General features: G+C 64.6%; 47 protein-coding genes (2 of these 47 cut by a window edge). 32 read left to right on the forward strand and 15 right to left on the reverse strand.

Going from position 1 to position 57,671, the window contains the following annotated elements:
• Window positions 1–936, reverse strand: the 5' portion of a protein-coding gene (locus SC1_RS20355; RefSeq protein ID WP_083436021.1) for an Ldh family oxidoreductase. Its footprint begins 81 nt before the window's first position; 936 of the gene's 1,017 nt are visible here — the first part of the coding sequence; the start codon lies at window positions 934–936; its stop codon lies off the left edge, out of view.
• 106 nt (window positions 937–1,042) lie between these two features.
• On the opposite strand from SC1_RS20355, the gene SC1_RS20360 reads away from it, so the two are divergent.
• Genes SC1_RS20360 through SC1_RS20380 form a run of 5 tightly spaced genes read left to right on the forward strand, consistent with a single transcriptional unit; the run spans window position 1,043 to window position 10,380 of the window.
• Window positions 1,043–3,430, forward strand: a complete 2,388-nt coding sequence (locus SC1_RS20360) for a glycoside hydrolase family 127 protein (RefSeq protein WP_152682499.1) — start codon at window positions 1,043–1,045, stop codon at window positions 3,428–3,430.
• 37 nt (window positions 3,431–3,467) lie between these two features.
• Window positions 3,468–5,180, forward strand: coding sequence for a gamma-glutamyltransferase family protein (locus SC1_RS20365; RefSeq protein ID WP_062186424.1), 1,713 nt, complete (start codon window positions 3,468–3,470; stop codon window positions 5,178–5,180).
• Between the two features lie 17 nt (window positions 5,181–5,197).
• Entirely contained in the window at window positions 5,198–6,949 is a 1,752-nt protein-coding gene (locus tag SC1_RS20370) for a DUF885 family protein (RefSeq protein ID WP_062186426.1), read from the forward strand.
• An 8-nt stretch (window positions 6,950–6,957) separates the two neighbouring features.
• Entirely contained in the window at window positions 6,958–8,760 is a 1,803-nt protein-coding gene (locus tag SC1_RS20375; protein WP_062186428.1) for a DUF885 family protein, read from the forward strand.
• 33 nt (window positions 8,761–8,793) lie between these two features.
• Window positions 8,794–10,380, forward strand: a complete 1,587-nt coding sequence (locus SC1_RS20380; protein WP_062186429.1) for a S10 family peptidase — start codon at window positions 8,794–8,796, stop codon at window positions 10,378–10,380.
• A gap of 577 nt (window positions 10,381–10,957) precedes the next feature.
• Here the strand turns inward: SC1_RS20380 and SC1_RS20385 are convergent.
• From SC1_RS20385 to SC1_RS20400, 4 genes are all read right to left on the reverse strand, one after another.
• Window positions 10,958–12,535 carry an aldehyde dehydrogenase (NADP(+)) gene (locus SC1_RS20385; RefSeq protein WP_062187084.1) on the reverse strand — a complete coding sequence of 526 codons (1,578 nt, stop codon included), beginning with the start codon at window positions 12,533–12,535 and terminating at the stop codon, window positions 10,958–10,960.
• 11 nt (window positions 12,536–12,546) lie between these two features.
• On the reverse strand, window positions 12,547–13,413 hold the full coding sequence (locus SC1_RS20390) for a pyrroline-5-carboxylate reductase (protein WP_238586795.1): 867 nt from the start codon (window positions 13,411–13,413) through the stop codon (window positions 12,547–12,549).
• A gap of 369 nt (window positions 13,414–13,782) precedes the next feature.
• Window positions 13,783–14,832, reverse strand: a complete 1,050-nt coding sequence (locus SC1_RS20395; protein ID WP_062186431.1) for an ACP S-malonyltransferase — start codon at window positions 14,830–14,832, stop codon at window positions 13,783–13,785.
• The gene (locus SC1_RS20400) at window positions 14,829–17,030 is read right to left on the reverse strand and encodes a thiamine pyrophosphate-dependent enzyme (protein ID WP_062186433.1); all 2,202 of its coding nucleotides are present in this window, start codon (window positions 17,028–17,030) and stop codon (window positions 14,829–14,831) included. Before SC1_RS20400 ends, SC1_RS20395 begins: the two co-directional genes overlap by 4 nt.
• A 167-nt stretch (window positions 17,031–17,197) precedes the next feature.
• Between SC1_RS20400 and SC1_RS20405 the strand changes: the two genes are divergently transcribed.
• From SC1_RS20405 to SC1_RS20440, 8 genes are read left to right on the forward strand one after another with little or no spacing between them, the layout of a single operon-like run.
• Window positions 17,198–17,899, forward strand: a complete 702-nt coding sequence (locus SC1_RS20405) for a DUF4129 domain-containing protein (protein ID WP_062186435.1) — start codon at window positions 17,198–17,200, stop codon at window positions 17,897–17,899.
• Window positions 17,896–19,131 (forward strand): DUF4350 domain-containing protein, encoded by a 1,236-nt coding sequence (locus SC1_RS20410; RefSeq protein ID WP_062186436.1) that lies wholly within the window; start codon window positions 17,896–17,898, stop codon window positions 19,129–19,131. The genes SC1_RS20405 and SC1_RS20410 overlap by 4 nt, the downstream gene beginning before the upstream one ends.
• The gene (locus tag SC1_RS20415) at window positions 19,121–20,098 is read left to right on the forward strand and encodes a MoxR family ATPase (protein WP_062186438.1); all 978 of its coding nucleotides are present in this window, start codon (window positions 19,121–19,123) and stop codon (window positions 20,096–20,098) included. Before SC1_RS20410 ends, SC1_RS20415 begins: the two co-directional genes overlap by 11 nt.
• On the forward strand, window positions 20,095–21,411 hold the full coding sequence (locus SC1_RS20420) for a DUF58 domain-containing protein (RefSeq protein WP_062186440.1): 1,317 nt from the start codon (window positions 20,095–20,097) through the stop codon (window positions 21,409–21,411). Before SC1_RS20415 ends, SC1_RS20420 begins: the two co-directional genes overlap by 4 nt.
• A 26-nt stretch (window positions 21,412–21,437) precedes the next feature.
• Complete coding sequence (locus SC1_RS20425; protein ID WP_062186442.1) at window positions 21,438–22,448, forward strand: stage II sporulation protein M; 1,011 nt, start codon at window positions 21,438–21,440, stop codon at window positions 22,446–22,448.
• On the forward strand, window positions 22,445–23,317 hold the full coding sequence (locus tag SC1_RS20430; protein ID WP_062186444.1) for an RDD family protein: 873 nt from the start codon (window positions 22,445–22,447) through the stop codon (window positions 23,315–23,317). Before SC1_RS20425 ends, SC1_RS20430 begins: the two co-directional genes overlap by 4 nt.
• Complete coding sequence (locus tag SC1_RS20435; protein ID WP_062186447.1) at window positions 23,304–23,990, forward strand: nitroreductase; 687 nt, start codon at window positions 23,304–23,306, stop codon at window positions 23,988–23,990. Before SC1_RS20430 ends, SC1_RS20435 begins: the two co-directional genes overlap by 14 nt.
• A 2-nt stretch (window positions 23,991–23,992) precedes the next feature.
• Window positions 23,993–24,502 (forward strand): hypothetical protein, encoded by a 510-nt coding sequence (locus tag SC1_RS20440; protein ID WP_062187088.1) that lies wholly within the window; start codon window positions 23,993–23,995, stop codon window positions 24,500–24,502.
• 696 nt (window positions 24,503–25,198) lie between these two features.
• Here SC1_RS20440 and SC1_RS20445 read toward each other — a convergent pair.
• Window positions 25,199–25,633, reverse strand: a complete 435-nt coding sequence (locus tag SC1_RS20445) for a hypothetical protein (RefSeq protein ID WP_152682500.1) — start codon at window positions 25,631–25,633, stop codon at window positions 25,199–25,201.
• A gap of 107 nt (window positions 25,634–25,740) precedes the next feature.
• Between SC1_RS20445 and gyrB the strand changes: the two genes are divergently transcribed.
• Window positions 25,741–28,317, forward strand: coding sequence for a DNA topoisomerase (ATP-hydrolyzing) subunit B (gene gyrB, locus SC1_RS20450; RefSeq protein WP_062186452.1), 2,577 nt, complete (start codon window positions 25,741–25,743; stop codon window positions 28,315–28,317).
• A 151-nt stretch (window positions 28,318–28,468) separates the two neighbouring features.
• Window positions 28,469–28,855: a septal ring lytic transglycosylase RlpA family protein gene (locus tag SC1_RS20455; protein ID WP_304644409.1), complete on the forward strand. Its 387-nt coding sequence runs from the start codon at window positions 28,469–28,471 to the stop codon at window positions 28,853–28,855.
• 3 nt (window positions 28,856–28,858) lie between these two features.
• Here the strand turns inward: SC1_RS20455 and SC1_RS20460 are convergent, their stop codons facing one another.
• The gene (locus tag SC1_RS20460; RefSeq protein ID WP_083436024.1) at window positions 28,859–29,788 is read right to left on the reverse strand and encodes a glutaminase; all 930 of its coding nucleotides are present in this window, start codon (window positions 29,786–29,788) and stop codon (window positions 28,859–28,861) included.
• A gap of 99 nt (window positions 29,789–29,887) precedes the next feature.
• On the opposite strand from SC1_RS20460, the gene SC1_RS20465 reads away from it, so the two are divergent.
• The 8 genes from SC1_RS20465 (at window position 29,888) to SC1_RS20500 (ending at window position 41,623) form a co-directional block, all read left to right on the forward strand.
• On the forward strand, window positions 29,888–30,361 hold the full coding sequence (locus tag SC1_RS20465; protein WP_062186462.1) for a VOC family protein: 474 nt from the start codon (window positions 29,888–29,890) through the stop codon (window positions 30,359–30,361).
• On the forward strand, window positions 30,358–30,684 hold the full coding sequence (locus SC1_RS20470; RefSeq protein WP_062186465.1) for a helix-turn-helix transcriptional regulator: 327 nt from the start codon (window positions 30,358–30,360) through the stop codon (window positions 30,682–30,684). The genes SC1_RS20465 and SC1_RS20470 overlap by 4 nt, the downstream gene beginning before the upstream one ends.
• Before the next feature lie 10 nt (window positions 30,685–30,694).
• On the forward strand, window positions 30,695–31,162 hold the full coding sequence (locus tag SC1_RS20475; protein WP_062186466.1) for an SRPBCC domain-containing protein: 468 nt from the start codon (window positions 30,695–30,697) through the stop codon (window positions 31,160–31,162).
• Window positions 31,163–31,382: 220 nt separating this feature from the next.
• Window positions 31,383–33,794 carry a ligase-associated DNA damage response DEXH box helicase gene (locus SC1_RS20480; RefSeq protein ID WP_062186469.1) on the forward strand — a complete coding sequence of 804 codons (2,412 nt, stop codon included), beginning with the start codon at window positions 31,383–31,385 and terminating at the stop codon, window positions 33,792–33,794.
• A gap of 68 nt (window positions 33,795–33,862) precedes the next feature.
• Complete coding sequence (locus SC1_RS20485) at window positions 33,863–34,894, forward strand: aspartyl protease family protein (RefSeq protein ID WP_062186471.1); 1,032 nt, start codon at window positions 33,863–33,865, stop codon at window positions 34,892–34,894.
• A gap of 40 nt (window positions 34,895–34,934) precedes the next feature.
• Window positions 34,935–35,657 carry a ligase-associated DNA damage response endonuclease PdeM gene (gene pdeM, locus SC1_RS20490; protein WP_062186473.1) on the forward strand — a complete coding sequence of 241 codons (723 nt, stop codon included), beginning with the start codon at window positions 34,935–34,937 and terminating at the stop codon, window positions 35,655–35,657.
• A 152-nt stretch (window positions 35,658–35,809) separates the two neighbouring features.
• Entirely contained in the window at window positions 35,810–38,656 is a 2,847-nt protein-coding gene (locus tag SC1_RS20495) for a TonB-dependent receptor (protein WP_062186475.1), read from the forward strand.
• 240 nt (window positions 38,657–38,896) lie between these two features.
• A complete protein-coding gene (locus SC1_RS20500) occupies window positions 38,897–41,623 on the forward strand; it encodes a TonB-dependent receptor (protein WP_062186477.1) in 2,727 nt (908 codons plus the stop codon).
• A 618-nt stretch (window positions 41,624–42,241) separates the two neighbouring features.
• Here SC1_RS20500 and rplT read toward each other — a convergent pair.
• From rplT to hisN, 4 genes are all read right to left on the reverse strand, one after another.
• Entirely contained in the window at window positions 42,242–42,607 is a 366-nt protein-coding gene (gene rplT, locus SC1_RS20505; protein ID WP_062186479.1) for a 50S ribosomal protein L20, read from the reverse strand.
• 13 nt (window positions 42,608–42,620) lie between these two features.
• A complete protein-coding gene (gene rpmI, locus SC1_RS20510) occupies window positions 42,621–42,824 on the reverse strand; it encodes a 50S ribosomal protein L35 (protein WP_062186481.1) in 204 nt (67 codons plus the stop codon).
• Window positions 42,825–42,971: 147 nt separating this feature from the next.
• The gene (locus SC1_RS20515; RefSeq protein WP_062186484.1) at window positions 42,972–43,322 is read right to left on the reverse strand and encodes a GFA family protein; all 351 of its coding nucleotides are present in this window, start codon (window positions 43,320–43,322) and stop codon (window positions 42,972–42,974) included.
• 31 nt (window positions 43,323–43,353) lie between these two features.
• Window positions 43,354–44,136 carry a histidinol-phosphatase gene (gene hisN, locus SC1_RS20520; RefSeq protein ID WP_062186486.1) on the reverse strand — a complete coding sequence of 261 codons (783 nt, stop codon included), beginning with the start codon at window positions 44,134–44,136 and terminating at the stop codon, window positions 43,354–43,356.
• 115 nt (window positions 44,137–44,251) lie between these two features.
• On the opposite strand from hisN, the gene SC1_RS20525 reads away from it, so the two are divergent.
• Window positions 44,252–44,794: a TetR/AcrR family transcriptional regulator gene (locus SC1_RS20525; protein WP_062186488.1), complete on the forward strand. Its 543-nt coding sequence runs from the start codon at window positions 44,252–44,254 to the stop codon at window positions 44,792–44,794.
• A 27-nt stretch (window positions 44,795–44,821) separates the two neighbouring features.
• On the opposite strand, the gene SC1_RS20530 is transcribed toward SC1_RS20525, so the two are convergent.
• Entirely contained in the window at window positions 44,822–45,757 is a 936-nt protein-coding gene (locus tag SC1_RS20530; protein ID WP_062186490.1) for a ribose-phosphate pyrophosphokinase, read from the reverse strand.
• Between the two features lie 72 nt (window positions 45,758–45,829).
• Complete coding sequence (locus SC1_RS20535; protein ID WP_193749236.1) at window positions 45,830–46,612, reverse strand: LytTR family DNA-binding domain-containing protein; 783 nt, start codon at window positions 46,610–46,612, stop codon at window positions 45,830–45,832.
• A gap of 130 nt (window positions 46,613–46,742) precedes the next feature.
• Between SC1_RS20535 and SC1_RS20540 the strand changes: the two genes are divergently transcribed.
• From SC1_RS20540 to rpmG, 6 genes are all read left to right on the forward strand, one after another.
• On the forward strand, window positions 46,743–47,228 hold the full coding sequence (locus SC1_RS20540) for a DUF2306 domain-containing protein (protein ID WP_193749237.1): 486 nt from the start codon (window positions 46,743–46,745) through the stop codon (window positions 47,226–47,228).
• Window positions 47,229–47,260: 32 nt separating this feature from the next.
• Window positions 47,261–48,934, forward strand: a complete 1,674-nt coding sequence (locus SC1_RS20545) for an NAD+ synthase (protein ID WP_062186497.1) — start codon at window positions 47,261–47,263, stop codon at window positions 48,932–48,934.
• Between the two features lie 18 nt (window positions 48,935–48,952).
• Entirely contained in the window at window positions 48,953–49,369 is a 417-nt protein-coding gene (locus SC1_RS20550) for a DoxX family protein (RefSeq protein WP_062186499.1), read from the forward strand.
• 39 nt (window positions 49,370–49,408) lie between these two features.
• Complete coding sequence (gltX, locus tag SC1_RS20555) at window positions 49,409–50,719, forward strand: glutamate--tRNA ligase (RefSeq protein ID WP_062186501.1); 1,311 nt, start codon at window positions 49,409–49,411, stop codon at window positions 50,717–50,719.
• A gap of 142 nt (window positions 50,720–50,861) precedes the next feature.
• The gene (locus SC1_RS20560; RefSeq protein ID WP_062186503.1) at window positions 50,862–51,599 is read left to right on the forward strand and encodes an energy transducer TonB; all 738 of its coding nucleotides are present in this window, start codon (window positions 50,862–50,864) and stop codon (window positions 51,597–51,599) included.
• 219 nt (window positions 51,600–51,818) lie between these two features.
• Complete coding sequence (gene rpmG / locus SC1_RS20565) at window positions 51,819–51,986, forward strand: 50S ribosomal protein L33 (RefSeq protein ID WP_037515700.1); 168 nt, start codon at window positions 51,819–51,821, stop codon at window positions 51,984–51,986.
• A 506-nt stretch (window positions 51,987–52,492) separates the two neighbouring features.
• On the opposite strand, the gene SC1_RS20570 is transcribed toward rpmG, so the two are convergent.
• Both SC1_RS20570 and SC1_RS20575 read right to left on the reverse strand, forming a co-directional pair.
• On the reverse strand, window positions 52,493–53,593 hold the full coding sequence (locus tag SC1_RS20570) for an alpha/beta fold hydrolase (protein ID WP_062186505.1): 1,101 nt from the start codon (window positions 53,591–53,593) through the stop codon (window positions 52,493–52,495).
• A gap of 51 nt (window positions 53,594–53,644) precedes the next feature.
• Window positions 53,645–54,871, reverse strand: coding sequence for a hypothetical protein (locus SC1_RS20575; protein WP_152682501.1), 1,227 nt, complete (start codon window positions 54,869–54,871; stop codon window positions 53,645–53,647).
• Window positions 54,872–54,972: 101 nt separating this feature from the next.
• Between SC1_RS20575 and SC1_RS20580 the strand changes: the two genes are divergently transcribed.
• Both SC1_RS20580 and SC1_RS20585 read left to right on the forward strand, forming a co-directional pair.
• Window positions 54,973–57,264, forward strand: coding sequence for a DPP IV N-terminal domain-containing protein (locus tag SC1_RS20580; protein WP_202966832.1), 2,292 nt, complete (start codon window positions 54,973–54,975; stop codon window positions 57,262–57,264).
• Window positions 57,265–57,281: 17 nt separating this feature from the next.
• Window positions 57,282–57,671 carry the 5' portion of a heme-binding protein gene (locus SC1_RS20585; protein ID WP_062186509.1) on the forward strand. Its footprint extends 69 nt past the window's final position, so 390 of the gene's 459 nt are visible here — the first part of the coding sequence; the start codon lies at window positions 57,282–57,284; its stop codon lies beyond the right edge, outside the window.

Below are 57,671 nucleotides of genomic sequence, written 5' to 3' on the forward strand. Positions count from 1 at the left end.
GAAACGGCGCTGCGACGGTAGCCGCGCACCCTGTCCGGTGATGGCGTCGAAAACCGCCTCGGCACGTTCGATATGCTTTGCCGCCTCCGCGCCAAGGAAACCCGCGGGATCGATCGCGAGGATGAATTCGCCGCCGATCGGCGATGAACCCGCACCATCATCGAGCGCGATCGATTCGGCGCTGGTAAGATCGCCGATCAGCGGACCCGCGATCAGTTCGACCATCGTCGCAAGCGCTGATCCCTTATGCCCGCCAAAGGTCAGCATTGCGCCGTCCAGCGCCGCCTTGGCATCGGTTGTCGGGCGTCCTTCGGTATCGATGCCCCAGCCCTCGGGAATCGGCTTGCCCGCGCGGCGATGGAGTTCGATCTCGCCGCGCGCGACCGCGCTCGTCGCGAAATCGAAGACATAGGGATAATCGCCCGGGCGCGGCCACCCGAACGCTATCGGGTTCGTGCCGAACAGCGGCTTGATGCCGCCAGCGGGCGCGACCCAGGCGTGGCTGGGGGTGCAGGCGAAGGCGACAAGGCCCGCGGCTGCAACCGCCTCGACCTCGGGCCAGAGTGCCGCGAAGTGAACGCAATTATTGATCCCGAGGGCAGCTATCCCATTGTGCCGCGCCTTTTCGACGAGGGTCGGCAGCCCTTGCCCGAATGCGGTTTGCGCAAAACCGCCGCCCGCATCGACCCGGACCAGCGCGGGCGCCACATCTTGCACGATGGGCACGGCGTCCTTCACCACCTTGCCGGTCTTCAGCGTGTTGACGCAAACGAGCAGGCGATAAATCCCGTGACTCGCGCATTCGTCGCGTTCGCCAGCGACGATCGTTTCGGTCACCGCCACCACATGCTGCGGCGCAAGCCCGTGGTGCGTCAGGATTTCGCGCGACAGCGCTGCCACTTCATCCAGCGAAAGTCGGACTTTTTCGTCGTTCATGGGTGCTCTCACAGCAAATGTTCCAAGAGCCATTATAGCCGCTTGCTAAATTCGTATACTATATAATATGCTGTTGCCAAGGCGAGCGAAGACTCAGGGGAGCATGATGCAAATATGGCACGTCGATCGCCGTACCCTGCTTGCGGGCGCCGCGTCGATTGCGCTTGCCCCCGTTTTGGCTCGCGCCGCGACGGGCGCAGCATCTGCTTTCAGTCCCGCCAAACCCTTGCCGCTCTCCGCCGTCCGGCTGCTTCAATCGCCTTGGCTCGAGGCAATCGAGGGTAATCGGCGCTATCTGCACGCGCTCGAACCTGACCGACTGCTCCATAATTTCCGCACCAGCGCCGGGCTCGAACCCAAAGGAGCCGTCTATGGCGGGTGGGAAAGCGACACGATCGCCGGGCACAGCCTGGGACATTATCTGACCGCCGTATCGTTGATGTACGCTCAGACGGGTGATGAGGAATGCAAGCGGCGCGCGGACTATATCGTGGGCGAACTCGCCGCGGCACAGGCGGCGCATGGCGACGGCTATGTCGCGGGCTTCACGCGCAAGCGCGGCGATGTGGTCGAGGACGGAAAGGCGATCTTCGCCGAACTGAAACGCGGCGACATCCGTTCGATGGGGTTCGACCTCAACGGCTGCTGGGTGCCCTTTTACAACTGGCACAAATTGTTCGCCGGGTTGTTCGATGCGCAGGAACTTTGCGGCAATGCCAAGGCGCTGCCGGTCGCGACGGGGCTCGGCACCTATATCGACGGCGTATTCGCCGCGCTGAACGATCAGCAGGTGCAGCAGGTTCTCGATTGCGAACATGGCGGGATCAACGAAAGCTTCGCCGAACTGCACGCGCGGACGAAAGACCCGCGCTGGCTGCGCCTTGCCGAACGGCTGCGCCACCGCAAGGTTCTCGATCCGCTAAGCGAAGGCAGGGATTCGCTGCCTTGGATCCATGCGAATACCCAGATCCCGAAGATCATCGGCCTTGCCCGCCTGCACGAACTCACCGGCAAGGCGGGCGACGCCGATGCGGCGCGCTTCTTTTGGGAAACCGTGATCCGCGACTATAGCTATGTCATCGGCGGCAACGCGGACCGCGAATATTTCCCCGCGCCGCGGACGATCTCGAAACATATCACCGAGCAGACGTGCGAAAGCTGCAACAGCTATAATATGCTCAAGCTTACTCGCCATCTCTATGGCTGGCGGCCCGAGGCCCGGCTGTTCGATTATTATGAGCGCGCGCATACCAACCATATCCTTGCGCATCAGGACCCGGCGACGGGAATGTTCGCCTATATGGTGCCGCTCATGTCGGGGACGGCGCGTACATTCTCGAAGCCCTTCGACGATTTCTGGTGCTGCGTCGGATCGGGGATGGAAAGCCACGCCAAGCATGGCGATTCGGTGTGGTGGCAGAGCGGCGATACGCTGCTCGTGAATCTCTACATCGCATCGACCGCGACATGGGAAAGCCAGGGCGCGGCATTCCGCATGGAAACCGCCTATCCGTTCGGCGAGCGGATCGACCTGACGCTTGAAACGCTGGACCGTCCGCGCGACTTCGCGGTCGCGCTACGCATTCCGGGCTGGTGCGAAGGCGCAACGCTGACGTTGAACGACAAGCCTATGCCCGCCGGCACTCCCGGCGATTATGCCGTGATCCGCCGCCGCTGGGCCAAGGGCGATCGCATCGCGCTGACGCTGCCGATGCGGCTGCGCAGCGAAAGCGCGAATGATGATCCGTCGACCGTCGCGCTGCTCCACGGTCCCGTCGTGCTCGCCGCCGACCTCGGGCCGGCCGACCGGCCATTCGACGGGCCTGCCCCCGCGCTTGTCGCTGCCGATCTGCTCGCGGGTTTCGCGCCAGTCGATGCCGCCGCCGGGCGGTTTCGCACCACCGGCATCGCGCGGCCCGCCGACCTCAGCTTCGCGCCTTTCTTCCAACAGCGTCATCGCCGCACCGCGGTCTATTTCAAAAGCTTCGACGACGCCGGCTGGGCGCGCGAGCAGGTCGCCTTCGCTGCCGAACATGCGCGGCAGCAGGATCTCGCGCGGCGTTCGGTGGACGTGATGAACCTCGGCGAAATGCAGCCCGAGCGCGACCATGAGCTGACCGCCAAGAACAGCTATGCCGTCACCTATCGTGGACGCCACGGGCGCGATGCGCGCACTTTCGGCTTCTTCGAATATCGGGCGAAGGTGCGTCCCGGTCCGCTCGTCCTGCAGGCGACCTATTGGGGCGAAGAGCGCAACAAGCTGTTCGATATCCTCATCGACGGGACGAAGATCGTGACGCAGGCGCTCGACGGCGGGCATCCCGGCGACTTCTTCACGATCGATTATCCGATCCCGGCCGACCTGACCCGCGGCAAGGACAGCGTCATGGTTCGCTTCCAACCGGCCAATGACACGACACGTTGCGGCCCCGTTTTCGGTGTCCGCATCTTCACGCCCGCTTCGGCCCCCGAAACAACCAAAGGGACGGTCTGACGCACGCATATCTGCCAATGAAACAGGGGGTCGCAAAATGGACAGACGCTATCGACTGCTCGTCACGCTCGGGCTTGTGATATTTACGGCACCGACGCTCGCACAGGAACAGGGCGCCAAGCCCGCGGTCCACGCCAAATCGGCGATGGCCTCCTCGTCCAACCCCACGGTGACCAAGGCGATGGTCGAGGTGATGAAGAAAGGCGGCACCGCGCTCGACGCCGTGCTGACCGCGGTCCCGATGCAGGCGGTGATCGAGCCCCAGATGACGACGCTCGCGGGTGGGGTCTCGATCCTCTATTATGACGCAAAGACGAAAGAATATCATTATCTCGATGCCGAACTCGACCATACGAAGGATGCGCAGGTCGGCGGCGGTTGGGCGCAATATACCGGCGGCGGCGGCGAACGGCTGCCCGACACATCAGGCAAGCGCATCGGAATTCCCGGCACCGTCGCGGGGCTGAAGGCGGCGGCGGACCGCTTCGGGACGCTCAAATGGGCCGACTATTTCGCCCCTGCGATCAAGCTCGCCGACGATGGCTATCCGATGTATTCCTTCCTCTATGGCGAACTCGCCGAAGCGGCGCTGACGCGCCTTTCCGCCTACCCGTCGGGGCGCGAGGAATATCTGCCCGACGGCTATGTCCCGCCCGTCGGCACGATCGTGAAGCATCCGCGCCTCGCACAGGCGATGCGCCGCATTGCGGCCGAGGGGCCGTCGTACATCTACACCGGCGAATGGGCGCAACGCTTCGTCGCCGCGGTGCGCGCGACCGGCGGCGGGCTGACAGCGGAAGAGCTTGCCGGGTACAAGGCACGCTGGGAAACCCCGCTCCGTTCAACCTACAACGGTTATGAGATCATCGGCGCGCCGCCGCCGTCGACCGCCGGCACGCTGATCTCGATGGTGCTCAACGTCGCCGAAAATTACGACCTCAAGGCGCGGCCGCATTATTCGCAGTCGGCCGAGGCACTCGAACTGATCCGCCGCGCGTTCGGTTATGCCGAAACGGCGACCGATGAATTCGTGCGCGATCCGCTGAGCTATGACGTGCCGACCGAGATGCTGTTGTCGAAAGACAATGCAAAGCGCTTCGCCGCGCAGGTGACCGCCAGCTTGCCCAAACCGGCAGCAACATCGCCGCAGGCCGCAGCGACGCCGGGAGGCGCGCTCGAACTCGCGGCCGATTTCAGTACCCACGACCGCCATTCGACCGACACCAACCATCTCGTGGCGGTCGACGCGCAGGGCAACATGGCCTCGGTCACCCACTCGGTTTACGGCAGCACCTTCGCGACCGGCATGGTCGTCGACGGGATCGCGATGAACAGCGGCAACAATTTCCCCGGCAATACCGCCGGCCCCGGTCGCCGCGTCATTTCGCCCTTCCCGCCGACGATGGTCGCCAAGGACGGCAAGCCGTGGATGACGATCGGGTCGCCCGGCCTGTCGTCGCGCGCGGTGACGATCACGCTGATCAACCTGCTCGGTTACGGCATGCCGCTCGAGCAGGCGGTCGACGCGCCGCGTTTCCAGGGATCGCAGGCCGGCGTGCCGATGGTGATCGAAAGCCGCGTGACGCAAGCGGTGCGCGACGAACTCAAGACGCGTTACGGCGTCAATGTCCGCCCGACTGCCCCCTATAATTGGCACTTCGGATCGATCCAGGCGATCCAGCGCAATCCCGACGGCAGCCTGACCGGCGTTGCCGACCCCCGCCGCGCCGGCCTTGCCGCCGGCTACTGATCAACAGGAGAGAGAAGATGCGATATTTCGCCGCCGCCGCGCTGGCTGTCACCGCGCTCGCGACCGCCACCCCCGTCTTTGCACAGGCGACGACCCAATCGGCGACCGCCTCGGCCGACGCGCGGCTGAAGGCGCTTTATGACGCCGAATGGCAGTGGCGTACCAAGGAACTCGCGCTCGACCCCGACGGCGAACGCGAAGGCAGCGACCGTCTGCCGAACGTCGACGCCGCGAGCCAGGCGCGCCGCGCCGCCTATTGGGGCAACGCGCTGGCCGAGCTCAACAAAATCCCCTTCGACCAGCTCTCGCCCGAAGAGCGGATCAACGCCGAAGTATTCAAGACCGCGCTCGAGGAGTTTGCGCTCGAACAGAAATATCGCGAGTTTGAGGATCCATTCGGTTTCTGGACGTGGATCGCGCCGCGCGGCGGATTGTCGGGGGCACAGGCCTATCGCAACTATATCAAGCGCCTTGGCGACATGCCGCGCTATATCGACGAGCAGATCGTCAACATGCGCGCGGGCCTCAAGCGTGGCTTCACCAAACCGCGCGTTTCGCTTGCGGGCCGCGATGCGCCGATCGCGCCATTGGCCGACCCCAATGTCGACAAGAATCCGCTTTTCACCAGCTTCGCCGCGATCCCCGGCAATATTCCCGAAAGCGAGCGCGCCGCCCTCGTCGCCGAGGGCCGCGCCGCGGTTGCGGCGGCAGCGCCCGCTTTCGCCAAGCTCCGCGCGTTCGTGCGCGACGAATATATCCCCAACGCGCGCGTCCCGATCGCGGGGGAGGCGCTGCCCGACGGCAAGGCCTATTATGCCGCGAAAATACGCCAATATACGACGCTCGACCTGACGCCCGAGCAAATCCACGAAATCGGGGTCAAGGAGGTCGCGCGGATCGACGCCGATATGCAGGCGACGATGAAGAAGTCGGGATGGACGGGCGATTTCGCCGGCTTCCTCCACTTCCTAAAGACCGACCCGCAGTTTGCCGCCAAGTCGCCGTACGAACTGATGGCGAAATCGGCCTATGTCGCGAACAAGATCAACGGCCAGCTCAAATTCCTTGTCGGTCATCTGCCACGCTATCGCTTCACGATCCGTCAGACGCCGGACAATATCGCGCCCTTCGCGACCGGCGGCAACGGCGGGCTCGAAAGCTGTTTGATGAACACATATAACCTCCCGGCGCGGCCGCTCTATACGATCCCGCCGCTGACCGCGCACGAATGCGCACCCGGCCACAGCTTCCAGGCCGCACTCGCGCTCGAGGCGCCCGACCGGCCGCAGATCCGCCGCACCACCTATTTCTCGGGCTATGGTGAGGGCTGGGGGCTCTATACCGAATGGCTCGGCATTCAGATGGGCATTTACGAGACGCCCTATGACGAGTTCGGCCGCGAAACCTATGAAATGTGGCGCGCCGCGCGGCTTGTCGTCGACACCGGGCTGCATCACAAGGGCTGGACGCGCCAGCAGGCGCTCGATTTCATGAAAGCGCATACCGCCTTGTCGGATCATGAGGTCACGATCGAGGTCGACCGTTACATCAATGACCCGGGGCAGGCGCTTGCCTACAAGCTCGGCGAGATGCTGATCCGCCGCAAGCGCGCCGAGGCCGAAGCAAAGCTTGGCGCCAATTTCGATCAGCGCTGGTTCCACGACACGTTGCTCGGGCTAGGGTCGGTGCCGCTGCCGACGCTCGAACGCGTACTCGACGAGTGGATCGCGGGCGGGGGCAAGAACCCCAATCCCGAACCGGCCGCCTGATTTTTCCGATGAGGAGACGAATATTGCTTACCCGCACGATCCTGCTTTCGACCCTCGCTTTCCTGCCGCTTGCGCCCGCTGCGGCAGAGGCGCCCGCCGCGGCTGCCCCTTTGGCCGCGGCGGCCACGCCGGGAAGCGCTGACGCCCGGCTGAAGGCGCTCTATGAAGAGGAATGGGCGTGGCGGCAGAAAGAATTTGCCCGCCGCGTCGGCGATCCGCCCTTCACCGCCTCGGCCGACCATCTGCCGCGCGTCGATGCGGCAACGCAGGCGGCACGGCAGGCCTATTGGAAAAAGACGCTCGCCGCGCTCGATGCGATTCCGGTCGATCAATTGTCGGAGAATGAGAAGATCAACGCCGCGGTGCTGCGCACCAGCCTCGAGGCGTTCGTCGCCGAAGGCAAATATCGGACGTGGGAGATGCCGTTCAACGCCGACAGCCAGTTCTGGTCGGGGCTGAGCGCGCGCGACGCCTGGCCGTCGCTCGAAGAATATCAGCGCTACATCGGCCGCATGCGCGACATTCCCCGCTATTTCGACGAGCAGATCGTCAACATGCGGGCGGGGCTCAAGCGAGGGTTCAGCGTACCGCGTGCCTCGCTCGAAGGACGCGACGCGACGATCGCGGCCTATGTCGATACCGATCCGGCGAAAAATCCCTTCTACAGCGCCTTCGCCAAAATGCCCTCGACGATCCCTGCGGCCGATCAGGAACGGCTGCGCGCCGAAGCGCAGCAGGTGATTTCGGGGGCAGTCGCGCCCGCCTACGCCAAGCTGCTGACCTTTTTCAAAGACGAATATCTGCCGAAGGCGCGCACCACGCTCGCCGCCGAAGCGATGCCCGACGGCAAGGCTTTCTATCAGGCGCAGATCAGGGAATATACGACCACCGCGCTGACCGCCGAAGAGATCCACCAGATCGGTCTCAAGGAAGTCGCGCGGATCACCGCCGAAATGGAACAGGTGAAGGAAAAGGCCGGGTTCAAGGGCGACCTTGCTGCCTTCATCCACTTCCTGCGCACCGATCCGCAATTTTATGCGAAGACGCCCGAGGAACTGCTCGCCTTCTCGGCGCTTGTCGCGAAACGCGCCGACGGTCAGCTCAAATATACCATCGGCTTCCTGCCGCGTTACCGCTTCACCATCCTGCCGGTGCCCGACGCGATCGCCCCAACCTATACATCGGGACGCGGTGGGCTCGATGCGTGCCTGATGAACACCTATGACCTGCCTTCGCGCCCGCTGTACCAGATCCCCGCGCTGACGCTCCACGAATGCGTCCCCGGGCACAGCTTCCAGGCTGCGGTCGCGCTCGAGACGACGAAATGGCCGGCGTTCCGGCGCCAGACCTATTTCTCGGGCTATGGCGAAGGCTGGGGGCTCTATACCGAATGGCTCGGCACCAAGATGGGCATCTATCGCACGCCCTATGAGGATTTCGGACGGCTGTCGTTCGAGATGTGGCGCGCCTCGCGGCTCGTCGTCGACACCGGCGTTCATCATTATGGCTGGAGCCGCGAAAAGGCGATCGACTATCTTGCGAGCCACACCGCGCTCGCTCGCCACGATGTCGAGACCGAGATCGACCGCTATATCAGTTGGCCGGGGCAGGCGCTCGCCTACAAGCTTGGCGAAATCACGATCCGACGCCTGCGCGCCAAGGCAGAGGCCGAGTTGGGGCCAAAGTTCGACCAGCGCAAATTCCACGATACCTTCCTCGCCTTGGGGTCGGTGCCGCTGCCGGTGCTCGAACAACAGCTCGAAAAATTCATCGCCGACGGCGGCGAGGGCCCGACCGCGGTCGCGCCCTGATCCCATAAACCGACACATCCCCAGGAGAGATCCATGCGTATGAACCGCACCCCGCTTGTCGTCGCGCTCGCCGCGGCGCTCGCCTTTCCCGCCGCCGCGCAGGACAAGAATGCCGAAACCGGCAAGAGTGAAAGCGCCAAGGCCGATACGAACGAACCCGAAGAGGATATCGCGCGCGCCAGCGCCGAGGAGGATGCGCAGCCGAAACGCGGCAGCGTGACGGTCGCGGGGCGGACGATCGCTTATACCGCCACGCCTGGCACGCTCACGATCCGCAACGACGACGGGGAAGCGGTCGCGAGCATGTTCTATGTCGCCTATGTCGCCGACCGGCCCAAGGGCGCTGCGCCGCGGCCCGTGACCTTCACCTTCAACGGCGGGCCGGGATCGTCGAGCATGTGGCTGCACATGGGATCTATCGGCCCGGTGCTCGTCGAAACGCCGACCGCCGGCAGCACCGCACCCGCGCCCTATCGCATCCGCAGCAATCCCGAGACGCTGCTCGACAAGACCGACATAGTCTTCCTCGACGCCATCGGCACCGGCCTGTCGCGCCCGATCGGCAAGTCGAAGGGCCCCGAATTCTGGGGCGTCGATCAGGATATCGACGCCTTTTCACGCGGCATCATGCGCTACCTTACGATCAACGACCGATGGGACAGCCCGAAATTCCTGTTCGGCGAAAGCTATGGCACGCTGCGCGGCGCCGGCCTCGTCTATGCGCTTCAGCAACGCGGCGTCCAGATGAACGGCGTCGTCCTGCTGTCGTCGATCCTGAACTATGGCGTGCGCCAGCCGGGCTACGACCAGATCTACCTGACCTATCTGCCGACCTATGCCGCGACCGCTTGGTATCACAACCGGCTGCCCAACAAGCCCGCCGCGCTCGAACCCTTCCTGACCGAAGTGCGGCAATGGACGACGGGCCCCTACGCCTCCGCGCTCGCCAAGGGATCGGACCTCGGCGACGAGGAACGCAACGCCGTCGCGCAGCAGATGAGCGCCTATACCGGCCTGTCGGTCAAATATATCCTCGACGCCGACCTGCGCGTCGAGCTCTCGCGGTTCCGCAAGGAACTGATGCGCGACCAGAAGCGGACGGTCGGCCGGCTCGATTCGCGTTTCGTCGGCATCGACGTCGATGCAGCGGGCGAAGGCCCCGAATTCGACACGACCGACGCGGCGATCAGCGGGCCCTATGTCGGCGCGCTCAACAAATATCTGTTCGGCACGCTCGGCTACAAAACCAAACTCAGCTACCGCCCGAATTATTACGTCAAGATCGGCGGCGGCAACTGGGATCAGCGCCATCGCGCGCCGGGCGGGCGGCAGGGCGGGGCGCAGATGGCGCTCGCCAACACCGCGCTCGACCTGTCGGCGGCGATGCGCCAGAACCCCTATCTGAAAGTGCTGTCACTCAACGGCTATTACGACATGGCGACGCCCTTTTTCGGCGCCGAATATGATCTGAAGCATATGCAGATCGACCCGTCGCTGCGTCAGAACCTGACCTATCATTATTATGAATCGGGCCACATGGTCTACATCAACCCCGCGGTGATCGGGCAGTTCAAGAAGGATCTCGACGCCTTTTACGACAGCGCAACGCCGGGTGGGTGAAAGGCGACGAGTCTGGAATCCACCCCAAACACGCACCGCATCAAATTAGGCCTTTCCTACATTATCCGGCTGTGTCAGCCTTCATCCGGCTCTTTCATTTGGTGAACAAAAACGGTCGCTGCCCGGCTTGCAGGTAGCGACCACGACGGGACGTGCCGGGCGTACCCAGCACCCCGCGACTGCCAAATCGGGGCGCGCACGGGGCTGAACTTTCCTGAACTTTGGAATATAGCGCACGTCTTGCGCAGCCTCGATGCCGGATACGAACGGCGATGACAGAGGTCCGAAAATGGCCGGTTGCTGCCGTTGCAGGTGTGTGCCCCGGCGAAGGCCGGGGTCCAGAGCGCAACGAGCAGAGGTCGGCTCTCTGAAGCCCTGGGCCCCGGCCTTCGCCGGGGTGCAAATGGGAAACGACCGGTTGCCGACCAATCCTTTTTCGTCACCCCGGACTTGATCCGGGGTCCCGCTTGAAATCGAAGTCAGTCAGCGCGCCAAAAAGCGGGATCCCGGGTCAAGCCCGGGATGACGGAAGTGGGGGACGGGATGTCCGCTCCCACCCCAAAGCAGCCTCTCCCAATCAACCGCTTGCAACAAGCGCACCGTCGACACGCCGCGCGATGCCCCACGGGTTGGCGGGTTTCAGCGCCGCCGGGAGCAGGCTTTCGGGGAGGTTCTGGTAGCTGACGGGGCGCAGGAAGCGCTCGATCGCGAGCGTGCCGACCGACGTGCTCCGTCCGTCCGAGGTGGCGGGATAAGGCCCGCCATGCACCATGGCATGACACACCTCGACACCCGTCGGCCAACCATTGGCGAGGATGCGCCCGACCTTGCGCTCGATCAGCGGCAGCAGCCGCGCGGCGAGCGGCTCATCGTCGGCGTCGATCTGAAGCGTCGCGGTGAGCTGACCCTCCAGTCCGGCAATCAATGCCGCGACCTCGTCGATATCGTGGCAGCGGACAATCACAGAGGATGAGCCGAAAACCTCATGGCCAAGCGCCGCGTCGGCACGGAAACCCGCAGCATCGGTGATGAACAGCGCACCGCGTGCCGCACAAGTGCCCGATCCTTCGGCGCCGCGCGCGACAAGCTGCGTCGCTGCGTGGCGTTCGAGCGCGTCGACGCCGCTTTCGAAGCTCTTGTGAATGCCCGGCGTCAACATTGTCGCGGGCGCGATGGCCGAAAGCGCCGCGCCCGCCGCAGCGGCGAAGCGGTCGAGATCGGGGCCCTCCAGCGCGATCAACAGGCCGGGATTGGTGCAGAATTGTCCGGCGCCCATCGTGAGCGACTGGGCGAAAGCCTCGCCCAGCGCCTCGGCCCGGTTCTGGAGCGCGGCGGGGAAAAGGACGACCGGATTGATGCTGCTCATCTCGGCATAGACCGGAATCGGTTCGGCGCGCGCGGCGGCGATCTGCATCAGCGCAAGCCCGCCTCCGCGGGAGCCGGTAAAGCCGACCGCCTTGATCCGCGGATCGGCGACGAGTGCGCCGCCCAGCGCGTTCGACGGGCCGGGCAGATAGGAGAAGACGCCTTCGTGGAGCCCGCAGCCTGCGACCGCGGCGCGGATCGCGCGTGCGACAAGCTCGCCCGTCCCGGGATGCGCCGGGTGCCCCTTGACCACCACCGGACAGCCCGCGGCAAACGCCGAGGCGGTGTCGCCGCCGGCGACCGAGAAAGCGAGCGGAAAGTTGCTTGCGCCGAACACCGCGACGGGGCCCAGCGCGACATGACGGCGCCGCAGGTCGGGCCGCGGCAGCGGTGCGCGATCCGGCATGGCGGGGTCGATCGTCGCGTGCAGCCAGTCGCCCGCACGGACGAAGGCGGCGAACATGCGGAGCTGGCCCATGGTGCGGCCGCGCTCGCCTTCGAGCCGTGCGCGCGGCAGGCCGCTCTCGGCCATCGCGCGTTCGATCAGCTCGTCGCCGATCGCGGCAATGCCGTCGGCAATGGCTTCGAGAAAGGCGGCGCGCGCCTCTAGTGTGGTTTCGGAAAAGCTGGCGAAAGCCGCATCGGCCAGCGCGCAGGCGCGTTCGACGTGGCTCGCGTCCGCCGCGCCAAACGGCGGCTCGATCTTCTGTCCGGTCGACGGATCGATCGCGACGAAGGTCTCGGTTCCGCTATCTTCGGCCGCGCCGACGAAAATCGAGCCATCTATCATTTGCAGGTCCTTCATTGATCTTGGGGGAGGGAATGGGGGCGGAAGGCCCGGGTCATTTCGTCGTTGCGCGCCGCCGACGCGGCAATTGTGTCTGCCATCAGGCGGGTGAGGGCATCTTTGTCGTCGAGGACTTGGAGACCCGCGAGCGTCACGCCCCCCGGGCTGGCGACACGGCGTGCCATATCGGCGGGGTCGGCCTCGGCACTGGCCAGCATCGCAGCCGATCCGGCCATCGTTTCGGCGATCATTCTCAGCGCCTGTGCGCGGCTCAGTCCCTGTGCCTCGGCGGCGAGCGCCATCGCGTCGGCGATCCGGAAGAAGAAGGCGGGCGTCGCCCCCGAAACCGTCGTCGCAATGGCGCAAAGTCGCTCGTTTTCCATCCATTCGACGAGCCCGAGCGGCGCAAACAATGCTTCGGCCAGCGCGCGCGACGCGCCGTCGGCGCCGTCTCCCGCCAGTGCCGTAAACCCGCGCCCGATCGCCGCAGGGAGATTGGGCACCGCGCGAACCCTGGATCCAGCGGCGGGGGAATGATGCCGGAGCGTCGCAAACTCGACCGCCGCCAGCACCGAAACCAGCATCATGTGCGGCGTTACCAATTCCGCCAGCGTCGGGGCGACTTCGGCGAGCTTCTGAGGCTTGACCGCAAGCACGAGCACCGAGGGCGGCGCAAGGTCGGCCGGGACCGAAGCGCACAATCGCACGCCGGCCGGCGCGGTCGCAAGCGACGGGTCGACGACGGTTATCGACGCGGCTGCTATGCCGCTTTGCAGCCAGCCCGCGAGCATGGCGCCGCCCATATTACCGCAACCGACCAACAGGATAGTGACGGAACCGAGCGGCGCGGCGGGCAAAATTTCTGTCGAATCGGACGTCAAGCGAGGCGTCTCCGCGGGAGATATGGCTGAGGAGCGCCTTAGTACATCGTATACGATTTTGGTCAAGCGGTCGCGATTGCTCCGCGATCGCATCGGGCACGCGGCGTCACCATATTCGCCGACGAACTGCTACATTTGCAGTCCATTGCAGGGTTTGCGGGCGGTGTGCTGGTGATCCGCTCCGTTTTGGTATCCAATTGTTCTGGAACTTGGCCAGAAACAGCACGTAGTACCTACAAGGAAGATGAACGGTGCACCGCCATTGAGTTGGTCCCCAGTGGCGCTGCCGTTCACCTGCACAAGGTCAACCCCACCTGACCGCGTGCAAACGACAGGGCCGGTAGGGCCATCCTCCCTGCCGGCCCTACGTTATCGGGTGACGAGCGCGCGCTGTTCGGCCCGACCCATCGACAGCAGGATCGGATCGGCCGCCTGCCGGGCGGCGAAATCGGCCTTGCTCGCAATTCCCTGCCAATTGATGCCAATCAGCGACTGGGCGATTGCGCCGCCGAGCGTGTCGCCCGGCCCCGGCAGGATGATGACGTCGGGAGCAAATTCCTTGACCGCGACCTGTACCGACAAAGCGAAATCATAGGGGGCGAGGATCTGGTGGCCAAAGGTGTAATCCCAGACTGCGGCGGGATCACTCGCGTGGCGACGCCAGATATGACCGCGCCCGTCGACCATTGGCAGCGCGGAGCGGCCAAATAGCGAAGCCGGCAATTCGGCCTTGGCCTTGTCCGAGCTGCCGAACATCAGCGGTGTGTGGAAGGGGCCATGGCCGGCGAGGCGGAGCGGATCGCGACCGGGAGTCTTCGGCGCTTCGGCGAGCAGGGTGGCGACGCCTTCCTCATTGCCCGCGAGAACGAGCATCCCGGCAAGATCGATCGAGAGCGCCAGAGCATGACCGGCGCGCGAATCGATACTGGCGACGAGCGCGACGAGCGTTTCGCGCAAACCGGGGACGGCGCGCCAATCCTCATCGACGACTTGCAGCAAGATTTGCCCGCCCGGCCCGTGCGTCTGGCTGTTGAGCCCCATCGCATTGCTGATGCGGAAACCGTCTTCGACCGACACTGCGCCGCCAAGTGCCAGCGCGCTGTACCAGCCCATCGAATTGCCCGCGACGGCGACGATATCATAGGCGTCGCGATCGATACTCAGGAAGTCGAGTATCGTCGCGGTATAGATCAGCGGCGCGGCGACATCGCCGCGCATGTGGGTTGCAACGCTGAAGCGGTCGGCGCCGTCGAGTTCGGTTACCGTCGGTTGGCTGCGCGCGCGGCGCTGCGCGTCGAAACCCGCGATGACGTCGCCGAAGCGCGCCCCGTGGAGCCCCGCGATGCTGCCGAGTTCCCCCTTGCCATAAGTGCCGCGACCGGGCGCGATGACGAGCGCGGTCTTCTTGCCCGCGCTCATGCCAGCAACTCCTTGGCGGCCGCGTAGATCGAATCGCGGCTCGGAAGCGTCAGCGTTGCCGCGCGGCCCAGCGGGATGAAGCTATCGTCGGCGGCGATGCGCGCGAGCTTCTTGTCCGGAGCGCGCTCGACAAAGGTCGCCATCAGCGCCTCGCTCTGCGATCCGGTGATGCGGCATTCGTCGACGATCAGGATATGTTTCGCGTCGCCCACGGCTGTTACCAACTTGTCCTCGTCAACCGGGCCGAGCCAGCGCAGGTCGATCACGCGCGCCTTGACGCCGTCGGCCGCGAGCAGCTTCTCGGCCTGCCGCGAAAGATAATATCCATTGCCATAGGTGACGATCGCCAGATCCGTGCCGTCGCCATGCACGCCGACATCGCCGAAGCGGATCGGCGTTTCCGACCCTGGTGCTTCATATACGCTGGTCCACAGACCATCGCCTTCCTGATGCAGGTCACGCGTCATATAGAGCGCGATCGGCTCTACGAAAACGACGACGCGCTGTTCCTCACGCGCAAGCCGCACGCACTCGCGCAGCATTGCGACGGCATCGCGCCCGTTCGACGGCACTGCCAGGATGACGCCCGGAATATCGCGGAAGACCGCGAGGCTGTTGTCGTTATGGAAATGGCCGCCGAAACCCTTCTGGTAACCAAGCCCCGCAATGCGAAGCACCATCGGGTTGGTATATTGCCCGTCCGAGAAGAAGCTGAGCGTCGCCGCCTCGCCGCGGATCTGGTCCTCGGCGTTGTGGACATAGGCAAGGAACTGGATTTCGGGCATCGGCAGGAAGCCGTTGTGCGCCATGCCGATCGCGAGCCCCAGGATTGCCTGTTCGTCCAGCAAGGTGTTGACGACGCGCGCCGATCCGAAGCGCTGGTGAAGCTTTGCGGTGACGTTATAGACGCCGCCCTTCGGCCCGACATCTTCACCTGCGACGATGATCTCCTTGTGCGCAAGCATCAGGTCGGCCAGCGCCCAGCTCAATAGCCGCGCCATGTGCATCGGCTTGTCCATTTGCCCGGCGTCGCTACCGAACATCGCCTTGCGGTCTCCGTGCGACGGGGCGTTGTCTCGCGTTACTTCGCGTTTCGGCGGGATCAGGCTTTCCATCACATGCGTGGGCGTCGTGATCTTGGGCCGCAGGATCGCCGCCTCGGCCTGACGCGCCAGCGTCGCACCGATATCCTCATAGGCTTCGGCAATCTCGGCGGGCGACATCCAGCCCTGCTCGGTCATGATCGCGGCGCCGGCAAGCAACGGGTCGCGCGCTTCGTCAGCCTCGATCAGCGCCTTGGGCAGATAGGCGCCTTGGACGTCCGAACCCGCATGGCCATAAAGACGCACCGTCGCCATGTGAAGGAACACCGGCTTGCGACAACGGCGCGCATAGTCCGCCGCTTCGGCCGCACCGGCATAGGCCGACACAAGATCGGTGCCGTCGCATTTGATATAGTGCAGCCCCGCGCGGTGACGGAATTGCGCCTCGATCCACCCGGTCGGAGTGCGCGTCGAAATGCCGATGCCATTATCTTCGCACAGAAAGATCAGCGGCATAGGCGACCCTTGGAACGCTGCCCAGCCCGCGGTGTTGAATGCCCCTTGCGCGGTCGAATGGTTCGCCGAGGCGTCGCCGAAGCTGGTCAGGACCACCGCGTCGTCGGGAAGCGGTAGCCCGGTCATGCCGAGCCGGCGGGCGATGCCGATCGAAAAGGCCGCGCCCACCGCCTTCGGCAGATGCGAGGCGATCGTCGATGTCTGCGGCGGGATATTGAGCGGCTTCGATCCGATCACCTTATGGCGTCCGCCCGAGATCGGATCCTCGCTCGACGCCGCAAAGCTCAGCAGCATGTCCCACGTCGGCGTCCCGCCCGGAAGCTGGCGCGACCGGTGGAGCTGGAACGCGTTCGAGCGGTAGTGAAGGAAGGCCATGTCGGTGACGCGCAGCGCCGCCGCGACCGCGGCATTGCCTTCGTGTCCCGACGATCCGATCGTATAGAAGCCTTCGCCGCGCGCCTGCAAATGGCGTGAGAGGCGGTCCATCTGGCGGCTCGTCAACTGCGAGAGGAAGATATCGGTGGCTTCGGCGCGCGACAATCCGACCGCCGCTGGATCTGGCGCATCGGCGCGGTCGGGCAGCCTGCCCGCGGCCAATGCTGCGAGGAATTTTTCATGTACCGCCTGCGCCGCGTCCACCTGTCTCTCCTGTCGCGCGGCCTGTGGTTACGAATGTAATCAACCGGGCCGATTTTGCCGCGCGCTAGAACGGGGCAGTCCGGCGCGCAAGCATCTCTTGCCTTGCCGCGCTCGCTCGCGCTACCACCATATTCGATGCACGATCGGGGCGGGGCCATCTTTTCAACATGATATCCTTATGGATCGCCCAGGCGTCGACCGCGTCCGAACCGTCCAGCCAAGGATGGCTGCTCGATCCCGAACTCGTCGATCCGGGCTATAGCCAGACGATCGCGGGCGGCGAGATCCAGACCGCCTTCCCGCCGCCGCCGCCGCCCCCGCCGCCGCCGACACCCGAGTGGCTGAGGTCGCTGTTCGACGCGATCGGAAACTTTTTTCAGTGGAGCGCGCCGGCTGCCAAGCCGCTGATGTGGATCGGGGTCGCGCTGCTGGTCCTGTTCCTCCTCTACCATTTCGTTCCCGCCTTTGCGCGCTGGGTCGATAATCTGCCGTTCCGTCGCAAGGCGGCGGGTGACGATGCCGAAGACGGCATCGGCCTGGCCGAAGCCGGCGCGGCGCGCGCGTTGCTTGCCGAGGCTGACGCGCTCGCTGCCGAGGGACGCTTTGCGGAAGCGGTGCATCTTCTGCTCTATCGCAGCGTCGAAGACATCGAAAACCGCCGCCCAGGGCTCGTCAGGCCCGCCATGACCTCGCGCGATCTTGCCGAAGCGCGCGACCTGCCCGCGGCGGCCCGCGACGCGTTCAGCCGCATCGCCCGCGCGGTCGAGATCAGTCTCTTCGGCGGACGCTCGATCGACGCCGGCGCATGGCAGACATGCCGCGGCGCCTATGCCGAACTGACGGTGCCGAAGAATTGGGCGCGGGCATGAGCAATTCGGCCACCAATGACCATGGTTTCAATCCCCGGTTGATCGCGGGCGTCGTGGTGATCGGCATCGTCGCCTTTATCGCGCTGTGGGCGTTGATCGCATTGGGCCCGCAGCTCAGCAGCGGCAAGGATGGTGGCGGTCACGCGCTGTCAAAGGCGGCGCCGGGCTATGCGGGGATTGTCGACCTCGTCGAGCGCGCCGGAGCCGACGTTGAACTCCGGCGTCGCGTCGATACGACGCAATATGACGAATATGAACCGCTGCTCGTGCTGACGCCTACACACCGCACTCGCGCCCCTGAAATTGCCGAACTGCTCGATGCGCAACGTAGTACGGCCGCGCTGATCGTGCTGCCCAAATGGCAGACGATCGCCGTGCCGGGGCAGACGCAGAAGCCGGGATGGGTCAGCGCGGGGGTTCCGGCCCGGCCGCCGGCCAAGATGCTGCCTTCCGCGCATTTCGGGACGGTTGAGATCAAGGCGGCGGCCAGCAAGGCGCAGGAAGTGCCGGCACGGCTTGCCGGACGCAGCTTCATCGCCGCGCTACCCGACAATGTGCAGACGATCACGGGTGACAATCTCGAAACGCTGATCGCAGGGCCGAACGGTGGCGCGGTGCTCGCGCAAGTCGGCGACCGCGACCTCTACATCCTCGCCGACCCTGATCTCATCAACAATTTCGCTTTTTCAACGCGCGATAGGGCGGTCGCGGCGGCAAACCTGATCGACGCCATTGCCGAATATGCCGACGCCGACGGCCTTGTGTTCGACCTGACGCTCAACGGCTTCGGCGGCCAGCGCTCGCTGCTCCGCTTTGCCTTCGTCCCGCCCTTTATCGGCATCACGCTTTGCCTGATCGCCGCCGGGCTGCTCGCGCTGTGGCAGGCATGGATGCGCTTTGGCCCGGCACTGCGGCCCGGCCGCGCGATTCCGGTATCGAAGGCGGCCTTGATCGCGAACAGTGCCGACCTGATCAAACAGGCACGGCGCGAACTCGACGGCGCCGACGCGTATGTGAAAAGCCAGCGTATCGCGATCGCGCGGCGGCTCCACGCGCCCGGCGGGTTCGACGATGCGGCGACCGACCGCTGGATCGACAAGCATCTGGATCCGGGAAGCGAACTCTTCTCCAGCCTCGCGCGGCGCCTGCCGCTCGCGCGCAATACCCACGAATTTCTGGCAGACGCGCAAGCGCTGCACGACATCAGGAAGGATTTACTCCGTGACAGCTAATCCCGTCGGCAAAGGCGTTGAGAGCGTCCAGGCGCTCGGTGCCGCGATCGAGGCCGAGGTCGCCAAGGTCGTGTTCGGGCAGGCGCCGCTCACCCGAATGGTGACGATCGCGCTGCTCGCGGGCGGGCATGTCCTGCTCGAAGGTCCGCCGGGCACCGCAAAGACTTTGCTGGCGCAGGCGTTCGCGAGGGCAACGGGGCTCGATTTCGGGCGCATCCAGTTCACGCCGGACCTGATGCCGGGCGACATTTTGGGGTCGAACCTGTTCAACTTTCAGACGTCGAGCTTTACTCTGACCAAGGGGCCGATCTTCACCGAACTGCTGCTCGCCGACGAGATCAACCGCACGCCTCCCAAGACACAGGCCGCGCTGCTGGAAGCGATGCAGGAACGCCGCGTGACGATCAACGGCGAAGCGCATGTAATGAGCCCGCGTTTCACCGTGCTCGCGACGCAGAACCCGATCGAGCAGCAAGGCGTCTACCCGCTGCCCGAAGCACAGCTCGACCGCTTCCTGTTCAAGCTCGTCGTCGACTATCCCGCCGCCGATGAAGAGCGGCGCATCGTCGCCGACCATGGCGGGCGCTTCAAAAGTCCCGCGGTCGCCGATTTCGGCGTCACCGAGGTTGCGAACGCCAAGACGATCGAGGCCGCGATCGACACGATCGCGACCGTTCGCCTCGCCGACGAGATCGTCGATTATATCGTCCGCATCGTCCGCGCGACGCGCGAGAGCGCCGACCTCGAATGCGGCGCCAGCCCGCGCGCCGCGACCTTGCTCGCGCGCGCGGCCTGCGCCGCGGCGGCGCTCGACGGGCGCGACTATGTGATCCCCGACGACGTCCAGCGCCTCGCTGCGGGCGTGCTGCGCCACCGCGTCATCCTGTCGGCCGCCGCCGAGATCGAAGGGCGCAGCGTCGAGCAGATCGTCGCAGCATTGCTCGATCGCGAGGAAGTTCCCCGGTGATCTATCCCACCCGCCGGGCGATCTACTTGCTGCTCGCGGGCGCCCCAATGGCGCTCGCGCTCGGGCTGATCCGGCCCGAGCTGTGGCTGGTCGCGCCCGGTTGGATCGGTGTGATCCTCGCCTGCCTGGTCCTCGATACCATCGCGGGCGCCAATCCGCGCCATCTCCGTCTCGATGCTCAGTTTCCACATCAGGTCGGGGTCGGCGATCCATTCGATCTCGCTCTATCCGCGAGGGCCGCCGCGCTTCCACCGCGTGCCGAGGTCGCACTCGCGCTCGACGAGCGGCTTGCCGAGGGCGGGCGTCTCGCGGACGATATGCGTCGGACGGCCACCGGCGAAGCCCTCGTCCGCACATTGTCGCTCACTGCATCGCGGCGAGGGAAGGCATTGGTCGAGGCGCTGTGGATCCGCTGGGCAGGGCCGCTCGGACTGGTCTGGAAACAGCGCAAGTTTGCGATCGACGGGTCGATCAACGTCGTCCCCAGCCTGCGCGCGGTGACCGACGAAGGCAGCCGATTGTTCCAGCGCAATAGCTGGTTCGGTCTTCGCCAACAGCGCTTTCGCGGCGAAGGCACTGAATATGAGGCGCTCGCCGAATATCAGCCGGGGATGGATCGCCGCGCGATCGACTGGAACGCGTCGGCGCGCCACGTCAAATTGCTGGCAAAGGAATATCGCGTCGAACGCGACAACCGCGTCGTGCTCGCGATCGACGGCGGACGGACGATGGCTGAGCCCGTCGGCGGCATGCCGCGCGTCGACCGCGCGGTGTCGGCGGCGCTGCTGCTCGCCTATGTCGGGCTGAAACTGAACGATCGGATCAGCTTCTTCTCCTTTGCCGCAAAGCCGCAGACGTTGACCCCCGCTTATATGCACACCCAGGATTTCCCGGCGTTGCAGCGGGCAGCCAGCCTGATCGACTATGCGCATGTCGAGAGCAATTTCACCCTCGCGCTGACGACGCTCAGCGCGCAGCTCAACCGTCGCTCGCTGATCATCCTCTTCACCGAATTCACCGACGCGACGAGCGCCGACCTGATGATCCGCGCCGCCGGTCGGCTGGCTAAGAAGCATCGGCTGCTATTCGTCGTCATCAAGGACGAGGAGGTCGAGGCAGAGGAACGGCGGCGCCCCGAAAGCGGTGCCGACATCACGCGCTCGAACGTCGCCGCGGCGATGCTGCGCGACCGGCAGCTCGTGATCGCGCGGCTCCAGCGCCTCGGCGCCGACGTTATCGAGGTTCCGGCCGACGCGATGGGAGCGAGCGCTGTCGAGGCCTATCTCGGCATCAAACGGGCGGGCAGCCTGTGATCCCGCCCGCCGCCCCCGCTCGCGCGATGGGCGCGCCCAGCTTTTCGACGAGCCGTTTCCGCGCAGAGCGCGAGGCCGACTGGATCGCCTTCGACCTCTTGCTCACCAAGCTGGAGAAGAAAGGATCGGCGGCGCTGTCCAGCGACGAGCTGCTGCAACTGCCCTTGCTCTATCGTGCGACGCTGTCGTCGCTGTCGATCGCGCGCGCGACAAGCCTCGACAAGGCGCTACTCGACCATCTCGAGGCGCTGTCCATCCGCGGCTATTTCCTCGTCTATGGCGTGCGCGAAAGCCGGCTCAATCGCTTGCGCCGCTTCTTCCTCTACGACTGGCCCGCCGCGGTGCGGTCGGTGTGGAAGGAGACCATCATCATCGCGCTCGTCATCCTTCTCGGCGCGCTGACCAGCTATTCGCTCGTATCGAGCAACCCCGAATGGTATTTCAATTTCGTCGACGAGGAGATGTCAGGAGGCCGCGATCCGCGCGCGACCGTCGAATTTCTCCAGTCGACGCTGGGCCATGGCAAGGCGGTCGCGGGCGAGGGTGAGAGCGGGCTGCACGTCTTCGCCACCTATTTGTTCACGCACAACAGCCAGGTTTCGATCATGTCCTTCGCGCTCGGCTTCGCCTTTGGCGTGCCCACGATGATGCTCGAATATTATCAGGGCATCGGGCTCGGCGCGATGATGGCGGTCTTTTCGGCCAAGGGGCTGGGCTATGATTTCGGCGGCTGGCTTTTCATCCATGGCACGACCGAGCTGTTCGCTGCCGCCTTGTCGGGCGCCGCGGGCCTGCGGATCGGCGCCGCGGTTGTCTTTCCCGGCGCACGCGGGCGGTTGCAAGCGGCGGCGGACGCCGGACGCACCGCGGGAAAGGTCATGGTCGGCGTCATTTTGATGCTGTTCGCCGCCGGGCTGCTCGAAGGTTTCGGCCGCCAACTGATCACCGACACGGTGCTGCGCTATGCCATCGGTTCGCTGATGCTTTTGTTCTGGATCGCTTATTATTACATTCCGCGGCGCGAGGATGTGACATGAGTGCCGCCGCACAGGCCGATGCCCGGCTGCGCGCTGCGCGGGCGAAGAAGACCCGTCAGTTCATCACACCCGAAGGCGTCGATCTGGAACTGAAGATCGCCGGTTCGGGGCTGCGCTTCGGCGCACTGCTGACCGATATGATCCTGATCCAGTGCGCGCTCTTCCTGTTCTGGCTCGTCGTGCTGTGGGTCGGTGTCGCCTCGCGGTCGGACATCACCGAGGTCATCTGGATGCTCGGCGCCTTCCTGCTGCGTACCTTCTGGTTCATCGGCTTCGAGCTGGGTTCGCGCGCCGCGACGCCCGGCAAAAGGATGATGGGAATCCGCGTCGTCGCACGCGACGGCGGCCGGCTGACCGCCGATGCGGTCGTCGCGCGCAACCTGATCCGCGAGCTCGAAATCTTTCTCCCGCTGATGATGCTGGGCGTGGGTGTCGCGGAGGATGCGGTGTCGGGCTGGCTCATCCTTGTCGGCGTGCTCTGGTCGCTGACCCTCAGCCTGTTCCTGCTGTTCAACCGCGACCGGATGCGGATGGGCGACCTGATCGCGGGAACCTGGGTCGTGATGGCGCAGCGCGTCAAGCTTGACGCCGATATCGCCGGCGAGGCGGCCGGTGAAGCGATGGCCTTCACCGAAGCCGAACTCGCCGTTTACGGGATTTTCGAACTGCAGGAACTCGAACGCGTATTACGCGGTCGCGACGCGCGCGCAATGCGCGAGGTCGCCGACGCGATCCGCGCCAAGATCGGCCGGCCCGTCGCCGAAGAGGATGACGTCTTCCTGCTTTCCTACTACCGCCAGCTGAAGGCCCGGCTCGAACGCAAATTGCTGTTCGGCAAGCGGCGAGAGGATAAATATGCCAGCGACTGACACCAGCGTTACCCAGGCCCTGCACGCGCGCCGTTCGGTGCGCGCCTTTACCGATCGGCCCGTCGACCCGGCGTTGCTCCGGGAGATTTTCACGGCCGCGCAGCGCGCGCCGTCGGGCGGCAATCTCCAGCCTTGGCAGGTGACGGTGCTGACCGGCGAACCCTGGCAGGCGGTGAAGGACGCGGTTGCCGAGCGAATCGCGATGGGGCGCGAGGGGCAGCAGCCCGAATATGACATCTACCCTCGCGAACTGACCGAACCTTGGACCGATCGCCGTTTCGGGGTGGGCGAGGCGCTCTACGCCTCGCTAGGTATCCCGCGCGAAGACAAGGCGGGACGCCTCGCTCGGTTCATGGACAATTACCGGGGCTTCGACGCACCGGTGATGCTTTTCCTTCATTGTTCGCGCATCATGGGGCCGCCGCAATGGTCGGACATGGGCATGTGGCTGCAATCGGTGATGTTGCTGCTCATCGAACATGGCCTTGCCAGTTGTCCGCAGGAATGCTGGGCGATGTATGGAGAAACCGTCCGGCGCACGCTCGGACTGGGCGAGGGACAGATTTTGTTCACCGGGCTCGCGATCGGCTATGCCGACACCGATGCGGCGGTGAACCAGTGGGCGGTGCCACGCGCGCAGCTCGACGAAGTGATTGATTGGCAGGGATTTTAATGATGACCAGCAAGCAGCCGGGTTTTCGCTATGGCGTCACGGGCGCGCTGATGCTCATTGTTGCGGGCTGTACCGCGATCCCGCAGCCCGCCGCCCCGCCCCCGGCACCGCGTCCGGTCGCGCCCACGCCGACGCCCGCGCCGCTGCCGACCCCGACGGCGAGTTGGGAGGATCGTGCGGTCGATGCCGGCGCCTGGCGCTATGATGCGGGCAGCCGCACCGCGGCGTTCGTCCGGACCGGCAGCGCCAGCCCGCTACTCAGCATGACGTGCAGCGGTGGCGGTATCCGGGTGACCTCGGGTCTTTCGGGCAATGTCAGCCTGCGAACGAGTGCGGGCATCGACCAGATCAATTTCGACGGCGGCAGCGCGAACCTCGGCAATCGCGACCCGCGGCTCGACCGCATCGCCTTCAGCCGCGGCCGCTTCGCGCTCGAAACGCCGGGCGGCGGCGCTCTGACTCTGCCGGTCCAGTCGGAGATCGGCCGCGTGATCGAGGATTGCCGCGGATAGTCAGGGAATGTCGGTTTTGGGGTGGTGAGCTGCCGTTCCCCTCTTTGGCTATCGCCGGCTGGATCGGGGATCAGGGCCGCGCAATATTCCAAAGTTCAGGAAAGTTCAGCCCTATGAGCGCCCCGATTTGCAAGTCGCGGAGTGCTGGACGTGCGCGGCACGTCCGATCGTGATCGCACCCACAAGCCGGGCCGCGACCAGCTTTTTGTTCACCGAAAGAAAGAGCCGGATGAGGCTCGCACAGCCGGATAATGTAGGAAAGACCTATTTGAAGGTGATGTCTTTTTTTGGGGCGGGGAGCGGGCGTTTCATTTCCAAAGCCCCTCCACTTCAGGGGAGGGGCTATGCTGGCGCTACGGAAGCAATCGGTCGTTGCCCGAGCTTCGTCCTCCCGGGCTTAACACGGGATCCCGCTTTTCTTCCGCATCGTCCGGCTTCGGCATCAAGCGGGACCCCGGATCAAGTCGAACGAGCCACGTGTCGCGTTCGAGGGTGACGATATGGGAGGTCAGCGTCCGGTCGCCTCCGGCCTTTCGGCATCCCGAGATATTGGCGCTTTCCTATATTATCCCTGTATCAGCCTGATCGTTCGTTCTTTGGATCGTCAATCATCGCCCGCGGACGCCGCGATCCCGCACGGGTCCTAAAGCCACAAAAGACACAAATCGAACGCGCTGACGCGGGACTTTTGCGGCTTTAACCGCCGAGCTGGACCGTCCCGCCCTTGATCCAGCCCCAGCGGCACGGGCCCTGATATTCGCGGGCGTTCTGGACCGACTTGCCGACGCCGCACATGTCGGGATCGGTTCCGGGTGCGGCGAAGACGACGCCGAACCAGGCGTCATTCTCGGCGGCCTCGCATAGCGAAACATTCGCGCCGCCGGCGAGCTTCGCCTTGACCGCGCGCGTCTCGTCCGGTGCCCAATAAACGTCGGTTCCGCCAGCCTTGACCCGGCTGATGCTCGAACAAGCGGGCAGGCTCGGCCCCTCGGTGCCGATCATGACCGCGCGCGTGGCGAGCGGCTCGCCGGCAATTGCGGGTGCATTTTCGGCGGGCGGCGCGGGCTGGCTGCACGCGGCGAGCGATGCGATCAGAAAGGCGGCGGCGGGGGTGACGAGACGATGTTTCATGCCTTCGAAACTAGCCGCCGCGGCGCCCCCGCGCAACGCTCGTCGCGACGGGACCAAGAGCCGCATTTTCGCTTGGGTTTTGCCGCCTTCGACCCTATATAATCGATATGACGGACACCCCAGAAAATACGGCGCCGGTCGCGCCCGCCAATCAGCCCAATACCAACGCCTATGGCGCCGATTCGATCAAGGTTCTGAAGGGCCTCGACGCGGTGCGTAAACGGCCGGGCATGTATATCGGCGACACCGACGACGGCTCGGGCCTGCATCACATGGTTTTCGAGGTGTCGGACAATGCGATCGACGAAGCGCTCGCGGGGCATTGCGACCTGGTCCTGATCACGCTCAACAGCGACGGATCGGTCAGCGTCGAGGACAATGGCCGCGGCATTCCGACCGGCATCCACGCCGAGGAAGGCATTTCGGCGGCCGAGGTCATCATGACCCAGCTCCACGCCGGCGGGAAGTTCGAGAACACCAGCGACGACAATGCCTACAAGGTGTCGGGCGGCCTCCACGGCGTCGGCGTCTCGGTTGTCAACGCGCTTTCGGAATGGCTCGAACTCACGATCTGGCGCGATGGCGAAGAGCATTGGATGCGTTTCGAAAATGGCGATTCGGTCGGCCCGCTCAAGGTCAACGGCCCCGCCCCTGCGGGCAAGAAGGGCACGCGCGTCACCTTTCAGGCCTCGACCGAGACGTTCAAGAATGTCCTCGAATTCGATTTCGAAAAGCTTGAGCATCGCTACCGCGAACTCGCCTTTCTGAACTCCGGCGTGCGCATCAAGCTGGTCGATGCGCGCCATGCCGAGCATCTGTCGCACGACCTTTTCTATGAAGGCGGCATCGCGGCGTTCGTCAAATATCTCGACCGCAACAAGAATGCGCTGCTGCCCGATCCGATCGCGATCAGCAGCGAACGCGACGGCATCGGCATCGACGTCGCGCTTGAGTGGAACGACAGCTATTATGAAAATGTCCTCTGCTTCACGAACAATATCCCGCAGCGCGATGGCGGCACGCACTTGGCGGCGTTCCGCGCCGCGCTGACGCGGACATTGAACGGCTATGGCGACAAGTCGGGCATCCTGAAGAAGGAAAAGGTCTCGCTGACCGGCGAGGACATGCGCGAAGGACTGACTGCCATCGTGTCGGTCAAGCTGCCCGATCCCAAATTCTCGTCGCAGACCAAGGACAAGCTCGTCTCGTCCGAGGTGCGCCAGCCGCTCGAAAGCCTGATGGCGGACCGGATGACCGAATGGCTCGAGGAAAATCCTGCTTATGCAAAAGCGGTGATCCAGAAGGTGATCGACGCCGCCGCGGCACGCGAGGCCGCGAAGAGGGCGCGCGAACTGACCCGGCGCAAGGGCGCGATGGATATCGCGAGCCTGCCCGGCAAGCTCGCCGACTGCCAGGAACGCGATCCCAGCAAATGCGAACTCTTCCTCGTCGAGGGTGACTCGGCAGGCGGCAGCGCAAAGCAGGGCCGCGACCGGCATGTGCAGGCGATCCTGCCGCTCAAGGGCAAGATCCTGAACGTCGAGCGTGCGCGTTTCGACCGGATCATCTCGTCGAAGGAAGTCGGCACGCTCATTCAGGCACTCGGCACCGGTATTCGCGACGAGTTCAACCTCGAAAAGCTGCGTTATCACAAGATCGTGATTATGACCGACGCTGACGTCGACGGCGCGCATATCCGTACGCTCTTGCTCACCTTCTTCTATCGTCAGATGCCTGAAATCATCGAGGGCGGCCACCTCTACATCGCCCAGCCGCCGCTCTACAAAGTCGCGAAAGGGCGGAGCGAGGTCTATCTCAAGGACGATACCGCGCTCGAAAATTATCTCGTCGATGGCGGGATCGACGCGCTGATGCTCGAAACCACCGGCGGCGCGCGGTCGGGTGCGGACCTTCGCGACTTGATTGAGCATGGGCGCCGTCTGCGAGCACTCATGCGCTATGTCCCGCGCGGCCATAATTATGAGCTCGTCGAAGCGCTGGCGCTAAACGGCGCACTCGATCCGGAACTCGACAGCGCCGGACGCACCGCGGCGGGCGCGCGCGCGGCCGAATGGCTCAACGCCGCCGAGCGCGCGCTGACCGGAGGTGCCGAGGCGAAATGGACGATCGTCGCGATCGACGGCGGCTATACGCTCGAAAAGCGGTGGCGCGGGGTCAGCGACCATCATGCGATCGACGCCGCGTTCCTGGCTAGCCAGGAGGCGCGCCGCCTGCACAAGCTCGCGAGCGAACAGGCTGAGACCTACGCCCATCCGGGCCGTCTGGTGAAGGGCAGCAGCGCCGCGGCACAAGCCGCCGACGCGGCCGCGCTGGCTGCGGCAGAGGCGGCCCAAGACGACGCCGAAGCGAGCGACAGCGACCTGCCAGCCGCCACCGCCGGCAAGGTCACCCCGATCACGCGGCCGTCCGAACTGCTCGAGGCGATTTTTGCGCACAGCCGCAAGGGTCTGGCGATCAGCCGCTATAAGGGGCTGGGCGAGATGAATGCCGAACAGCTCTGGGAAACGACGCTCGATCCGTCGAACCGTTCGCTGCTGCGCGTCGAGGCCGAACAGGCCGATGTCGCGCACGAAATCTTCGAACGACTGATGGGCGACGAGGTCGAACCGCGGCGCGATTTCATTCAGACGAACGCGCTGTCGGTGGCGAATCTGGACGTATAAATTCAGTTATTGTTCCGTTAAAACGGTACAAATCGCACATCCGGACGCAAATAAGGTTCAGTTTAACGCGCGGCGGCTTGCCTTGGCAGGCCGCCGCTGCTTTTGGCGCCTCCTCTGACAAGGGGATGATGTCGTGCGGGTCTTTTCTGCCATGATGATACCGCTTCTGCTCACGGTTTCGGCCGCAGCGCAAGAAGTCGAAGTCACCGACAATCCGATCGCCGACATCGTCGACGAAACCGAAATCGGCGGCGGTATGGCAAGCTATTACGGCAGTGAACTGGCCGGAAACCGCACCGCGAGCGGCGAACGTTTCGACCCGGCCCAACTGACCGCCGCGCATCGCTCGCTTCCCTTTGGCAGCCTGGTGCGTGTCACCAACACCTCGAACGGCGACAGCGTCGTGGTTCGCATCAACGACCGCGGCCCCTTTGCGCACGGCCGCGTGATCGACGTCAGCACCGCCGCCGCCCGCGAAATCGGCATGCACCGCAGCGGCACTGCACGCGTGAAGCTGGCGCTGCTCAGCGACGACTGAGGGTCAGTCGAACACCGACCACCCCGCCGCATAGGCAAAATGTTCAAGCGCAACCGCGCCCGCGAGTGACGTCCCCGCCTCATTGAGCGCGGGCGACCAGACCGCGATCGACCCTTGTCCCGGCGCAATGCACAATATGCCCCCGCCGACGCCGCTCTTGCCCGGCAGCCCGACACGGAAAGCGAACTCGCCCGAATTGTCGTAATGGCCGCACAGCATCATGATCGCGTTGATGCGCCGGGCGCGGTGCGGCTCGATCAATTGCTCGCCGGTCAGCGGATCGCGCCCCTCCATCGCCAGGAACAGCCCGGCGCGGGCGAGCTGGCGGCACGACATGGCAATCGCGCACTGGCGAAAATAGACGCCGACGACCGTCTCGACAGGGTGCGTGAGGTTGCCGAAGGCGTCCATGAAATGCGCGAGGCTGCGGTTGCGTGCGCCGGTTTCGGATTCGGAGAAGGCGACGTCGAAATCGATCCCGACGCTGTCGTCTCCGGCGCGCGCGCGCATGAAGTCGAGAATCTCGTCGGCGACCGCATCGCCGCCGCGCCCGTCGATCAGCCGGTCGGTCGTCGCGATCGCGCCCGCGTTGATCAGCGGATTGCGCGGAATGCCATGCTCGCTTTCGAGTTGCACGATCGAGTTGAACGCGCTGCCCGACGGTTCGCGCCCGACGCTATCCCACAACGAACTGCCGACGCGGCGGAGCGCTAGCGCAAGCGTGAACAGCTTTGACACCGACTGGATCGAGAAGGGCTCTTCGGCGTCGCCCGAGGTGTGGACGGTGCCGTCGGGCAGCGCGAGTGCGAAGCCGAGCTTGTTCGGATCAACCTTGGCCAGCGCGGGAATATAGTCGGCGACGCGGCCTTTTCCGAGATGTGCGGCCGCCAGCGTCATCGCCTCGTCGATATGATTGCGGAGATCGTCGGTCATCGCGCAGCATTAGCATCTTCACGCGCTTACGCATGTATTTTCATTTTTACGAAAATATTCTATAAAATGGAAATCAGTTAAGCGACTCGGGAGAGAATCATGGTCGATCATCCGCGCGGCAAGGGGCTTTCGAGCGCCGTCAGTTACCAGGACAGCAAGGCGGCGTTCCGCTGGCTGGAGCAGGCCTTCGGGTTCGAGCCGCTGTTCGTGCTGCTCGATGAAGCGGGCAACCTGGCGCATTCCGAAATGGGCTTCGGCAGTTCGGTGGTGATGGTCGGCAACGAATGGTCCGACGATCACAAGAGCCCGAAATCGATCGACGGCAAGAACACGCAATCCGTGCATGTCCAGCTCGATGTCGGAGAGGATATCGACGCGCATTGCGCAAAAGCGCGCGCCGCGGGGGCCGAGATCATCGCCGAGCCGGAGACCCAATTCTACGGCGACCGCAGCTACCGCGCAAAGGACCCCGAGGGGCATATCTGGACATTCGGCGTGACGGTCCAGGAAAAGACCGCCGAAGAGTGGGACGCCGAGGGTGGGTTCACCACAAAGACGCGGCTCGACGATTGAGCGCCGCGCTCGACCGGATGCTGGACGCGCTCGCCGACCCGAAACGGCGGCGCGCGATCGAATTGCTGGGCGAGCGGCCGCGCAGCGCGGGAGAGCTTGCGGGCGAACTCGGGCTCGCACCGCCCGCGATGAGCCGCCATTTGCGCGCGCTGAAGGAGGGTGGGCTGGTCGAGGATGGGCATCCCCACTTCGACGCACGCGTGCGCATCTATTCGCTGAAGGACGGCGCAACGGCGGAACTCAAGCAATGGCTGGCCGACACCGAGGCGCTGTGGACGCGCCAGCTCGCGGCGTTCAAGCGCCACGTCGAGGGCGGCGAATGAGCGCGCCCGAATGACCGCCGCGGTCATTGTCGCGCTGCGCGTCGGCGTGTCGCCGGACATCGCATTCGCCGCTTTCACGCGCGATATCGGCATGTGGTGGAAGAGCCATCCGCTGTTCCAGCTTTCGCGCAAGGGCGACGGGAAGCTGCGCTTCGACCCAGCGGGACCTGGCGGGCGGCTCGTCACGCGGTTCGACGATGGCAGGGAGTGGGAAATCGGGCCGGTGCGCCACTGGCTGCCCGGCGAGCGGCTGGCGTTCGGCTGGCGATTGCCGAGCTTCAAGGCCGATCAGGCGACCGAGGTCGACGTTCGTTTCGAGGCAGTCGGTGCGGAGACGCGCGTGACGGTCGAGCATCGCGGTTGGGATGCGATCCCGCAGCAGCATGTCGCGCGGCACGGGTTCGAGCTGATGCTGTTCCAGCGGCGGCTGGCGGAACATTGGCGGGGGTTGCTGAAGGGGATGGAAGCGCGGCTTTAAGCCAGGGCCCGTTTAGGGGTGGAGAGCGGACGTTTCATTGCCCACGTCCGACATCCCGGGCCTGACCCGGGAGCCCGCTTTTTCAAGGCGCCCGCTGGTTTTGGTATCAAGCGGGACCCCGGAGCAAGTCCGGGGTGACGATATGGGGAGGTCCGCAATCGCTCGCCCCGACGACGAGAGAAGCATTGCACGCGCCTCGCTCCCGCCCCACGTTCAACGCATGCCTCTCCCCGCCCCCTTCACCGACTGGTTCGCCGCGCGCGGGTGGCGCCTCAGGCGGCATCAGGCCGATATGCTCGCGGCGGGCGAACGGGGCGAGCACGCATTGCTCGTTGCGGCGACGGGGGCGGGCAAGACGCTGTCGGGGTTCCTGCCAACGCTCGTCGATCTGGCGGAGCATCCGTCCGACCGGTTGCACACGCTCTATGTATCGCCGCTGAAGGCGCTCGCGGCCGACGTCGAGCGCAACCTCCTCGGTCCGATCGCCGAGATGGGGCTCGACATCAGCGTCGAGAGCCGGAGCGGCGATACGAGTTCGGATAAGAAGGCACGTCAGCGCAGCCGCCCGCCGAACATCCTGCTGACGACCCCCGAATCGCTGTCGCTGCTGTTATCTTACCCCGACAGCCTTACGATGTTCGCCGATTTGCAGACCATCGTGATCGACGAGATCCACGCCTTTGCGCCGGGCAAGCGCGGCGATTTGCTGAGCCTCGCGATGGCGCGGCTCCAGCGGATCGCTCCCGGTCTCCGGCGCGTCGGGCTATCTGCGACGATTGCCGATCCCGACCAGTATCGCGGCTGGCTCGCGCCCGATGCGGATGCCGACGCGGTCACGCTCGTCGAAGGCGAGCCCGGCGCCGACCCCGATATCGAGATATTGCTGCCCGAGGGCGCGGTGCCCTGGGCGGGACATTCGGGTCGCTACGCCGTGCATCAGGTGATGGAGGTGATCGCGACGAACCGCACGACGATCATCTTCTGCAACACCCGCGGGCTCGCCGAGCTGATCTTTCAGGAGCTTTGGAAGGTCAACGACCTGTCGCTGCCGATCGCGATCCACCACGGCAGCCTCGACCGCGAAGCGCGCCAGCGGGCGGAGGCGGCAATGGCCGAGGGTCGGCTCCGTGCCCTCGTCGCGACCGCCAGTCTCGACCTGGGGCTCGACTGGGGCGACGTCGACTGCGTGATCCAGATGGGCGCTCCCAAAGGCTCGTCGCGCCTGCTCCAGCGTATCGGACGCGCGAACCATCGGCTCGACGAGCCCAGCAAGGCGCTGATCGTGCCGGGGAACCGCTTCGAATATCTGGAAGCCCGCGCCGCGCTCGACGCGGTCGAGGCGGGCGAGCGCGACGCCGACCGCTTTCGCCCCGGTGCGCTCGACGTGCTCGCGCAGCATGTGATGGCGCTCGCCTGCGCGGCGCCGTTCGACGAGGCTGAACTGCTCGCCGAAATCCGCACCGCCCAGCCCTATCGCTGGATCGACCCCCAGATTTTCGCGCGGCTGCTCGGCTTCGTGCGCGACGGCGGTTATGCGCTCAAAAGCTACGACCGGTTCCGCCGTCTCGCCCCCGACGGCCAGGGCCGCTGGCGCATCGCGCATCCGCGGTTGGCGGCGCAGCATCGGCTCAACGCGGGAATTATCGTCGAAGCACCGATGGCCGATGTCCGGTTCAAGAATGGCCGACGGCTCGGCAAGGTCGAGGAATATTTCGCGAGCACGCTGTCGCCGGGCGACACCTTCGCCTTTGCTGGCCTAAGCCTCGAAGTCGAGTCGATCCGCGATACCGATCTGATCGTGCGCGCGACGACGCGGCCCGCGCGTATCCCAAGCTATATGGGCGCACGCCTCGCAATCTCGACGCGGCTCGCCGACCGGGTGCGAACCTTTCTCGCCGATCCGGCGAGCTGGCAGCGTTTTCCGGAGGATGTGCGCTTCTGGCTGGAGATGCAGGCGCTGCGATCGGCGCTGCCGCGGCCTGGCGAACTGCTCGTCGAGACCTTTCCGCACGAGGGCAATCATTATCTCGTCTGCTATCCGTTCGAAGGATGGAATGCGCATCAGTCGCTGGGCATGCTCATCACCAAAAGGATGGAACGCGCGGGCTTGCAGCCATTGGGTTTCGTCGCGTCGGACTATGCGATCGCGATATGGTCGCTGCGCCCCGTCCTGCACCCGCAGAACCTGTTCGATGCCGAGATTCTGTCGGAGGAGTTCGTCGAATGGGTCGAACGCTCGCATCTGTTGAAGCGCGCCTTTCGCGAGGTTGCGGTGATTGGCGGGCTGATCGAGCGCCAGCATCCGGGGAAACGCAAGACGGGCAAGCAGGTGACTTTTTCGACCGACCTGATTTTCGACGTGCTGCGCAAATATGAGCCCGACCATCTGTTGCTTGAGGCCGCGTGGGCCGATGCGCGCGAGCGGCTGACCGACGTTGCGCGGCTAGGCGACCTGCTCGACCGCGCCGCGGGGACGATGCTGCACAAGACGCTCGACCGGATCAGCCCGCTGGCGATCCCGGTCCTGGTGCTGATCGGGCGCGAAAATGTCGCCGCGGCGGATATCGACGATGCGTTGCTGGGCGAGCTGGCGGACTCACTCGCCGAACAGGCGATGCGCCTCGACCAGTGACTGGCGTTTCGCTTGCTGCGCGAGACGATGAGGCGTAGATTGGGGAAAATATATTGAGGATGCCAGCGATGACCAATGCTTCCAAGCGGTCCGTCCTTTTGGCGCTGCTCGCCGCGCCCGCGCTGATTGGCGCGACGCCGGCGCCGGCCGATCCTGCACCGGCTCCCGCGGCCACACCCCCGCCGCCGGGCGAGGCCGTCCTGCCGCCGATCACCGTCGTACCGTTCATCCAGCCGTTCGACCTCGATGCGTCGCGGCGCATGTCGGTGCAGGTGATGGTCGGGGGAAAAGGCCCCTTTTCTTTCCTTGTCGACACGGGTGCCGAACGCACGGTGATCGCCCGCGAACTCGCCGAGCGACTGCGGCTTACCGAAGGCGCGAAGCTGAAGCTCGCGACGATCGGCGGCTCGTCGATGGTTCAGAGCTATCGCATCGCGGCGCTGCAAATGTCGAACCTCCACCTCGCCTCGGTCGAGGCGCCGGCGTTTTTCGGGCGGCATATCGGCGCGGCGGGATTGATCGGCGTCGACATGCTCGAGGAACGCCGCATTCTGATCGATTTCCGCAAGGAAAGCATGTCGATCCTCGAAACGCGCAAGCGCGCCCGGCCGATCATCCGCGATACTGACGCGATCGTCGTTACCGCCCGCAATATGGCGGGTCGGCTTATCCTGTCCGACGCGCGGCTGGGTGGAAAGCGCGTCGACGTCATCGTCGACACCGGCGCCCAGACCAGCGTCGGCAATATCGCGTTGCAGAAACTTGTCGCCGCCCAGCGCCAGAATCGCTTGCCCTTCACCCCCACCGTGTTGGACGCAGTCACGGGCGAGGCAGTGCCGGCGATGCGGACCGCGATCAAGCGCATCGTTATCAGCGGGATGGACGTCAACGACCTGCCGGTCAGCTTTGCCGACAGCCAGGCTTTTCGCGCTCTGGGGCTCGACGATCGGCCCGCGTTGCTGCTCGGCATGGACAGCCTGTCGCTTTTCGACCGCGTCGAGATCGACTTCCCGAACAAGCGTGTCGTATTCGATCTGCCCGACGAAGCCAGTCGCATGCCGCGGTTGCGTTTCGCCGCAAATATGACGCCGCGGGGATAGGACGCTTGCCGCGCGGCGGCGGCGGCGGCATAGCGGGCGCATGTCCGCCGCCGCGAGTTTCGATTTTGCGGGCCAGCAATTTCATATGCTGGCCGACCGGGCGTTGTTCTGGCCGCGCCACGGTGCGCTGATCGTCGCCGACCTGCATCTGGAAAAGGCGAGCTGGTACGCCGCGCTCGGCCAGCCCTTGCCACCCTATGACAGCCACGACACGCTCGATCGGCTTGCCGCGCTTGCCGCCGAAACGGGCGCGCGCGCGATCTGGTGTCTCGGCGACAGTTTTCACGATCGCGATGCTGCCGAGCGTGTCGTCCCGGCGGTCGCCGACCGCCTGTTCGGACAGGCTGCGTCGGCGAAGCTGTTGTGGATCGCGGGCAATCACGATGGGCTGACGGGCGGGGCGTGGGGCGGCGAGGTCGCCGACGAGCTGGTCGTCGACGGGATCATCTTTCGTCACCAGAGTCTGGCACATGAGACGCGCCCCGAGGTTTCGGGGCATTTCCACCCCAAGCTGCGTCTCAACATCCGCGGCCGGCATGTCTCGCGCCCCTGTTTCGTGGGCGATGCACGGCGGTTGATCCTTCCCGCTTTCGGCGCGCTGACCGGTGGTCTCGCCGCCGAGGACCCGGTGATCGCAGCGAATTTTTCCGGGGCTTATGAAGCGATGCTCGTCGCGCGTGACCGGCAGCTACGCTTTCCCTGCCCCGGCCGACCGTCCGATGACGCTACGGCAAGCCGCATCGTCGCTGCCCGCCGGGCCTAAGTCCCGCCGAACAGGCGCTTTTCCGCCTGTGACTAAAAAGCATCACCAAGCCAAAAACGACGCAAATACAGGCCTCCCGCTGGATCGTCCGCGCAATTGAGTTATGTTCCAGCCGCAACAAAAATAAATAAATGTTGAGAGGAGTGCCCGATATGAAATCATCTTCCCTTCGTGCTGCCCGATTTATGCGCACCAGCGCGCTCGGCGTATCGCTTGCCATCGCTGCCGTGTCGGTACCGGCCGTCGCACAGACTGCACCGGCAGACACCGCGACCGACGACAGCGACAACACCCCGATCATCGTGACCGCACAGGGCCGCGCCCAGCTCCTGTCCGATGTGCCCGTCGCGATTTCGGCGGTCAGCGCCGAAACGCTGCAGAACAGCGGCGCGAACGACATTCGTCAGCTAAACCAGGTCGCACCGTCGCTGCTCGTCTCTTCGACCGGTTCGGAAGCCAATGGTTCGGCGCGTATCCGCGGCATCGGTACGGTCGGCGACAATCCCGGCCTCGAAAGCTCGGTTCCTGTGTTCATCGACGGCGTGTATCGCTCGCGTTCGGGCATCGGTCTCAACGAACTCGGTGAAATCGACCGCGTCGAAGTGCAGCGCGGCCCGCAGGGTACGCTTGGCGGCCGCAACTCGTCGGCGGGCCTGATCAGCATCTATTCGAAAAAGCCGAGCTTCGAATTCGGGGCCACGGGTGAAGTCACCTATGGCAACTACGATTATTGGCGGATCGGTGGCAGCGTCACCGGACCGATCAGCGACACGCTCGCGGCGCGCATCGACGGCATCTGGGTCAAGCGCGACGGCTTTCTGAAGGACACGGCGAACAACACCGACGTCAACAACCGCGACCGCTATTTCGTGCGCGGCCAGTTGCTGTTCGAACCGACCGACGCGCTGTCGATCCGGCTGATCGCCGACTATACGTCGCGTGACGAAGCCTGCTGCGGTGCGACCTACATCGACAAGAGCGTCAACCCCTATATCGGGAACCTCAACAACCTGTCGACGCCGCTGTCCGTGGGACCGGCGGGGACGCCGCAACCGAACGTGCCGCAACCCAATGGCAACAACATCATCAACGTGCTGCGCGACCTCGGCCAGCCGCTCGCGGCGTTCAATCAGGGCTACAGCCGCAATATTTCGGTCAGCCCGGGCCGCAGCTTCGACGGCAAGACCAAGGATTACGGTTTCTCGGGTCAGATCGACTATGATCTTGGCGGTGCGACGATCACCTCGATCACCGGTTACCGCGAATATCGTTCGGGGCAGGCCGGCGACCTCGATTATGGTTCGGTCGACATCCTCTATCGCGCGCCAAGCGACGACGCTTACCGCCAGTTCCATACCTTCACGCAGGAACTGCGTGTGCAGGGCGAGGCTTTCGACGGCAAACTCGACTGGCTCGTCGGCGGCTTCTACGCCAACGAAAAGCTGACGGTGCGCGACAATCTGCGTTTCGGCACGCAGTACGGCCGTTTTGCCGCCTGCCGCCTGATCTCGGGTGGCGGTCTTGCCGCGCTCTATTCGCCGACCTCGCCCGGTTGCGTCGCGGCGCGTCCGGCGGCGTTCGGCGCCGCTTCGCCTGCGATTTATGGCGCGCTCGACCAGCTCGACAGCATCAGCGACAAGGGCAGCATCGACGATCGCTACAACCAGAAGGATACCAACTGGGCGCTGTTCACGCACAATATCTTCCACATCACCGACAAGCTCGATCTGACGCTGGGCGTGCGTTACACCCACGACAAGAAAAAGTTCTCGGCCTCGTTCACCAACGACAATCAGGCGTGCGTCAACGTCCAGAATGCGGTCACCGGCTTCCTGACCGTCCCCGCACTGGCTGCGGTATCTGGCGGCCTTATCGGTCTGGCCTGTCAGGGTAACTCGACCGCCGAGCTCAACGGCGTTTCGATCAACGACAGCCGCAGCGAGGATGAATGGACCGGCACCGCGATCCTGTCGTACAAGCCCGTCGACGATCTGATGGTCTACGCCAGCTTTGCGCGCGGCTATAAGGCGGGCGGCTTCAACCTCGACCGCTCGGCGCTGAAATCGCCGACGCGTTCCTTCGCCTCGCAAGGCGGCGCACAGGCGCTGGTCGGCAACCTGCAGTTCGATCCGGAACTGGTGAACAGCTATGAACTGGGCGCGAAATATTCGACCGGGCCGTTCGGTCTCGGCCTGACCCTGTTCCGGTCGGACTTCAAAAACTTCCAGCTCAATACGTTCAACGGCAGCGTGTTCATCGTCCAGACGGTCAATGGTTGCTCGAGCGATCTCAATGGCGGCGATCGCGATCAGAGCAAGTTCACCGACGGCGCGACGGGTCTTCCGTTGCCGGGCGCACCGGCCAATACGACGCCGGTAACGCCGACCTCGTCCGCATCGACGACGGGCGCCTGCCCATCGGGCGATGTCGGTTATGGCGTGCGGACCGAAGGCTTCGAACTCGAAGCCTCGCTGGTTCCGTCGCGCAACTTCCGCATGACCGCGGGGCTGACCTATGCCAACACCAAATATCGCAGCAATCTGGTTGGCAACAAGTCGGGCGCACCGCTCGATCCGGCGCTCCGCCTTCTGCCCGGCAACAATCTGTCGAACGCGCCCGAACTGGTCGCAACCGGCAGCGTCGCCTGGACTCCGGACATCGGCAGCAGCGGCCTGACCGGTCTTGTCTATATCGATGGCCGTATGACCAGCGACTATAACACCGGGTCGGACCTGTTCCCGCAGAAGGAACAGAATGGCTATGCGATCTTCAACGCGCGTATCGGCGTTCGCGGCCCCGACGAGAAATGGGGCATCGAATTCTGGGGCCAGAATATCTTCAACAAGCAATATTCGCAGGTCGCGTTCAACTCGCCGTTCCAGGAAGGCGGCACCTCCGGCGCCTTCGCCGACCCGCAATATCCGGGCGGTCGTCAGATCTTTTCGCAGTTCCTGGCCGAACCCAGGACCTATGGCGTGACGCTGCGCGGCAAATTCTAAGCGCCACCGAATTTCCGACTATGGGGGCGGGGCCATTGGCCTCGCCCCTTTTCTTTGCCCGGCCAAGTCAACCCGTCACATCTGATAGCTGTGGCACAAAAGCCGCGCCTTTCGCGCAATGACGTTACGGCACGTGCGGCGCGCTGGCTTGCTGCCCTCAACTCATGTTACGCTCGGGCAACGATAAAAAAGACCGCTCTCCCCGCATCGACCGATCATGTGAGAGGAGGGCCATTTCCGATGAAAAACCGTTCCCGCCGTGCCGCCAGCCTGCTGCGGACCAGTGCCGCCGGCCTGTCGCTTTCGTTCGGCCTGCTGGCCGCGCCCGCCGTGGCGCAGGACGCTGGCGCCGAAACCGACGACAGCACGATCATCGTTACGGCGACCCGGCGCAGCGAAGCACTGTCCGATGTTCCGATCGCGGTTTCGGCGGTCACCGGCGACACGCTCGAGAAAACCGGTGCGACCGATGTTCGCGCGCTGGGACAGGTCGCGCCGTCGCTGCTTGTGTCGGGCGCGACGAGCGAGGTCAATTTCTCGGCGCGTATCCGCGGCATCGGCACGGTCGGCGAGAACCCCGGCCTTGAATCGTCGGTCGGCCTGTTCATCGATGGCGTTTATCGCAGCCGGACGGGCGTCGGCCTGTCCGAACTCGGCGATATCGAACGCGTCGAAGTGCTGCGCGGTCCGCAAGGCACTTTGTTCGGCCGAAACTCGACCGCGGGGCTGATCAATATCGTGACCAAGGGGCCTGAGCTTGGAACCTTCGCGGGGAAGGGTTCGGTGTCCTATGGCAATTATGATTATTGGCGCGTCGACGGCATGATCAACGCGCCGCTGGGCGACAAGACCGCAGTGCGCCTCGACGGCGTCTGGCAGAAGCGCGACGGCTTTATCGAGAATGTCACGCCGGATGAGCCCGATATCAATGACCGCGATCGCTGGCTGGTAAAGGGCCAGCTGATGTTCGAGCCGACCGAGACGCTGAGCTTTCGCCTGATCGCCGATTACAGCAAGCGAGAGGAAAATTGTTGCGGCGGGATATTGTTGAACCCCGTGCGCAACCTGACGCGGGGAGCCGATGGCTTCCCCGTCGCATCGGCGAATACATTGCTGCCGCTGCTGCAATTGCTCGGTGCCAATCATCAGGTCGCGCCCGTGGGAACAAGCTTCGTTCGCCGCCAGTCGACAACGCCCGGCGTCACTTACCGGTCGGATACCAAGGATTGGGGCGTGTCGGGCGAACTCGACTGGGATCTGGGCGCGGCAACGCTGACTTCGATTACCGCCTATCGCGACTACAAAAATGCTCAGGGTCAGGATGCCGATTTCAGTACGCTCGACATCCTGCGCCGTACCGACCTCGATCGCCGTTTCCGGCTGTTCACGCAGGAAGTGCGGCTGCAGGGCGAGGCTTTCGACGGGCGGCTCGACTGGTTGGTCGGCGGCTATTACGCCAACGAAAAACTCGATGTCGACGACGACATCATCTACGGCGCCAATTATGAGCGGTTCGCCAACTGCCTGGCCGCCGCGACGCTTTCGGCGGCGAATATCAATCCGGCGTCGGCGACCTGCTCGAACCTGCCAGCCACGACCTTCCCCGGTTTTCAGGGGTTTGCGGCCTTGCTCGGCGCCGCACGGCTGAACGGCACCGGCAACAATGGATCGACCTTTCACCAGCGCAGCACCAACTATGCGCTGTTCACGCACAACAGCTTCGACATCGTCGAGGATGTGCTGACGCTGACCGTCGGCGCGCGCTACACGCATGAGAAGAAGACACTGGCGGGCGACGCCAATTTCACCAACACGCTGTGTCCGGCAATCGTCAATTCGCCCTTTCAGGCGCTGGCTAGCCTCGCTTGCGTGATCAACGGCACCGCGCCCGACATCGTCAAGGGCGCGCCGGGGACGAAGTTCAGCGAGGGCCAATGGACGGGCACGGCGGTGCTGAGCTGGAAACCCGCGCCCGAATGGCTTGTCTATGCCTCGGCGTCGAAGGGGTACAAGGCGGGTGGCTTCAACCTCGACTATTCGGCGCTCGACCGGCCATGCAGTACGACCGCGGGGTCTGTGGCGCAAAATGCCGCCTGCACCACCGCGCTCGCGCGGCCGGCGAACACGCCGGGCAATGGACGGCCCGAAGCGAGCGACCTGCAATTCGCCAGCGAAAAAGTCGACGCCTATGAACTCGGGATCAAATGGGACGGCCCGGGAATCGACGTCAATCTTGCGGCCTTTTATCAGGAATATAGCAATTATCAGCTCAACACCTTCAACGGCGTCAATTTCGAGGTCACCAATATCCAGGCGTGCAAGGACGACCTTGGGACCGGTCCGATCGACAATAGTGCGACGACGGGCGCCTGCCCCTCCGACCGGCTGAAACCGGGGGTCGTCGCGAAGGGTGTCGAGATCGAGACCTTCCTGCGGCCCGCACGCTATTTGTCGGTCAACATGGGACTGACCTATGTCGACACGCTTTACCGCCGCAATCTGGTCGGTACGGGCGGAAGGCCGCTTTCGCCCGTGCTGTTCCAGCTCCCCGGTCGTGGGGTGTCGAACGCTGCCAAATATGTCGCGACCGCGGGGATCAGCTGGACGCCGACGATCGGTTCGTCAGGGATGAGCGCGCTCGTCTATCTCGACACGCGTTTGCAGAGCGATACCAACACCGGGTCGAACCTAGACATCGAGAAGGAACAGGATGCCTTTGCGGTGTTCAATGGCCGGATCGGCCTGTTCGGGCGCGACCGCCGCTGGGGCATCGAACTGTGGGGCCAAAATCTGTTCAACAAGCAATATTATCAGATCGGCGCCGACATGCCGCTTCAGGGCTCGGGATCGTTCCGTGCGGTCGCCGCACCTGCCGCGAGCGGGCATCCCGGCACCGCGAACAAATTGTTCGTCGGCTTCCCCGGCGAGCCGCGCACCTATGGTGTGACGCTGCGCGGCCAGTTCTGACCGCTCTCTCCCCCTCCCCATGTCGGGGAGGGCGTAGGGAGGGCCTGCCGCGGCCGGGCACTGTCGCGGCAGGCCCTTTCGTTTCTTTGGGGCGGGTTTGGCGTGCGGAGCTGTCGTTGCGCTCTTTGGACATCGCCCGGCTGGATCCGGATCGGGTCGGCGCAAGGGCGGCGCAATATTCCAAAGTTCAGGAAAGTTCAGCCCTAGGAGCCCACGATTTGTCAGTCGGCGAGAGCTGGACGTGCGCGGCACGTCCGATCATGGTCGTACCCGCAATTAGGGCAGCGACTGCATTTTTGTTCACCGAATGAAAGAGCCGGATGAAGGCTGGCACGGCCCGATAATGTAGGAAAGGCCTTTTTGGAGGCGATGTTTGTTTTGGAGTGGGGAGCGGACATCCCGTCCCCCACTTCCGTCATCCCGGGCTTGATCCGGGATCCCGCTTTTTGACGCGCTCACTGACTTCGGCCTCAAGCGGGACCCCGGGTCAAGCCCGGGGTGACGAGGATGTGGAGGGCCGCTTCCGGTCGTTAGCCGTCACTCCAAATCACGTCGGGCAACGAAAAAGGGCGGCCCCATTGGGACCGCCCTTGTTTCGTTTCGCTTTGGTCGAAAGCGTCAGGCTGCCTTGGGCAGCGCCGCCTTCGCCTGCGCGATGATCGTGGTGAACACGCCACCTTCGTTCATCGCGAGGTCGGCCATGACCTTGCGGTCGAGTTCGATCCCGGCCAGCTTCACGCCGTGCATGAACTGCGAATAGGTGAGGCCTTCGGCGCGGACCGCGGCGTTGATGCGCTGGATCCACAGACCGCGGAAGCTCCGCTTCTTAACCTTGCGGTCGCGATAGGCATACTGGCCGGCCTTTTCGACCGCCTGCTTGGCGACGCGGATCGTATTCTTGCGACGGCCATAATAGCCCTTCGCCTGTTCCAAAACCCGCTTATGCTTGGCACGCGTGGTCGTGCCGCGTTTGATGCGTGACATCGTCTAGCGCTCCTTACTTCAGGCCGTAGGGCGCCCAGAGGCGCACATGAGCCGCGTCCGAATCGCTGAGCACGCTGGTGCCGCGGTTGGTACGGATATATTTCGCATTGTGGCTGCTCAGGCGGTGACGCTTGCCGGCGACGCCGTGCTTCACCTTGCCCGAGGCGGTGAATTTGAAGCGTTTCTTCACACCGCTCTTGGTCTTCATCTTGGGCATTTTGGTCTCCTTTTGAAGTCCGTTTGCGTATCGGCCTGGCAGCCCTTTCAGCCAGCCGACACAATCGGAAGGCGGGCGCTTAGGGGTATTCGCCCCGAAATGCAAGCGATTCGGCGGAGTTTATCCATGGCCCCGCAACCTGCGCGATCAAAAACTTGCGCCGTCGACCTTGTGAATGGTGAGCGCGTCGAGATCGGCGTCGGGAACGCAGCGCAGGTTCACCGCCGCCATCTTCTCGCCCGACGGGCCGGTGCCGACCGAAAAACCCTGACATCCGCAATCGGTACAGAACTGATGGTCGATATTATGTTTGTTGAACCGATAGGATTCGAGCTTGTCGCTCCCGCCCGTCAGCCGGAACTGGTCGATCGGAACGAACGCGAGCAGAAAGCCCTTGCGCCGACAGTGGGAGCAGTTGCAGCTCATCGCCGTATCGGGAATATCGCCCTCGACCGAATAGGTCACCGCGCCGCAATGGCAGCTCCCTTCAAATGCCATGTCCGTTCCTCTCCTCGTCATTGTGGTGGGATCAATGGTGGCAGGCGAGCCCCTCGATCACATCCTCGAGCCGCGCGGGATCCCCCAATGCAATGACATGGCCCGAACTGTCGACGCTCAGCGGGTCGCCGTTCCAGTCGCACATCGTTCCGCCCGCGCCCTCGACGATCGGGGCGAGTGCGGCAAAGTCGTGGAGCTTCAACCCCGCCTCGACGACAAGGTCGATGTGACCGCTCGCCAGCAGGCCGTAATTATAGCAGTCGCCACCGAAGACCATGCGCTTGTGCGAAGTCTTTGCGGCGAGCGCCATAAAATGCTCGCCGTCATGGTCGCTGAAATATTGCGGGCCGGTCGTTGCGAGCACTGCGTCGGCGAGGCTGCGACAGCTACGCGTGCGCGCGGGCGCGCCGTTGAAGAGGGTCGGCTGCCCCAGCGCGCCGACCCAGCGTTCGCCGGCGATCGGCTGGTCGATGATCCCGAGGATGGGCCAGCCATCCTGAAGCAGCGCGATCAGCGTGCCGAAGATCGGGCGTCCCGCCATGAAACTGACGGTGCCGTCGATCGGGTCGAGTACCCATTGGCGCGATGCATCGGCGCGCTCGGCACCATATTCCTCACCGATGATCCCGTCGCGCGGCGCCTCCGCATCGAGCAGGCGGCGCATCGCGGCTTCGGCGGCGCGGTCGGCTTCGGTCACGGGCGAGGCATCGGCCTTCGCTTCATGCGCGAAGGCGGAGCGGAAGAGCGGACGGATCGCTTCGCCGGCGGCGTCGGCGAGGCGGTTGGCGAGAGTGAGGTCAGATGTGATCGACATGGCCCTGCGCTAGCCCAGCTCGGTCCGCGCCGCCAGTCCGCGCGACGCCGCAGGCTCGCTCAAAGCCCAATTTTATAGATTTTACAATATTCGTATAAACTGTAAAATCGAGACTATGCCGGGTGATTTTCCTCTCGATCCGATTGTCGCGACGATCGCGCGCTATGGTTTGCGCAAGACGTCGATGGAGGATGTCGCAGCCGCGCTCGGCGTGTCGCGTCAGGCACTGTATAATCGTCACGGATCGAAGGGCGCGCTGGTGGACCGGGCGACGCAGAGCCTGATCGACAGCTCGCTGGCTGCCGCGCTCGCCAGCATCGATCAGCCCGCGCGGACGCTCGTCGAGCGGTTGACCGGTGCGCTCGACGCATGGGCGGGGCGGCATATGGATGCGCTGCACGCTTCGCCGCATGGCGCCGAAGTCGTCGCGATGCTCCGGCGCGAGCCTTCCGAGGCGGTGCGTGTGGCCGAGCGCCGACTTGTCGCGGCGATGGCGGAGGCGATCCGCTTCAGCGGGCCGGGGTCGGCGGTGTCGCGCGCCGGCAGCATGGCGCAGTCGCTATGCTGGACGGCACGCGGGCTGGTCCATGCCGTGCCCGATCATGCGACCTTTCGGCGGCAGCTCGATCATATCGTCAGCGCGCTCGTCGCGCGCTGAGCCGGCCGGTACCGCTTTTGGTAACGATCAGTCGAAGAGCGAGGAGACGCTCGACTCGTCGGCGATGCGCTTGATCGCTTCGCCGAGCAGCGGCGCAACGGTAAGCGCGCGAACCTTGCTGCTGTCATTGACTGCATCGGTCGGCTGGATCGAGTCGGTGATGACGAGTTCGGTGAGCTCGCTCGCATCGACGCGGGCAACCGCGCCGCCCGACAGTACGCCGTGGGTGCAATAGGCTACGACGCCCTCGGCGCCCGCAGCCTTCAACGCGGCGGCGGCGTTGCACAGCGTACCCGCCGAATCGACGATATCGTCGATGAGGATGCAGAAGCGGCCCTTCACGTCGCCGATGATGTTCATCACTTCCGATTCGCCGGCGCGTTCACGGCGCTTGTCGACGATCGCCAGCGGCGCGTTGTCGAGCCGCTTCGCGAGCGCGCGGGCGCGAACCACGCCGCCGACGTCGGGCGACACGACCATCAGATTCTTGCCGCCGAAGCGCGCCTGAATGTCGGCGCTCATCACAGGTGCGGCATAAAGATTGTCGGTCGGAATGTCGAAGAAGCCCTGGATCTGCCCCGCGTGCAGATCGATCGCGAGTACGCGGTCGGCGCCCGAGGTGGTGATCAGATTCGCAACGAGCTTTGCCGAGATCGGCGTGCGCGGGCCGGGCTTCCGGTCCTGGCGCGCATAGCCGAAATAGGGAACGACCGCCGTGATGCGCTTCGCCGAGGCGCGGCGCAGCGCATCGTTGATGATGAGCAGCTCCATCAGATTGTCGTTCGCCGGGAAGTTCGTCGGCTGAACGACGAACACGTCCTGACCGCGGACATTCTCATGGATTTCGACGAAGACTTCCTCGTCGGCGAAGCGGCGCACGCTCGTATCGGTGAGCGGCAATTCCAGATAGTCCGCGATCGCACGGGCCAGCGGCAGGTTGCTGTTGCCGGAGATAAGTTTCATGGGGTGCAAGGCCCTTTCGCGCGGGTGGGATTGCGCGCCCCCTTAGCTAGCGCGGGCCAATAGGGGAAGGGGTTAAAGCCATCCCGCCGCGCGCAAGTGCGGCATCATGTCGCGCGCGACCGGCGCCTCGTGCCCCGAGCGGAGCGTGATCACCGCGGTACGGCCGTCGCGGCGCACCGCTTTGATGGCGTCCTTCGCGACCCACCAGCTACGGTGGATGCGCAGGCCATCGCGTTCGCCAAGGCGCCCGATCGCGTCGCGCATCCGCATCAGGACAAGCTCCTCGCGCCCCTCACCGATGATGCGGACATAATGATCCTCGCCCTTCAGCGCGAGCACCGGACCGAAGCCGGGCGGCAGCGGGAGCGTGGGGACAGCAGCGGCAGGGGCAGAGGCAGGGGCGGGCGATGACGGTACGGGGTCGGGCGTAGCCGCGCTCGGACCGGCGCGGCCGAAGACTGCGGCCATCACCGCCGACGCCACGACCGCGATGACGACGATATAGAGATACATCGTCCAGAAACCGCGCCAGCGCAGCACGTGGGCAAAGGACAGGTGCGTCACCATCATCGTGACGATCAGCGTGAGCGGCACGCTGGCGACGACGAGCGCCAGCAGCTTGCCGGCAAAATGCGGCAGCCCCGTCGCCTCGCACAGCCAACCCGCGACGACATTTGTCGGGCGAAAAAGCAGATAGCCCGCGAGCAGCCAGATCACCCAGACCAGCATCCGCTGTGCCGGCGGAGCGCCGAAGGTCCCGAAGGGACCTAGCAGGCCGACGAGCAGGCCGAGCGCGACCATCACCAATATTTCGATCGTCAGCCGCTTCGCCATGCCGCGCCTTGTGCGTGCCATTTCACGAAGCGTCAATTGGCGAACCGCCCTGTTTCGCGAAGAAATCCGCCGCTTTTGCGAAGGGGCGGTTGCCCGCGAACGGCGGCCGGGCAGGGAGGAGGCATCGATTGCCAGCCAACAGGATTTTGCCATGACCGCCGTTCCCGCCAGCCCCATTCGCCGGATCGCCTTGATGGCGCTCCTTGTCCTCGGCGCAATCGTCGCAGCGGTGCTCGCCCGTTCCTATATCGGCACGTCGGACTATCGCACGCCGGCATGGGCGATCCAACTGCATCTCGCGACGGTCGTCCCGGCACTGCCGCTCGGCGCCTGGTTGCTGTGGCGGCCGCGCAAGGGCGACGCGGCGCACCGGATCGGCGGCCGCATCTGGGTGCTGCTGATGATCGTCACCGCGATCGACAGCTTCTGGATCCGCACGATCACCGGCGGCATCGGCCCGATCCATATCTTTTCGGCGGTGACGATCATCCAGCTCCCGCGCGCGATCTGGTTCGCGAAAACCGGGCAGATCGAGCGTCACCAACGGATCATGCGCGGCGTCTTTTTCGGGCTGATCGCGGCGGGCTTTTTCGCCATGGCCCCCGGCCGCACGCTGTGGGCGCTTCTCTTCGGTTGAACGGACGGGGCGGTTGGGCCTAAACCGCGCGCATGACACAAGAACTGACCATCGTCCTTTCGCAAATGACCCAGTCGGTAGGCGACCTTGCCGCCAATGCGCAGGCGATGCGCGAAGTGCGCGCGCGGCACCCGGATGCCGACCTGATCCTCTATCCCGAATTCCAGTTGATCGGCTATCCGCCCGAGGATCTGGTGCTGAAGCCCGCGCTTGCTGCGCGCGCGGCAAAGCTGCTTGAAGAGTTGGCGGCCGAAACTGCCGACGGCGGCCCCGCGATGCTCGTCGGTTCGGTCGAGCGCACGAAGGACGAGAATGGCGGCGACGCGCTCTATAATATCGTCGCCTTGCTCGACGGCGGCCGGATCGTCGCGACGCGGCGGAAGCACGAGCTCCCCAATTACGGCACCTTCGACGAGAAGCGCATCTTCGTCCCCGGCCCGCTGCCCGACATCGTCGAATGGCGCGGGGTAAAGCTCGGTCTGCCGATCTGCGAGGATGGCTGGTTGCCGAAGGTTTGCAGGCATCTTGCCGCCCAGGGTGCCGAGCTGCTGATCTCAGTCAACGGCAGCCCCTATGAGATCGACAAGGACGAACGCCGCCTGACGCAGGTCTTCGCGAGCCGCGTCGCCGAGACGAAACGCCCCGTCATCTTTCTCAACCGCGTCGGCGGGCAGGATGAGATCGTTTTCGACGGCTGTTCGTTCGTGCTCAACGGCGATGGGACGACGGCGCACCGGCTGACCGACTGGGAAGCCGAGGAACGCGTGACGCGCTGGACGAAGGGCGCGAACGGCTGGGCCTGCGATACCGGCGCGATTGCCGAATGGGAGGCGCATCCGGCCGATATATACAGCGCGATGATCCTGTCCCTGCGCGACTATGTCGAACGCAACCGCTTCCCCGGCGTCGTGCTCGGGCTTTCGGGCGGGATCGATTCGGCAATCTGCGCCGCGATCGCCGCCGATGCATTGGGCCCTGACAAGGTGTGGTGCGTGATGCTGCCGAGCCGCTTTACGAGTCAGGAAAGCCTCGACGATGCCGCGGGCTGCGCCGCGATGATCGGGTGCAGGCTCGACACGATTCCGATCGTCCCCGCGGTGGAAGCGTTCGACCAGATGCTCGCCGGGAGCTTTGCCGACAGGGACGTCGACATCACCGAGGAGAATGTTCAGTCGCGCATTCGCGGCGTGACGTTGATGGCGCTCAGCAACAAATTCGGGCCGATGCTGCTGACGACGGGGAACAAAAGCGAGATGAGCGTTGGCTATGCGACCATCTATGGCGACATGGCGGGCGGCTATAATCCGCTGAAGGACGCCTATAAGATGACGGTCTTCGCGCTCGCCGCGTGGCGTAACGAGAATGTTCCGCGCCTGTCGCGCAACCCGGTGACCCCGGTGATGCCCGCGAATATCGTCACCAAGCCGCCGAGCGCCGAATTGCGTCCCGACCAGAAGGACGAAGACAGCCTGCCTCCTTATGTGGATCTCGACCGAATGCTCCACATGCTCGTTGAAGAAGAAGCGAGCGTCGACGACGTCGTCGCGCGTTACGGTTTCGACCGCGATGCCGTGGTGCGGATCGAACGGCTGCTGATGCTGGCCGAATATAAGCGGCGTCAGGCGCCGCCGGGGGTCAAATTGTCGACGCGCAATTTCGGGCGCGATCGGCGCTATCCGATAACGCACGGATTCCGGACGGGATAGAATAGAGGGGAGAGGGGAATGCGATTGTCGGGACCGAAGGCGCCGCCTGTGCGGGCGGAGCAAGTGCTCGAAATTCTGCGCGTGACTGTCGCGGTCCTGATCCTGATCCACGGCGTCTATCGTCTCGCTGCCGGGCTCGTCGCGCCCTTCGGCATCTGGCTGGATAGCCTGGGATTTCCTTATGGTTATGGCTGGGCGATGGCGGTGACGCTCTATGAAATTGTCGGCCCCATATTGATCCTGGCGCGGCGCTGGACGAGCCTCGCCGCACTTGGCCACGCCGCGATCCTGACACTCGGCATGATCCTCGTCCATTTTCCCGCGGGCTGGTTCGTCGTCGGCGGCGGGCGCAACGGGATGGAATATAGCGTCATCCTGATCATATCGCTGCTCGCCATTGCCTGGGCCTATTGGCCGGTGCGGCGCAGCGCATAGCTATCGCCGCGGCATCAAATGCGGCTATAGGCGCCGCCCATGACCGTCACGACCCGCTTCGCCCCTTCGCCGACCGGCACGCTCCATGTCGGCAATGTCCGCACCGCGCTCCACAACTGGCTGTGGGCAAGGAAGCATGGCGGGCGTTTTCTGCTGCGCGTCGACGACACCGACCTCGAACGGTCGAAAGAGGAATATGTCGACGGCATTCGCGCCGATCTTGCCTGGCTCGGCTTCGATATCGACGGCGAAGAGCGGCAGTCGGCGCGCTTCGCGCTGTACGAAGCCGAGTTCGACAAATTGAAGGCGGCGGGCCGCGTCTATGCCTGTTACGAGACGCCCGAAGAGCTCGATATCCGGCGCAAGGTGCTATTGTCGCGCGGACTTCCTCCCGTGTACGAGCGCAAGCCCGAGGGGGCGCCGGTGCCCGAGGGTGTACAGCCGCATTGGCGTTTCAAGCTCGACCATGACGCCGCGATCGAGTGGACCGATATGGTCCGCGGCCCGCAGCATTTTGAGCCGAAGACGATGTCCGACCCCGTCGTGCGCCGTGCCGACGGCAGTTGGCTCTATCTGTTGCCGAGCGTGATCGACGATATCGCGATGGGCATCACGCATGTCGTGCGCGGCGAGGATCATGTGTCGAACACTGCGACGCAGATCCAGATGTTCGCCGCGCTCGGCGCGAACCCGCCCGAATTTGCGCATGAGGCGCTGCTCGTCGGCACCGAAGGCAAATTGTCGAAACGGCTCGGCTCGCTCGGCATGGCCAGTTTGCGTGAGAGTGGGATCGAACCGATCGCCCTCGCCGCCTTGCTCGCGCGGCTTGGGACGAGCGATCCGGTCGAACCCGTGACGAGCCTGGCGCCGCTGATCGAAAGCATCGACTTCGCACGCTTTGGCCGCGCGCCCGCGCGCTTCGATGAAGCCGAACTCGCGCTACTCAACCAGAAAATCCTGCACCATACCGATTATGCGGCCGTCGCGCCGCGCTTGCCGCTCGCCATCGGCGAAGCGCGCTGGAACGCGATTCGCCCGAACCTGATGACGGTCGCAGAGGCAGCCGACTGGGTGGGGGTGTTCGACGGCCCGCTTGCTCCGCCGCCAGCGGAAGCGAGCGACCGCGAGGTGCTCGCCGCCGCCGCCGCCGCCGCGCCGAATGTCGACTGGTCCACCGATCCCTGGCACGCGCTCACCGGCGCGGTGAAGGAGGCGACCGGGGCAAAGGGACGCGCGCTGTTCCTGCCGCTGCGCCGCGCGCTGACTGGCCGCGATCACGGCCCCGATATGGCCGAGCTGCTGCCGCTGATCGACAAGGATCAGGCGGTGGCCCGCTTTTCCGCCGTCTGACCGCGTATTTCATGGCTTAGGGTCATGTTTACCGATCTGCTTGACATGAGACGTAATGTTATAATATCACGTTGATCTGACCTGGCCGATAGCAACGGTCGGAACGCGGCAGGGCCGGGTCGTACAGGCAAGGAGAGATGCCATGACCCTGATACCACTGATTTCGGCGATTATGACTGCGCCCGAAGCGACCACCGCGCCCGCCGGGACTGCGGTGCCGCTGCCGCGTAACAGCTATGGAAGCGATCGTGGCCGCCACCCGGTCGCTGCGCTGTTCGCGGTGGCGTTGCCTGCGGCGCTGGTCGCGGCAGTGGCCCTGTCGCCGATGATCATCATCGATGAGCCGTCGACCGCCACGCCGCCGTGGAAGTCGATCACGCTGCCCAAGCCCAAACCGCCCGAGCCGCAGCCCGACGCCAAACCCCAGGCCCAGCAGCCGCAAGAACAGTTTACGGCGCCGCGGACCCCTCTACCGCCGATCGCTCAGGATCCGCCCGTCGGCCGGATCGACGAGCCCTATGTTCCGCCGGCCGGCACCGGAACGGGAACGACCTTGCCCCAGGTCATCGATCCGCCCGCGCAGCCCCCAAAGCTGGTGCTCGCGCGGCTCGACGAGCGCTATGCGGGCCTTTTCCAGCCCGATTATCCCGCACGCGCGCAGCGCGAGGGGATCGAGGGCGTCGCGGTCGTCCGTGTGCTGATCGGCACCGATGGCAGGGTGAAGGCGGTCGAGCTGGTCAGCACCGACGATCCGGCGTTTTTCGAGGCGACGAAACGGCGGGCGCTTACCAAATGGCGCTTCAAGGCGGCGACGCGTGGCGGGGTTCCTGAGGAAAGCTGGAAGGAAATGCGCGTCCGGTTCGAGATCAAAAACGCCTAGGGTCTTCATTCCGACCCCTCCAGGGCGGGCGGTTTTGTGCCGCCCGCCCGTTCCTTTCGCTTGACAGAAAGGCCGAATCCCGTCAAAGGCGCCCGGATATTGAAGGGCGGTGCGGCATCGCGCGGCCCTTTCATGTTTTTCACACCAACGTCGGGGCCCTAGTCCCGCCGCATCCATCGGGCCTCCGGCGGATGTGCAGTTATTTCGAGGAACAGGGCCATGGCCAAGCCGACGACCGTCAAGATCAAGCTGGTGAGCACCGCTGACACGGGCTTTTTCTATGTCACGAAAAAGAACCCGCGCACGATGACCGAAAAAATGTCGGTGCGTAAATATGATCCGCGTGTCCGCAAGCACGTCGAGTTCAAGGAAGCCAAGATCAAGTAATGCATTTTCCCGTGCGGCATTGCCGCGCGGTTTGAAAATGCATCATCCTCGCGCAGGCGGGGATCGAGGGGCGGCTGCGAGCCGCCCTTTTTCGTGCCCGCATAATGGCTGGTTTGGGGTGGGAAGTTGCCCTTTGTGCACCCCGGCGAAAGCCGGGGCCCAGTGCGGAAAGGCAGCGTTGGAATTCTGGGCCCCGGCTTTCGCCGGGGTGCACATCCCTATCGCCAACTCCCGCTCGTTACCCACCGTTCGTCATCCCGGGCTTGACCCGGGATCCCGCTTTTTGAGGCACCGGATAGCTTCGACCGAAAGCGGGACCCCGGATCAAGTCCGGGGTGACGAAAAAGGATTGGTCGGCAACCGGTCGTTTCCCATTTGCGCACCCCGGCGAAGGCCGGGGCCCAGGGCTTCAGAGAGCCGACCTCTGCTCGTTGCGCTCTGGACCCCGGCCTTCGCCGGGGCACACACCTGCAACGGCAGCAATAGGTCGAAAAGCCGTTTTTGCTCTAGCGGCTGCTGCGCGCGATGAGGTCGATCAGGTCGGCCTTCCACTGGACCGCCCATGTGTGCGTGCCGTGGCCGCGCGTCTCGTCGCTTTCGGCGATCAGGCGGAATCGCGCGTTGGGCATCCTTTTCACCGCTTGCTCGGGATAGGGCAGATTGCGCGGGTTGATGAAGTCGTCTGCCGAGTTGATCCACGTCATCGGCGCGGTGATCTTCTCGAGCCCCGGCCATGGATTGTACGTCCGCGACGATTCGAACTGATAGATCATGTCGTTGGCGTCGCGGCTCGCGATGTCGCGCTCAACCCGCTCGCGCGCATAGGCGGCGGCGGCATCGCGCGTCGGATAATTTTTCTGGAGGTTGAGCGGCGCGCCGCCCGCGATCACCGACAGCGACGCCGCGGTGCGCAGCCCCAGTACCGGCTGGCTCTTATACTCGCCGCCCATCCACGCGGGGTCGGCCTTGATTCCGTCGACCAGCAACTGGCGCCACATGCGATTCTGACCCGCGATCTCGACCGGCTGGCACGCCATCGGCATCAATGCCTGCGCAAAGTCGGGATAGGTCTCGCCCCAGATGAAGCCGTGCATGCACCCCATCGAGGTGCCCATGATCAGGCGCAGCTTCTTGATGCCGAGCCCTTCGGTGAGCATCCGGTGCTGCAGTTCGACCATGTCGTCATAGTCATATTGCGGGAATTTCATCCTAAGACCGTCCGAAGGTTTGGATGAAGCGCCATGGCCGACATTGTCGGGCAGGATGATATAATAGCGTTTGATGTCGAGCGGCTGGCCCGGCCCGTACAGCTCGTCGGCAAACTGCGGCTGGAGGAATTGCTTGCCGCTGCCGCCGGTGCCGTGGAGGACCATCACGGCATTGTCGATCTCGCCGTTCGCACCCCGATGCGGCGTGCCCAGCGTGCTGTAGTGCAACCGGACCGCAGGCATGATCTCACCCGAGCGGAATTTGAAATTGCGGATGGTGACGTCGCCTTCCTTCGTCACCCACTTGCTCGCCGGTGCCGCAACAGGGGCCGGGGCGGGCGCTGCGGCCGGGGCCGTGGCGGACTGCATGGCGAGCAACGCGAAGGTCAGGAAGCTCATCGGTGTCTCCTCTAATATGGGATGCCGCGGTGCCGTGCCGCCCCGCAGCCGTCAAGACGGCCGGCGCCGCGCGGTGATGATCACGTCGATCTCGTCGGCGCGCGGGTTGATATATTCGAGCCGCGTGCGCCGGTCGTCGGTCTGTTTGATCGTCGCGGGGATCGAGCTGTTGGTGAGCACCCAGCCCGCGGGCAGCACGACGGTGTTGAGCGGCCGCCCGAACGAGCGGTGCCACACGAGTTCGTCGCCGGACACGCCATAGCGTTCGGGGTCGGTATAGGTTTCGGAAAAGCGCAGCCGCGCGCTCTCGCCCTTTTTCACCGGGTCGAAGTGGAACACCACCGCCTCGGTATCGGCGGTCACGCCCTGTTCGCCGGGGCTCGCCTTCAAGATCGCCTCGCCCTTCAGCATTTCCCAACGTAGCGGTGCGCCGCTGTCGAGGTTGCGCGCCGACGGTTTCGACGCGCTGCTGCCGGGGCGGACGATGTTCACATAGGTGCCGACCCCCGGCCGCGTTTCGGTATAGTCGTGATAGAGGTCGAAGCTGTGCGTTTCGGGCGGCTGAAGGAAATAGGTGACCTCGCGGCTCTGGTACGCGCGCTCGACGAGCGGCGCCTTGACGCTCGACGGCGCGGCTTTGAGGCCGGGCGAGGGCCGCGCCTTGATCAGCAGCGGCGCCTCGGCCGGCGTGTTGTTCCAGAAGGCGATCTTGATCCGCCCGTCGGCTTCCTGCAGCACCTGCGCCGGATAGTTGCACGAGAGCAGCTCGTAGCCTGCGGGCAGGATCACCGAATTGCGCTTGTTGCCGAGCGGCCGGTCGAAGACGATGACATCGCCCTCGCTGTAATAGCTTTTCGCATCGGCATAGGTCTTGTCGATCAGCACGCGGCCCTCGCCGCCGTCGGCGGCGACCGGGCGGGCGAGCTTCACCTCGATATATTCACCGTCGGGTTTGGCACCGCGGACGCCGCCCGCCTTTGCGACGCCGCCCGGAACGACGCTGAACGGCAGCGGTTTGCCCGTCGCGCGATCGGTGACGCTCTCGTCGGTTGCGACACTCCCGGGACGAATTGGGTTGTAATAAGCGGTCGCGCCCGGCGAGCTCGCGGTGATTTCATAGATAATGCGGAATTTGTGGCTGCCCGGAGCGAGCAGCTCATAGCGCGTATAGGCATCGGTTTCGGTTTGCGGGGCGGGCGCCGGCGCCGCAGGCTGTGCGTGCAGCGGAACCGCTATCGCCAAGGTCATCGCCATCATCGCCCATCTGGAATGCGCCATCATCGTCTCCCTGGGATTGCCCTTGGCCAGCAACGCTAAACCGCTCTTGCATCGTATACTAAATACAATAAACTCGTCCGCGTCAATCGGCGGGAGGGATCATGAGGTTCGGGAACATCATGCTGGCGTTTGCGCTGGTCGCGACACCGGCGGCAGCGCAAATAAGCGAAGCCGATATCGACCGCTCGCTGGCCTTGCGCGAAAGCTGGATCGGCCTGACCGAGAATGTCGCCTTTGCCGGCCACTGGACCGCCGACGGGCGTGGCTATGCCTATCGCAAGACGGTGCCCGGGGGCTTCGCTTTCGTCACCTATGACGCGAAGTCGGGAAAGAAGCGGCCGAGCTTCGACCAGCAGCGCCTCGCGTCGGCGCTCGGCAAGGCGACGGGGGAAAGCTACGCGGCGTTGCGCCTGCCGTTCGAAAGCTTCGCTTTCTTGCCCGACGGCAAGGCAATCAAATTCTCGCTGCACGACGATAGCTGGCAATGCAGCCTCGCCGACTATGTCTGCGCCGAGACCCCACGCGTGGGTCAGCCGCGTGCCTTCGGCGTCGTACGCGACCTTGCGGTCCCCGCCGACAACAGCCCGCGCCGCTCGCCCGACGGCAAGTGGGAGGCGCATGTCGAAAATTTCAACATCGCGGTGCGCCCGATCGGCGGCGCGTGGAAACGGATCAGCACCGACGGTTCCGACGCCAATTTCTACGATCCCGAATCGATCGTCTGGTCACCCGATTCGGCGAAGCTCGCGGCGTACCGCGTCCGACCCGGCTTTCGCCGGATCGTCACCCGCATCCTCTCGACCCCCGCCGATCAGGTGCAGCCGCGTGTGATGGAACAGCTCTATCCGAAGCCCGGTGACGCGGTCGACATCGACCAGCCGGCCTTGTTCGATGTCGCAGCGGGGCGGCAGCTTTCGGTGCCGGGCGAACTGTTCGCCAATCCTTATGACATGACGAAACTCGAATGGCGGAAGGACAGCGCCAGCGTCAGTTTCGTTTACGAGCAGCGCGGCCACCAACTCGCGCGCGTCGTGTCGATCGATGCGGTCACGGGGGCGCCCCACGCCGCGGTAACCGAAGAGGCGAAGAGCTTCATCAACCAGGGGCGCCGCTTCCGTTACGACCTCGATAACGGACGCGAAGTCATCTGGATGTCCGAACGCGACGGGTGGAACCATCTCTATCTTTTTGACGGCGCCACCGGCGCGGTGAAAACGCAGGTCACAAAGGGTGCGTGGGTCGTCCGCGATGTCGTCAAAGTCGATGAGGCGAAACGGCAGATATATTTCACCGCGAGCGGAATGAACGCGGGCGAAGACCCCTATTTCCAGCATTTTTACCGGATCGATTTCGACGGCAGCAAGCTGACCCCATTGACCAGCGCCAATGCCTATCATGACATTGCCTTGTCGCCCGACATGAGCCTGTACGTCGACACCTATTCACGCGTCGACCTGCCGCCCGTCGCCGAACTGCGTCGCACGCGCGACGGCAGCCTCGTCGCGGCGCTTGAGCGCGCCGATATCTCAAAACTGCTCGCGGCGGGTTTCAAGGCGCCCGAACCCTTCGTCGCGAAAGGCCGCGACGGGCAGACCGACATTTACGGCCTGATCGTCCGCCCGCGCGATTTCGATCCGGCGAAGCGCTATCCGGTGATCGAGAATATCTATGCCGGCCCGCATTCGAGCTTCGTGCCCAAGACATGGTGGCCGTTCGGCTATCATTCGGGGGGCGACAAGGTCGTCGGGATGCAGTCGCTCGCCGACCTTGGCTTCATCGTCGTCCAGATCGACGGCATGGGTACGCTCAATCGCTCGAAGGCGTTCCATGATGTCGCCTGGAAGAATATCGGCGATGCGGGCTTTCCCGATCGCATCCTCTGGCACAAGGCGGTCGCGGCGCAAAATCCCGCTTACGACATCTCGCGCGTCGGTCTCTATGGCGGATCGGCGGGCGGGCAGAACACATTGTCGGGCCTGTTGTTCTATCCCGAATTCTATAAGGTCGGGGTCGCCTTTGCGGGCTGTTTCGACAACCGCATGGACAAGATCAGCTGGAACGAACAGTGGATGGGCTGGCCGGTCGATGCCAGCTATTCGGCCTCGTCGGGCGTCGACAACGCCTGGCGGCTCAAGGGCAAGCCGTTGATGATCGTCGGCGAGCAGGATGAGAATGTCGACCCCGCGTCGACGATGCAGGTGGTGAGCGCGCTGGTGAAGTCCAACAAGGTCTTCGACCTGCTCGTCGTCCCGGGCGGGGGCCATGCGGTCGGCCGCTCGACCGGCCCGGTCGATTACGGCCAGCGCAAGCAATTCGATTTCTTCCTGAACAATCTGGCCGGGCAGGAAACCCCCGACTGGAACGCCCGCGCCGCCGCGCCGCCCGCGCCGTGAAAAATGGAGAAATGCCAATGATCCGCGCGACCCTCGCCACCGCTATCGCCGCCTTCATTCTGCCGATGTCCCCCGTCAGCGCCGAACTGAAGCGCGACCGCAGGATCGATGCCGCCGACGCGCAGACGATCACCGACACCTGCCTCGCGCTCGCCGCGAAATCGGGGTGGAAGGTGCATGTCGCGGTGCTGAGCGAATATGGCGACCTCATTCGTTTCGTCGGCATGGACGGTGCGACGCGCACCAGCGGCGTTCTTGCGCAGGGCAAGGCGCGCACCGTCTTCCGCACCGGGCGCAGCAGCCGCGAGGTCGCGAAGATGGACCCGTCCGCGCAAAATGCCTTTGATGCCGTGGCGATCGGCGGCGGCGTTCCGGTGATCGTCGACGGCCGGATGATCGGTGTCGCC

Origin of the sequence: Sphingopyxis sp. C-1, assembly GCF_001047015.1 — a bacterium.
Classification (GTDB): domain Bacteria; phylum Pseudomonadota; class Alphaproteobacteria; order Sphingomonadales; family Sphingomonadaceae; genus Sphingopyxis.

What these genes read in the sequence shown, in the direction of transcription:
- SC1_RS20360 (WP_152682499.1), top strand. Translation starts at nt 1,043, where the DNA reads ATGCAAATATGGCACGTCGATCGCCGTACCCTGCTTGCGGGCGCCGCG.
- SC1_RS20365 (WP_062186424.1), top strand. Translation starts at nt 3,468, where the DNA reads ATGGACAGACGCTATCGACTGCTCGTCACGCTCGGGCTTGTGATATTT.
- SC1_RS20370 (WP_062186426.1), top strand. Translation starts at nt 5,198, where the DNA reads ATGCGATATTTCGCCGCCGCCGCGCTGGCTGTCACCGCGCTCGCGACC.
- SC1_RS20375 (WP_062186428.1), top strand. Translation starts at nt 6,958, where the DNA reads ATGAGGAGACGAATATTGCTTACCCGCACGATCCTGCTTTCGACCCTC.
- SC1_RS20380 (WP_062186429.1), top strand. Translation starts at nt 8,794, where the DNA reads ATGCGTATGAACCGCACCCCGCTTGTCGTCGCGCTCGCCGCGGCGCTC.
- SC1_RS20385 (WP_062187084.1), bottom strand. Translation starts at nt 12,535, where the DNA reads ATGATAGATGGCTCGATTTTCGTCGGCGCGGCCGAAGATAGCGGAACC.
- SC1_RS20395 (WP_062186431.1), bottom strand. Translation starts at nt 14,832, where the DNA reads ATGAGCGCGGGCAAGAAGACCGCGCTCGTCATCGCGCCCGGTCGCGGC.
- SC1_RS20405 (WP_062186435.1), top strand. Translation starts at nt 17,198, where the DNA reads ATGATATCCTTATGGATCGCCCAGGCGTCGACCGCGTCCGAACCGTCC.
- SC1_RS20410 (WP_062186436.1), top strand. Translation starts at nt 17,896, where the DNA reads ATGAGCAATTCGGCCACCAATGACCATGGTTTCAATCCCCGGTTGATC.
- SC1_RS20425 (WP_062186442.1), top strand. Translation starts at nt 21,438, where the DNA reads ATGGGCGCGCCCAGCTTTTCGACGAGCCGTTTCCGCGCAGAGCGCGAG.
- SC1_RS20430 (WP_062186444.1), top strand. Translation starts at nt 22,445, where the DNA reads ATGAGTGCCGCCGCACAGGCCGATGCCCGGCTGCGCGCTGCGCGGGCG.
- SC1_RS20435 (WP_062186447.1), top strand. Translation starts at nt 23,304, where the DNA reads ATGCCAGCGACTGACACCAGCGTTACCCAGGCCCTGCACGCGCGCCGT.
- SC1_RS20440 (WP_062187088.1), top strand. Translation starts at nt 23,993, where the DNA reads ATGACCAGCAAGCAGCCGGGTTTTCGCTATGGCGTCACGGGCGCGCTG.
- SC1_RS20445 (WP_152682500.1), bottom strand. Translation starts at nt 25,633, where the DNA reads ATGAAACATCGTCTCGTCACCCCCGCCGCCGCCTTTCTGATCGCATCG.
- gyrB (WP_062186452.1), top strand. Translation starts at nt 25,741, where the DNA reads ATGACGGACACCCCAGAAAATACGGCGCCGGTCGCGCCCGCCAATCAG.
- SC1_RS20455 (WP_304644409.1), top strand. Translation starts at nt 28,469, where the DNA reads ATGATGATACCGCTTCTGCTCACGGTTTCGGCCGCAGCGCAAGAAGTC.
- SC1_RS20460 (WP_083436024.1), bottom strand. Translation starts at nt 29,788, where the DNA reads ATGACCGACGATCTCCGCAATCATATCGACGAGGCGATGACGCTGGCG.
- SC1_RS20465 (WP_062186462.1), top strand. Translation starts at nt 29,888, where the DNA reads ATGGTCGATCATCCGCGCGGCAAGGGGCTTTCGAGCGCCGTCAGTTAC.
- SC1_RS20475 (WP_062186466.1), top strand. Translation starts at nt 30,695, where the DNA reads ATGACCGCCGCGGTCATTGTCGCGCTGCGCGTCGGCGTGTCGCCGGAC.
- SC1_RS20480 (WP_062186469.1), top strand. Translation starts at nt 31,383, where the DNA reads ATGCCTCTCCCCGCCCCCTTCACCGACTGGTTCGCCGCGCGCGGGTGG.
- SC1_RS20485 (WP_062186471.1), top strand. Translation starts at nt 33,863, where the DNA reads ATGACCAATGCTTCCAAGCGGTCCGTCCTTTTGGCGCTGCTCGCCGCG.
- pdeM (WP_062186473.1), top strand. Translation starts at nt 34,935, where the DNA reads ATGTCCGCCGCCGCGAGTTTCGATTTTGCGGGCCAGCAATTTCATATG.
- SC1_RS20495 (WP_062186475.1), top strand. Translation starts at nt 35,810, where the DNA reads ATGAAATCATCTTCCCTTCGTGCTGCCCGATTTATGCGCACCAGCGCG.
- SC1_RS20500 (WP_062186477.1), top strand. Translation starts at nt 38,897, where the DNA reads ATGAAAAACCGTTCCCGCCGTGCCGCCAGCCTGCTGCGGACCAGTGCC.
- rplT (WP_062186479.1), bottom strand. Translation starts at nt 42,607, where the DNA reads ATGTCACGCATCAAACGCGGCACGACCACGCGTGCCAAGCATAAGCGG.
- rpmI (WP_062186481.1), bottom strand. Translation starts at nt 42,824, where the DNA reads ATGCCCAAGATGAAGACCAAGAGCGGTGTGAAGAAACGCTTCAAATTC.
- SC1_RS20515 (WP_062186484.1), bottom strand. Translation starts at nt 43,322, where the DNA reads ATGGCATTTGAAGGGAGCTGCCATTGCGGCGCGGTGACCTATTCGGTC.
- hisN (WP_062186486.1), bottom strand. Translation starts at nt 44,136, where the DNA reads ATGTCGATCACATCTGACCTCACTCTCGCCAACCGCCTCGCCGACGCC.
- SC1_RS20525 (WP_062186488.1), top strand. Translation starts at nt 44,252, where the DNA reads ATGCCGGGTGATTTTCCTCTCGATCCGATTGTCGCGACGATCGCGCGC.
- SC1_RS20530 (WP_062186490.1), bottom strand. Translation starts at nt 45,757, where the DNA reads ATGAAACTTATCTCCGGCAACAGCAACCTGCCGCTGGCCCGTGCGATC.
- SC1_RS20535 (WP_193749236.1), bottom strand. Translation starts at nt 46,612, where the DNA reads ATGGCACGCACAAGGCGCGGCATGGCGAAGCGGCTGACGATCGAAATA.
- SC1_RS20540 (WP_193749237.1), top strand. Translation starts at nt 46,743, where the DNA reads ATGACCGCCGTTCCCGCCAGCCCCATTCGCCGGATCGCCTTGATGGCG.
- SC1_RS20545 (WP_062186497.1), top strand. Translation starts at nt 47,261, where the DNA reads ATGACACAAGAACTGACCATCGTCCTTTCGCAAATGACCCAGTCGGTA.
- SC1_RS20550 (WP_062186499.1), top strand. Translation starts at nt 48,953, where the DNA reads ATGCGATTGTCGGGACCGAAGGCGCCGCCTGTGCGGGCGGAGCAAGTG.
- gltX (WP_062186501.1), top strand. Translation starts at nt 49,409, where the DNA reads ATGACCGTCACGACCCGCTTCGCCCCTTCGCCGACCGGCACGCTCCAT.
- SC1_RS20560 (WP_062186503.1), top strand. Translation starts at nt 50,862, where the DNA reads ATGACCCTGATACCACTGATTTCGGCGATTATGACTGCGCCCGAAGCG.
- rpmG (WP_037515700.1), top strand. Translation starts at nt 51,819, where the DNA reads ATGGCCAAGCCGACGACCGTCAAGATCAAGCTGGTGAGCACCGCTGAC.
- SC1_RS20570 (WP_062186505.1), bottom strand. Translation starts at nt 53,593, where the DNA reads ATGAGCTTCCTGACCTTCGCGTTGCTCGCCATGCAGTCCGCCACGGCC.
- SC1_RS20575 (WP_152682501.1), bottom strand. Translation starts at nt 54,871, where the DNA reads ATGGCGCATTCCAGATGGGCGATGATGGCGATGACCTTGGCGATAGCG.
- SC1_RS20580 (WP_202966832.1), top strand. Translation starts at nt 54,973, where the DNA reads ATGAGGTTCGGGAACATCATGCTGGCGTTTGCGCTGGTCGCGACACCG.